This window comes from Yeosuana marina, assembly GCF_011762485.1.
Taxonomy (GTDB): domain Bacteria; phylum Bacteroidota; class Bacteroidia; order Flavobacteriales; family Flavobacteriaceae; genus Yeosuana; species Yeosuana marina.
In genome coordinates this window covers 288,358-346,028 of the sequence record NZ_JAAKGI010000002.1, presented here as the reverse complement: position 1 = coordinate 346,028, position 57,671 = coordinate 288,358, and the positions used below count along the sequence as shown (strand labels likewise).

55 protein-coding genes and 1 tRNA gene (1 of these 56 running past the window's edge) are annotated in these 57,671 nt (G+C 31.0%); 21 read left to right on the top strand and 35 right to left on the bottom strand.

Annotated features, from left to right (window positions below):
- Positions 1–403 precede the first annotated feature (403 nt).
- The 11 genes from G5V56_RS04510 to G5V56_RS04465 all read right to left on the bottom strand — a co-directional run bounded on the left by G5V56_RS04510 (position 404) and on the right by G5V56_RS04465 (position 10,100).
- Positions 404–1,000 carry a hypothetical protein gene (locus G5V56_RS04510; RefSeq protein WP_166962089.1) on the bottom strand — a complete coding sequence of 199 codons (597 nt, stop codon included), beginning with the start codon at positions 998–1,000 and terminating at the stop codon, positions 404–406.
- Between the two features lie 168 nt (positions 1,001–1,168).
- Positions 1,169–1,792 (bottom strand): porin family protein, encoded by a 624-nt coding sequence (locus G5V56_RS04505; RefSeq protein WP_166962086.1) that lies wholly within the window; start codon positions 1,790–1,792, stop codon positions 1,169–1,171.
- 207 nt (positions 1,793–1,999) lie between these two features.
- Entirely contained in the window at positions 2,000–2,362 is a 363-nt protein-coding gene (locus G5V56_RS19035; RefSeq protein ID WP_240911220.1) for a hypothetical protein, read from the bottom strand.
- A 135-nt stretch (positions 2,363–2,497) separates the two neighbouring features.
- On the bottom strand, positions 2,498–2,650 hold the full coding sequence (locus G5V56_RS19030) for a hypothetical protein (RefSeq protein ID WP_240911218.1): 153 nt from the start codon (positions 2,648–2,650) through the stop codon (positions 2,498–2,500).
- A 134-nt stretch (positions 2,651–2,784) separates the two neighbouring features.
- The gene (locus G5V56_RS04495; protein ID WP_166962083.1) at positions 2,785–4,284 is read right to left on the bottom strand and encodes a P-loop ATPase, Sll1717 family; all 1,500 of its coding nucleotides are present in this window, start codon (positions 4,282–4,284) and stop codon (positions 2,785–2,787) included.
- A 159-nt stretch (positions 4,285–4,443) separates the two neighbouring features.
- Entirely contained in the window at positions 4,444–5,553 is a 1,110-nt protein-coding gene (locus G5V56_RS04490) for a DUF4236 domain-containing protein (protein ID WP_166962080.1), read from the bottom strand.
- A 162-nt stretch (positions 5,554–5,715) separates the two neighbouring features.
- Positions 5,716–6,543 (bottom strand): hypothetical protein, encoded by an 828-nt coding sequence (locus G5V56_RS04485; protein ID WP_166962077.1) that lies wholly within the window; start codon positions 6,541–6,543, stop codon positions 5,716–5,718.
- A gap of 149 nt (positions 6,544–6,692) precedes the next feature.
- Entirely contained in the window at positions 6,693–7,238 is a 546-nt protein-coding gene (locus G5V56_RS04480; protein ID WP_166962074.1) for a toxin-antitoxin system YwqK family antitoxin, read from the bottom strand.
- 145 nt (positions 7,239–7,383) lie between these two features.
- Positions 7,384–8,397, bottom strand: a complete 1,014-nt coding sequence (locus G5V56_RS04475) for a DUF2268 domain-containing putative Zn-dependent protease (protein WP_166962071.1) — start codon at positions 8,395–8,397, stop codon at positions 7,384–7,386.
- A gap of 439 nt (positions 8,398–8,836) precedes the next feature.
- The gene (locus G5V56_RS04470; RefSeq protein ID WP_166962068.1) at positions 8,837–9,184 is read right to left on the bottom strand and encodes a hypothetical protein; all 348 of its coding nucleotides are present in this window, start codon (positions 9,182–9,184) and stop codon (positions 8,837–8,839) included.
- Positions 9,185–9,197: 13 nt separating this feature from the next.
- On the bottom strand, positions 9,198–10,100 hold the full coding sequence (locus tag G5V56_RS04465) for a hypothetical protein (protein ID WP_166962065.1): 903 nt from the start codon (positions 10,098–10,100) through the stop codon (positions 9,198–9,200).
- A 129-nt stretch (positions 10,101–10,229) separates the two neighbouring features.
- On the opposite strand from G5V56_RS04465, the gene G5V56_RS04460 reads away from it, so the two are divergent.
- Positions 10,230–10,637 (top strand): helix-turn-helix domain-containing protein, encoded by a 408-nt coding sequence (locus tag G5V56_RS04460; protein ID WP_166962062.1) that lies wholly within the window; start codon positions 10,230–10,232, stop codon positions 10,635–10,637.
- 200 nt (positions 10,638–10,837) lie between these two features.
- Here G5V56_RS04460 and G5V56_RS19025 read toward each other — a convergent pair whose 3' ends face one another.
- From G5V56_RS19025 to G5V56_RS04435, 5 genes are all read right to left on the bottom strand, one after another.
- The gene (locus G5V56_RS19025; protein ID WP_240911216.1) at positions 10,838–11,413 is read right to left on the bottom strand and encodes a BfmA/BtgA family mobilization protein; all 576 of its coding nucleotides are present in this window, start codon (positions 11,411–11,413) and stop codon (positions 10,838–10,840) included.
- 464 nt (positions 11,414–11,877) lie between these two features.
- The gene (locus G5V56_RS04450) at positions 11,878–12,075 is read right to left on the bottom strand and encodes a hypothetical protein (RefSeq protein ID WP_166962059.1); all 198 of its coding nucleotides are present in this window, start codon (positions 12,073–12,075) and stop codon (positions 11,878–11,880) included.
- Between the two features lie 15 nt (positions 12,076–12,090).
- A complete protein-coding gene (locus G5V56_RS04445; protein ID WP_166962056.1) occupies positions 12,091–12,540 on the bottom strand; it encodes a JAB domain-containing protein in 450 nt (149 codons plus the stop codon).
- A gap of 81 nt (positions 12,541–12,621) precedes the next feature.
- Positions 12,622–12,981: a single-stranded DNA-binding protein gene (locus tag G5V56_RS04440; RefSeq protein WP_166962053.1), complete on the bottom strand. Its 360-nt coding sequence runs from the start codon at positions 12,979–12,981 to the stop codon at positions 12,622–12,624.
- A gap of 53 nt (positions 12,982–13,034) precedes the next feature.
- Positions 13,035–13,256, bottom strand: coding sequence for a hypothetical protein (locus G5V56_RS04435; RefSeq protein WP_166962049.1), 222 nt, complete (start codon positions 13,254–13,256; stop codon positions 13,035–13,037).
- A 489-nt stretch (positions 13,257–13,745) separates the two neighbouring features.
- On the opposite strand from G5V56_RS04435, the gene G5V56_RS04430 reads away from it, so the two are divergent.
- Together G5V56_RS04430 and G5V56_RS04425 are read left to right on the top strand one after the other, a co-directional pair.
- Positions 13,746–14,003 (top strand): hypothetical protein, encoded by a 258-nt coding sequence (locus G5V56_RS04430; protein WP_166962046.1) that lies wholly within the window; start codon positions 13,746–13,748, stop codon positions 14,001–14,003.
- A 264-nt stretch (positions 14,004–14,267) separates the two neighbouring features.
- On the top strand, positions 14,268–19,097 hold the full coding sequence (locus tag G5V56_RS04425) for a RecQ family ATP-dependent DNA helicase (RefSeq protein WP_166962043.1): 4,830 nt from the start codon (positions 14,268–14,270) through the stop codon (positions 19,095–19,097).
- A gap of 166 nt (positions 19,098–19,263) precedes the next feature.
- Here G5V56_RS04425 and G5V56_RS19185 read toward each other — a convergent pair whose 3' ends face one another.
- Both G5V56_RS19185 and G5V56_RS04415 read right to left on the bottom strand, forming a co-directional pair.
- Entirely contained in the window at positions 19,264–19,476 is a 213-nt protein-coding gene (locus G5V56_RS19185; protein ID WP_166962039.1) for a helix-turn-helix domain-containing protein, read from the bottom strand.
- Complete coding sequence (locus G5V56_RS04415; protein WP_166962036.1) at positions 19,460–19,969, bottom strand: hypothetical protein; 510 nt, start codon at positions 19,967–19,969, stop codon at positions 19,460–19,462. The genes G5V56_RS19185 and G5V56_RS04415 overlap by 17 nt, the downstream gene beginning before the upstream one ends.
- A 76-nt stretch (positions 19,970–20,045) precedes the next feature.
- On the opposite strand from G5V56_RS04415, the gene G5V56_RS04410 reads away from it, so the two are divergent.
- Genes G5V56_RS04410 through G5V56_RS04400 form a run of 3 tightly spaced genes read left to right on the top strand, consistent with a single transcriptional unit; the run spans position 20,046 to position 23,705 of the window.
- Positions 20,046–21,260 (top strand): hypothetical protein, encoded by a 1,215-nt coding sequence (locus G5V56_RS04410; protein ID WP_166962033.1) that lies wholly within the window; start codon positions 20,046–20,048, stop codon positions 21,258–21,260.
- Positions 21,260–21,805, top strand: coding sequence for a hypothetical protein (locus G5V56_RS04405; RefSeq protein ID WP_166962030.1), 546 nt, complete (start codon positions 21,260–21,262; stop codon positions 21,803–21,805). The genes G5V56_RS04410 and G5V56_RS04405 overlap by 1 nt, the downstream gene beginning before the upstream one ends.
- Positions 21,786–23,705, top strand: a complete 1,920-nt coding sequence (locus G5V56_RS04400) for an SMC family protein (RefSeq protein WP_166962026.1) — start codon at positions 21,786–21,788, stop codon at positions 23,703–23,705. The genes G5V56_RS04405 and G5V56_RS04400 overlap by 20 nt, the downstream gene beginning before the upstream one ends.
- Positions 23,706–23,790: 85 nt before the next feature.
- Here the strand turns inward: G5V56_RS04400 and G5V56_RS04395 are convergent, their stop codons facing one another.
- On the bottom strand, positions 23,791–24,054 hold the full coding sequence (locus tag G5V56_RS04395; protein WP_166962023.1) for a helix-turn-helix domain-containing protein: 264 nt from the start codon (positions 24,052–24,054) through the stop codon (positions 23,791–23,793).
- 113 nt (positions 24,055–24,167) lie between these two features.
- Here G5V56_RS04395 and G5V56_RS04390 point away from each other — a divergent pair, with 113 nt between their 5' ends.
- Positions 24,168–24,860: a hypothetical protein gene (locus tag G5V56_RS04390; RefSeq protein ID WP_166962020.1), complete on the top strand. Its 693-nt coding sequence runs from the start codon at positions 24,168–24,170 to the stop codon at positions 24,858–24,860.
- Positions 24,861–25,394: 534 nt separating this feature from the next.
- Here G5V56_RS04390 and G5V56_RS04385 read toward each other — a convergent pair.
- The 8 genes from G5V56_RS04385 to G5V56_RS04350 form a co-directional block, all read right to left on the bottom strand.
- Positions 25,395–27,290, bottom strand: coding sequence for a tyrosine-protein kinase family protein (locus tag G5V56_RS04385; protein ID WP_166962017.1), 1,896 nt, complete (start codon positions 27,288–27,290; stop codon positions 25,395–25,397).
- A 734-nt stretch (positions 27,291–28,024) separates the two neighbouring features.
- Positions 28,025–28,097, bottom strand: a tRNA-OTHER gene (locus G5V56_RS04380).
- A 148-nt stretch (positions 28,098–28,245) separates the two neighbouring features.
- Entirely contained in the window at positions 28,246–29,454 is a 1,209-nt protein-coding gene (locus G5V56_RS04375; protein ID WP_317166393.1) for a site-specific integrase, read from the bottom strand.
- Positions 29,455–30,429: 975 nt separating this feature from the next.
- Entirely contained in the window at positions 30,430–31,722 is a 1,293-nt protein-coding gene (locus G5V56_RS04370; protein ID WP_166962011.1) for an HlyD family secretion protein, read from the bottom strand.
- A gap of 2 nt (positions 31,723–31,724) precedes the next feature.
- Positions 31,725–33,947 (bottom strand): peptidase domain-containing ABC transporter, encoded by a 2,223-nt coding sequence (locus G5V56_RS04365; RefSeq protein WP_240911215.1) that lies wholly within the window; start codon positions 33,945–33,947, stop codon positions 31,725–31,727.
- Positions 33,917–35,998: a prolyl oligopeptidase family serine peptidase gene (locus tag G5V56_RS04360; RefSeq protein ID WP_166962008.1), complete on the bottom strand. Its 2,082-nt coding sequence runs from the start codon at positions 35,996–35,998 to the stop codon at positions 33,917–33,919. Before G5V56_RS04360 ends, G5V56_RS04365 begins: the two co-directional genes overlap by 31 nt.
- Before the next feature lie 177 nt (positions 35,999–36,175).
- A complete protein-coding gene (locus tag G5V56_RS04355) occupies positions 36,176–36,313 on the bottom strand; it encodes a hypothetical protein (protein WP_166962005.1) in 138 nt (45 codons plus the stop codon).
- A 105-nt stretch (positions 36,314–36,418) separates the two neighbouring features.
- On the bottom strand, positions 36,419–38,071 hold the full coding sequence (locus G5V56_RS04350) for a helix-turn-helix domain-containing protein (RefSeq protein WP_166962001.1): 1,653 nt from the start codon (positions 38,069–38,071) through the stop codon (positions 36,419–36,421).
- Between the two features lie 386 nt (positions 38,072–38,457).
- On the opposite strand from G5V56_RS04350, the gene G5V56_RS04345 reads away from it, so the two are divergent.
- The 5 genes from G5V56_RS04345 to G5V56_RS04325 all read left to right on the top strand — a co-directional run bounded on the left by G5V56_RS04345 (position 38,458) and on the right by G5V56_RS04325 (position 42,253).
- A complete protein-coding gene (locus G5V56_RS04345; RefSeq protein WP_166961998.1) occupies positions 38,458–39,276 on the top strand; it encodes an RteC domain-containing protein in 819 nt (272 codons plus the stop codon).
- A gap of 298 nt (positions 39,277–39,574) precedes the next feature.
- Positions 39,575–39,853, top strand: coding sequence for a helix-turn-helix domain-containing protein (locus G5V56_RS04340; protein ID WP_166961995.1), 279 nt, complete (start codon positions 39,575–39,577; stop codon positions 39,851–39,853).
- 89 nt (positions 39,854–39,942) lie between these two features.
- On the top strand, positions 39,943–40,506 hold the full coding sequence (locus tag G5V56_RS04335) for a hypothetical protein (RefSeq protein ID WP_240911213.1): 564 nt from the start codon (positions 39,943–39,945) through the stop codon (positions 40,504–40,506).
- The gene (locus tag G5V56_RS04330) at positions 40,490–41,146 is read left to right on the top strand and encodes a P-loop NTPase family protein (RefSeq protein ID WP_166961989.1); all 657 of its coding nucleotides are present in this window, start codon (positions 40,490–40,492) and stop codon (positions 41,144–41,146) included. The genes G5V56_RS04335 and G5V56_RS04330 overlap by 17 nt, the downstream gene beginning before the upstream one ends.
- Positions 41,147–41,158: 12 nt before the next feature.
- Positions 41,159–42,253, top strand: a complete 1,095-nt coding sequence (locus tag G5V56_RS04325) for an exonuclease/endonuclease/phosphatase family protein (RefSeq protein ID WP_166961986.1) — start codon at positions 41,159–41,161, stop codon at positions 42,251–42,253.
- A gap of 30 nt (positions 42,254–42,283) precedes the next feature.
- Here the strand turns inward: G5V56_RS04325 and G5V56_RS04320 are convergent, their stop codons facing one another.
- From G5V56_RS04320 to G5V56_RS04300, 5 genes are all read right to left on the bottom strand, one after another.
- A complete protein-coding gene (locus tag G5V56_RS04320) occupies positions 42,284–43,384 on the bottom strand; it encodes a hypothetical protein (protein ID WP_166961982.1) in 1,101 nt (366 codons plus the stop codon).
- 8 nt (positions 43,385–43,392) lie between these two features.
- On the bottom strand, positions 43,393–44,673 hold the full coding sequence (locus G5V56_RS04315) for a BREX system ATP-binding domain-containing protein (protein WP_166961979.1): 1,281 nt from the start codon (positions 44,671–44,673) through the stop codon (positions 43,393–43,395).
- Entirely contained in the window at positions 44,670–45,686 is a 1,017-nt protein-coding gene (locus tag G5V56_RS04310) for a hypothetical protein (protein WP_166961973.1), read from the bottom strand. Before G5V56_RS04310 ends, G5V56_RS04315 begins: the two co-directional genes overlap by 4 nt.
- Positions 45,679–46,965 (bottom strand): methyltransferase, encoded by a 1,287-nt coding sequence (locus tag G5V56_RS04305; protein ID WP_240911211.1) that lies wholly within the window; start codon positions 46,963–46,965, stop codon positions 45,679–45,681. Before G5V56_RS04305 ends, G5V56_RS04310 begins: the two co-directional genes overlap by 8 nt.
- Before the next feature lie 177 nt (positions 46,966–47,142).
- Entirely contained in the window at positions 47,143–47,880 is a 738-nt protein-coding gene (locus tag G5V56_RS04300; protein ID WP_240911210.1) for an N-acetylmuramoyl-L-alanine amidase family protein, read from the bottom strand.
- Positions 47,881–47,973: 93 nt separating this feature from the next.
- Between G5V56_RS04300 and G5V56_RS04295 the strand changes: the two genes are divergently transcribed.
- From G5V56_RS04295 to G5V56_RS04255, 9 genes are read left to right on the top strand one after another with little or no spacing between them, the layout of a single operon-like run.
- A complete protein-coding gene (locus G5V56_RS04295; protein ID WP_166961968.1) occupies positions 47,974–48,261 on the top strand; it encodes a hypothetical protein in 288 nt (95 codons plus the stop codon).
- Between the two features lie 34 nt (positions 48,262–48,295).
- The gene (locus G5V56_RS04290) at positions 48,296–48,568 is read left to right on the top strand and encodes a hypothetical protein (RefSeq protein ID WP_166961965.1); all 273 of its coding nucleotides are present in this window, start codon (positions 48,296–48,298) and stop codon (positions 48,566–48,568) included.
- Positions 48,561–50,957, top strand: a complete 2,397-nt coding sequence (locus G5V56_RS04285; protein WP_166961962.1) for a TraG family conjugative transposon ATPase — start codon at positions 48,561–48,563, stop codon at positions 50,955–50,957. Before G5V56_RS04290 ends, G5V56_RS04285 begins: the two co-directional genes overlap by 8 nt.
- An 11-nt stretch (positions 50,958–50,968) precedes the next feature.
- On the top strand, positions 50,969–51,583 hold the full coding sequence (locus G5V56_RS04280) for a conjugal transfer protein (RefSeq protein ID WP_394366199.1): 615 nt from the start codon (positions 50,969–50,971) through the stop codon (positions 51,581–51,583).
- A 1-nt stretch (position 51,584) separates the two neighbouring features.
- Complete coding sequence (locus G5V56_RS04275) at positions 51,585–52,427, top strand: hypothetical protein (RefSeq protein WP_166961957.1); 843 nt, start codon at positions 51,585–51,587, stop codon at positions 52,425–52,427.
- A gap of 17 nt (positions 52,428–52,444) precedes the next feature.
- Positions 52,445–53,062, top strand: a complete 618-nt coding sequence (locus tag G5V56_RS04270; protein ID WP_166961952.1) for a conjugal transfer protein TraK — start codon at positions 52,445–52,447, stop codon at positions 53,060–53,062.
- 2 nt (positions 53,063–53,064) lie between these two features.
- The gene (gene traM, locus G5V56_RS04265) at positions 53,065–53,994 is read left to right on the top strand and encodes a conjugative transposon protein TraM (protein WP_166961947.1); all 930 of its coding nucleotides are present in this window, start codon (positions 53,065–53,067) and stop codon (positions 53,992–53,994) included.
- 10 nt (positions 53,995–54,004) lie between these two features.
- Positions 54,005–54,838: a DUF4138 domain-containing protein gene (locus G5V56_RS04260; protein WP_166961944.1), complete on the top strand. Its 834-nt coding sequence runs from the start codon at positions 54,005–54,007 to the stop codon at positions 54,836–54,838.
- A 6-nt stretch (positions 54,839–54,844) separates the two neighbouring features.
- Positions 54,845–55,207 (top strand): nuclear transport factor 2 family protein, encoded by a 363-nt coding sequence (locus G5V56_RS04255; protein ID WP_166961941.1) that lies wholly within the window; start codon positions 54,845–54,847, stop codon positions 55,205–55,207.
- A 12-nt stretch (positions 55,208–55,219) separates the two neighbouring features.
- Here the strand turns inward: G5V56_RS04255 and G5V56_RS04250 are convergent, their stop codons facing one another.
- The 3 genes from G5V56_RS04250 to G5V56_RS04240 form a co-directional block, all read right to left on the bottom strand.
- On the bottom strand, positions 55,220–55,960 hold the full coding sequence (locus G5V56_RS04250) for an SOS response-associated peptidase (RefSeq protein ID WP_166961938.1): 741 nt from the start codon (positions 55,958–55,960) through the stop codon (positions 55,220–55,222).
- A gap of 231 nt (positions 55,961–56,191) precedes the next feature.
- Positions 56,192–57,469 carry a DUF2130 domain-containing protein gene (locus G5V56_RS04245; RefSeq protein ID WP_166961935.1) on the bottom strand — a complete coding sequence of 426 codons (1,278 nt, stop codon included), beginning with the start codon at positions 57,467–57,469 and terminating at the stop codon, positions 56,192–56,194.
- 25 nt (positions 57,470–57,494) lie between these two features.
- Positions 57,495–57,671, bottom strand: partial view of an ATP-binding protein gene (locus G5V56_RS04240; RefSeq protein WP_166961932.1) — the final stretch only. 1,581 nt of this gene lie beyond the right edge of the window; the window shows 177 of its 1,758 coding nt (coding positions 1,582–1,758); the start codon falls outside the window, past its right edge — the gene reads right to left on this strand; the stop codon is at positions 57,495–57,497.

Here is a 57,671-nt window from a genome sequence, read left to right as displayed (position 1 = left end):
AAATTTACGACAATTCTGATTAGAAAAGACTCACCGAATCGTACACCTTTTAGTTGATTTTAATTGATTTCATTTAAAATCAAAAAAAATTAAAATACTGAAAATCATACAATTAACAGTATTTTAATTTTATAAAAATAGGGTTCGTCGGGATGACAGGTAGACCACCTAATCCCATAAAGAATTATATATCAATCATTTATAAATTTCAAAAACAAACTGTTATCCGATTTGTTGACAATACTATAAATGAACTTAAAGTAAAATGCTTTACTCACTGGTTTTATAAAGATAAATATTATTCAGTACCAAAGCAAAACAAATCGCTCTGGAATTTATGAATGCTCTTTGCATTCTAAAATTATTTAATTTGAACTCAGTTCTTTGTTTTGATTAGTATTTTTTAATTCGTTTTATAAAAATCCAATCTTTCGCAGTCCATACACCCATTATCGTTCAAAATTATACCAACTCCAAATCCAGAAGAATGTAAAGTCATTCGGAAGTTTTTAATATGCATTATTCCTTTAATATACTCATTGGAAGAATTTCGGATTTTTAATTTTTCCGATACAATTAGTTTCTTTTTTTTATATAAAAAACAGGTATCATTTTTAATTTTTATCAAATTTACTTCTGCGTATTTATCATTGTGAATAGGTTTTAAACGAAATGTTCCACTAAATTCAGATACAATTTGGTTGTAATTGTTTAAATTAGAAATTGTTTGGATTCTATCCCAAATGTAAATATCGAAAATCTCATTTTTCCCTAAAAGATTTTTGTATTGAGGAATCAGAGTTGAGTCTGAGTCAGTTTGGGTTTCCTGTTCCAATAACTTTGTGAAATTCATTCCAACATTGTTTTCTGCTTTAGAAAGAAATTCATTTAGTGAATCATTTTCCTTTTTTAGAATTTCTTTTTCGGTAGTTAGTTTTTCTACATTATAGTTACACGAAGACACAATAATTATGAATAGAAGTAGGAAAGATTTTTTCATAGTTTTGAGTTTCAGTTATTAACCACAACGTGATTGTATAAGAATAGTGCGGTTTTGTGTTCGAGAATTTTCCGTAGGAAAATTAGAAGCCAGCAAAACGCAATAACCCGTGATTAAGCGCTAAACTAAGCATTATTTTTACACGGCTTACCCACAGTATTTTAATATTTATAATAAAAGCCCAAAACCAAGTTGGTATCCATAATTTTTGGCATTTTCAAAATTGGGAGGATCATAATGAAAAGCATTCGAAAATCCCTTTAAAAATCTATAACTCACAAATAGTTTTTTGCTTATTTCATAAGAAAATCCTAAAGTTCCGCTGAACTCAAAATCTTTTCCAATATTTCTATATGTTTGTGATTTACTTTTTTGTTCACTTTTTGTTAAGAAGTTGAAAGACGGGCCAATTTCAAATGATAATTTTTTGATTAAATACACTTTAGCCAAAATAGGAATTTGAATATAGTTAAAAATGTATTTTCCTTTTTCAGTATATGGTTGATAAATTGGTCCTGGTCCCGGATACGCAATTGCATTTAAATTCAAGTCTGTTTTTACTCCTTGAGTTGAATAAAGAATTTCAGGTTGAATAGAAAATTTATCATTAAGTGAAATTTCGGCAAGCAATCCAAAATTTATTCCAGTTTTGATTTTTTTGTAGCCATTGTAATTAATATTATTTAAACTACTGAAATTAACCCCTCCTTTAATTCCGAAACGGAAATTTTCTTGTGCGCTAATTTTTACTGAAAGTAAGACGATAGAAATAACTAAGATTAATTTTTTCATTAATTCAGATAATTTTTTTATAAGATGGGTATTTATCCAAAAGGTTGCGTTCATATTGTAGGTAAGGTTTATGTATATGAAATGTTGCGTGTTTGTGTGCGATGATTTTCCGAAGGAAATTTAGAAGCTAGCAAAACGCACTAACCCGTGATTAAGCAATAAACTAATCATTATTTTTATAGGATTCGGTGTTGCCAAACGTATTTTTTATGACACCCAAGTTTCTTTTATTTTATCGATAACCCATTTTCCAGTCTTATCTTTTTTTATAAAAATTTGGGACCCACCTCCATTTAATCGGCATTCAACAAATCCAACATCCAAAACTCCAAAGGATTTGGTTTTGTCAAATAATATTCGAGATAAGCCTAACGATGCTGTCAAATAAAAATCATAATCAGTAGTCCAGAATTCACGTCCTTTTGGAAATTCCGACATATATTTAAATCCCAATTTTTTATGATTAGTTTTTAGCTTATTAAGGTCAATTTTAAATCCGCTATTAAAGTCAAAATTCTTTGAGTCAATTACAAGATTCTCATTTTTAAAATGATTTATCAATTCATGCATATATTCTTTTTCAAATCGGCTTATTGAATCAGGAATTGCTATATAAACTAAACTTGTATCTCTATCTATCGAATCTTTCTTTTTCTGCCAAAGAATTTGTCTATTTCTACAGTTATCTGATTTTTTAAAATTCTCTTATGCATTGTTGTAACCATTTTCTAAACCAAAACCATTTTTCTCAAGAATTTCGGGAGGAGGTGGTGGTTTTTTTGGTTCAGTTTTTTGTTCGCACCCAAAAATTAGGCTTGCAAAAACTAAAATTAATAGACTGACCTTTTCGTTTCTCATTTGCTAACGGTTTTGTGTATGGCTCGTTGCGGAAAATCAGCTATGATTTTCCGTCGTTACCGAAAGATAGCAAATTGCAATGAATTCCGATTAGGAATTCAGCCCCAATGAGATATACACGGCACAGTAATGTTCTAATTTACAGTAGCAACTCCTTGCAGTATTTCCAAATATGGTCGATATAAAAAAGGGACTTTATATTTAGTATTATCAGCTATACCTCTTGGTTCGAAAAATCCAATTTTCACTAATTCTTTTGCCATCTCTAAGGTTTTATCCTCATCTGTTTTCCATTTAGTCTTTAGCGTTTTTAACGAATGTTCAGCTTTATCACCTCTTAATGCCTCAATGTATTCTTTTAAATCAGGAAACTCTGCATATATTGTCTGCTCTAATCGTTGCTTACTTACCTCGTTAATTGATTCTTTTAAAGCTTGCCTTGATATTATTTGATTCCCTTGTAAATCATTAATGCCTGTTTCAAGTCTCTTTATTTCTATAGTTTTAGCATGACTTAACAATTGAATAAGTTCCCTTGGAGTGTTTATTCCATTACCATCTCTTGTTCTTGAAATAATCCAATCCAAAGTCGTCGGTTTTTTTGAACCCAAGTCTACTTGACTTGGAAATAATGTGTAAAAAACTTTTTCTTGTTTTTTAATGTCAGATAAAATTAAATCTTTGTCCAAATTAAGATTGTCGACAATATGTTTATTATCTAATATTCGGCGAATTATCATATTCAATAGAGTTTCTTTTGTCCAACTTAGGCTTTGGAATCTCGTAATATGACTGGCTTCTCGAAAACCACCTGACGTGATTTTTTGCCAAATATCATCTCGAAGAAATATTTTTATTTGAATTTGAGAATACTGAGCAAGATCCAAGTAAACTTTAAATAGAGCTCTTAACGCATTTGCTTCTAATTCTTCACTTTCGGTAAAAGCAACATCCAATCTGTCAATAATTATCCAAAGCTTAATATTATTGTTATCTAAGCATTTTGTTAATAAATCATAAACATGTTCAATAGGTATCAGACCATTTTCAAAATCAGTTTTTGAGGGCTCTCCAAAGGATAATGAAAACTTTTGACCTGTATACATTCCAGTTAAAGGATCTATTTCAGCAGTTGTACTAACTTCTTTACTATTCCGGAAAGATTTCATGAAATCATAACATACTTTTAGAAAACTAGCAAGTTTATTTTGAGCAGGAATTAAATTACAATCAATTAAAATATTTCTAATTCTTTTAGCATTATCATCCTGAATGTTATACTCATCTAATATTCTAGAAGTTATTACCAAGAAATATAGTTTCCAAAGCCTTATGAATTCAACTTCTGAAGTTGGTGGGTCATTTTTTAAATTTGAAAATGCAGTATTTCCTGTTGGATTTTCAGCCAGAGACACAAGAATACCATCATCAAACAGACTGTCGATATCATTTGTTAGACTAGTATATAACGCACTTTTTCCAGCACCTTTAGCACCATAAACTATGTCATTGGTTCCTCCTCTAATTGATCTCCAGAAATCAGTTTGGAAAAAATAATCATTTAATTTATCAGCTTCCAATTCGGCAATACTTTCTCCGAATGATGTTTTTTCTATTAGTTCTTTCTTTGTCATCTGTAATATTTATTGTGCCAAAACGTTGATGTATATGGAAAGTTGCGTGTTTGAGTGCGAGGATTTTCCGAAGGAAAATCGGATGCAAGCAAACAAAGCAACTCACATTGGTTAAGCTAAAACTAGCAATTTTTTATATACGGTGTTAGCACCAGTATTTTATTCAATATATTTATTATAACTTTCAGCAAATTCCTCCGAATATTCCTCATTACTGAAAAGAAAAACTTCAAAAACTCCAGTATTACTTTTGAATGTCAATTCTCCATATCGTGCTATCGGAATCTTATAATTATCTTTAAATCTTCTGTCAGGCGTTCCGTCTTTGTTTACTTTTGCCCAAGTTTCTCCAACTATTTTACTGTCTTTTGGTATTTTTTCAGTTTCGAGAAAGTTCATTGATTCAAAGGTTAAATTTAATTCGTCAATTTCAATGAGTCCAAAATTTTCCTTGTTATCAAATAGCGCAGCAAAACCTGGATAAATGTAAATATTACTGCCATTTTGATTTTGAAAACACATAGCCTCATAAACCGAATTTAAAAATGGTATTTTCTGATAGCTTATTTTTGTGGGCTTACGTTCTATGCTTCTGTTAGCAGAAGACCGATTGTCATCATTTGGAACTGCGTTAGTCATATCCCAAATGATGGAAGAATTTAATAAATTGTCAAATGCAAGTTTTAGTTTCAAATATTTTTCATCGAGAACTCTATCCATATCAATTTCTATATCAATATGGCATTCTGTAACTTGTTTTTTTAAATTGACTAAATATTCCTTTTTCTCAAGATAATCGTTATCGAACCATTTAATTAAAAAACCGATTAAAAATACTTTTGAAATTATTCTTAAAGTATTTGAATTTTTAACCCTTTTTTCAAGTTGTGAAATCTCTTTTTTAATTGCAACCATTTCTTTGTTAGCAGCAACTAATGTTTCTTTCAATTCCAATAAGCCCTGTGTAGTAACTTCTGAAGCATTTTTACTTTTTATTTCTCCTCTCAAATTTTCTGGAAGGAAATAGTTTTCGGTTTGCTGTGTTTCTGGGGAAAAGTCTAAGGATTTTTGTTTTTTCGAATCCCAGTCAGTAATTTTTTTCCTGTCATAGATTCCAGTTCCAGGAATTCCAGTGTTCAAATAAGCTCCGTCCTTATTAAGGTTAACATTAAATCCTTTAATTCCCAAAGTAGTGCTAATTCCGCTCGCACTAAAGTTTACATAGAAACCCGGAAATAATTTTTGTCTTCTTCTAAATTTTAATCCCATTGTTGTTTGGTCATATTGGTGCTAACGTGTTTGGCTATGGTTTCGTTGCGTGAAAATCCGCGAGGATTTTCCGCCGTGAACCGAAGATAGCAAATTTGCGAGGACTTTCCGAGAGGAAAGTCAGAAGCAATGAACTATAGCCGGTGTTGCCCACAGTATTTTTTATTTCTTTCTCTTTTCTGGAAAAATGTCCCACATAAAAAATTTCTCCATTAATTTCTCCTTCATAAAGTCCTTATTGTCAACCATAAAAAACTTTAGACTTTGCTTTATTTGTTCATCCGAAAGATGATTTGTTTCGGGATGTTTTCTTGCTTCTTTAAGTCCCATTTCAAGTCTTTCAGTAACAACTTCATCCGTTAAGTATTTTTTCTCGTAGTTCTGATATGCAACATTAAAAGCGAATTCAGTGTTGTGGAATCTAAATCGTGATTTGTTATTTGGGTTAGCTTCATTTAGCTTTATTACAGATTCATTAATGTCTAATGAATCTATAAATTCCTCATAGAACGCAGTAAAGTTAATCAGCACTTCGCCTGCTTTCACTTTTTCAAAAGGACCTATAAATCCCCAGAAGGGTGTTCTCAAACTCGGATTTATAGTGGAATAAATATAACCACCATAACACGTAGCCATTGTTAAAAAAAGATTGCACTTACATAGAATATTTAATTCAATTAACCTGTTTTGAAGTTCAATCCATTTTATAATTTCTCCATTTGTTACTTGAACACCATCTTTAGAACCGTGCATCTCAAGATGAATTAAGGGATAAATAGATTTCTTTTCAGCTTCAGCTTTAATTTTTTCAATTGAGTTTAAAAAATCAATTTTGGATTTTGGCAGGAACAGTTCACAATTGGCATACAAATCTTTCTGCCACAATTTTAGCTTAATTGTATCATTGTAAAGTTCCTCTCCAGTTTTTAAATCGTCTGGACGAAGACTCTCAACCACATAAATTTTGTCGAATTTAAAGGCTTCTTTCATATTGTGGGCAACGTGATTGTATAAGAATAGTGCGGTTTTGTGAGCGAGGATTTTTCGGAGGAAAATCAGAAGCTAGCAAAACGCACTAACCCTTGATTAGGCTCTAAACTAAGCATTATTTTTATACGGTGTTGTAAAACGTTTTTTATTCAATAGTTTTTTTCTTTTTTCAGTTCTCCATTTTCAGTATAAGTTTTCCAGAGTCCAACTTTTTTTCCGTTCACTGTTTGTCCTTCTTTAAACAAATAACAAATTTGGAGCTTATATGAGCATTTATAATATTTATCATTTCTTTTAAAACTAATATGCTTGTCTGAATCGAAAAATTCAGTCAGATTATCTGCGTTTGAGTCGATTTCAGTAGTTATGGATTCAGAGGTTTTATTTCCTTTTTGGTCATATGAAATCCAAGATAATATATTTCCATATTTTCCTAAAAATACTTCGCTTGCAATTTGTCCGTTTTTATAATATTGAGTTTGTTTTCCCGTATGAGTTGAATAGTTTTCTGATTTATACTTGTAAGTCGTAATTGTGCTTATCCACCAAATTTTTCCATTTCCGTAAAAAATAGTATCAGGTTTAGATTCAATTTCTTTAAGTTCATTTACTATTTTTTTGAACCTATCGGTATATTGAGCATTTGATAAATTACAAATCAGAAACAAGAATATGATTGTTAAAAATGGCTTCATTCAAATGTTTTACAACGTGATTGTATAAGATTAGTTGCGTTGTTTAAGCACCTAATTTAGCAAATACAAACCGAATCGAAAATCCGCGAGGATTTTCGTAAGTAGGCTTGCACTAGCAATTAATTTTATACGGTGTTAGCAACTGCTATTTTAATTCATCAATATATTGAATGTATCCACTTTTTTCTAACACTTCGTTCACAGGTAAATTATAAATGTCTTTCCATGAATCAGGTCCATATTTGTTTACATAGAAATCTATTATTCTAAATCCTAACCAATAAAGCAAGGTTTTTGGTGCATTCATTTCACGACCCAAACCCCTTAACGGGTCTTCGTCTCCTTCATAGAAGAAATATGGTGAACATTTATTATAAACCTCTTTCTCATGTTGTAAATACCAATTCCAGTCATCATCTGTCATTTGCTCAACAGCTTCAGATTTTGAGATTTTTCCATCAAAATACTTGTACGTGTAATAGCAGGCAAATCCTTCGTCAATTGTTAATCTTAAAGGAGTATTCTTATTTGGGTCATTTTCCCTGGTAGGTTCGTAAATAAAATGATTGAATTCATGAGGGATTCCTTCTTCGACCATATTTATTACATCAAAGTTATTATCCAAAAGGTCCAGTATAAAAGCATCGTTTTCCATGCCCCCAAATCCAATGCCTTCAACTGGCGCTAGGATTATGCTTAACCTTATATTCTTTGGTGTACGTCCCGTTAATTTTTTGATTCCAGCAAGACTTGCATTAAGAGTAGAATCAAACTTGCAATCTAATAAAGTATTAACTCTTGATTTAATTGAATCTTTTTTATTCCTAAAAATCTCTTTGTTCCATTTAACCATTCCTTTTTCGGTTGCGAACATATCATGGTCAAACAAGACACCATATAATTCTTTCCAAATTTTCGGTTGTTTATTATAAACCTTATCAATTATCATTATGCTATCAAATGAATCATTTTTGTGTGCAAGAATCTGATATTTAAAAAGATTATAAATTATTATATCATCTACTTTAATACTGTCTGGAACACTCTCGACCTTTTCAAAAATCGATAATTCTTTCACACTTTTGTCTCTTGTTTTTTCATTGCAGCTAAAAATAAAAGTGCAAAGAAAAATTATTAATGTTATTCCTGTTTTTTTCATAGTTGTTGCTAACTAGTTATATCTAAATATAACATACTGTTTATGGTTTTCTGTTTCTGGATAAACGTCATAAACCATCTGTACAAAATACATATTTAAGTTGAATTAGATTGTTGTTATTTATACACGCTATTCCTTTCAAATATAAACAATCGTAATTTATTCTTAAACTATTTCTTACAATTAATTTAAAAACCTTGATGGAAAATACAAAACAATTAATAGTTGTCCCAGAGTCTTAAAGTAATTGCTTATTGACCACTTTCCATACAAATTCTTTAGTGCATTATTCAGGAAGCATATAATTATTAAATATCTTTTTTTTGAATATTTATACAAATAACCGTTGCTTATGTTCTAAAATGCCTTAAGAGTTGAGTTCATTTATATAAAAAACTGTAAATACATACCTTTTAATACAGTATATTCCAGTTAATGATTACTTGTCCAACAATAACTTTTCAATACTATCATAGCTTACCAATTGGGCATCCGGAAGAATACTGTCCACCAAGTCCAATACAGTGGCTATGGTCAAATCCTTTGAGCAATTTGACAGCCTAGGTGAAGCAAAATCGTTCTCACTGTCCAATGCCAAGATACATGTCCTTAACAAGCATGAAATGATATAGCGTAGTTCTCCATTGTCCGAAACTTCAAAGCTCACTTCCTGCATCGTGCTATGAGCCTCCCTCCTATAGTTTTTGCGTACTCTTGGATTCAGTAATTGGATGATTTTCTCTAGTTTTTCTTTGTCGGTTATTTGTGCTGTGTCGTTTGTTTCCATGATGGTATTTTAGTTAGGATGCTTTTTTTTCTTTGGATTCTGAATTTAATTCAGATGGTTGGCAATGGAGTTCTTTGAGCTGTTTTAATTGATCTTTACCAAGAGCCATGGCTTCTTCATAGAAGCGTTCGCATAGTTTAGTTACTTTATGTGCATCATTGTTTGAAAATTCATTTTTGTGCTTGAAGCGTATGATATCTTGGGCATTGCAAAGCATATAATATTGGCGTTGCAGACCAAAGGTCGTCCTTGGGAATATCCTGTTCGGCAATTGTGTGAAATGGCTGCATAGATGCAATAGGTAGTCCAATGAATAATGGTGCGGCTTATATTCCCAAAAGAGATTCAGGAGTGCCAAACACATCTGTTCTATGGCAACGTGTAAAATGGCTAGTTTGGAATTGGGCTCTTCGTTGTCTAAGATGGTATCTATCACTGTTAGCATATAGCCCGCTCGTTTCATTCGGCTCGTCCACCCTTTCTTTATCTCTTTATATAAAAGCCTATGATAACATATCCCATATCGGCTAAACCTCAATAGGGCATCGTCCTCTTTGTACAAGCAGGGGGGTTGCGATATGGTTCGGGTCAAAAAATTATCTCCCATATCTATCCTATCCATGATATTGACAAGGGTATGGAAGATGACATATACTTTACAGCGTTGTTGCATCTTATTATACAAGTATTCCATAAAGTCTCCTTGGCTCTTGCGTGGGGATTTATGTCCAATGATGAGTAAAGTATAAATGACCAGTTTTTGTGGGTTAGTACATCCTGGAGTCAAATAAATCTCTTGCCTCTTTTTTTCAGCATATACACCAATAACATAGATTGAATGTAATGGCAGTTCCTTTTGGATTAAGCCAATAAGTTTCTTCTTAAATGGGAATTTTGTGGGTGTTTTTGTTTTCATGATGTTTTGTTTTTACATAAACTAAAAGCAAAATCGCTACGTACCGAACCAAAACACTTTGTATAATACTACCTTGAATTTGTTTTTTACAAGTAGGATAATTTTTGAAAAAAATCTTATATTTGAAATATGGAAACAGCAACAAAACCAAATCACATAGGACGCAAAATAAGCCGAATCAGAGAGCTTAGAGGTATGAAACAAGAAACCCTTGCAGAAGAACTGGGCATTAGCCAACAGGCTGTTTCTAATTTGGAACAATCTGAAAAGATTGAAGGTGATAAACTGGAACAGATTGCTAAAGTTCTAGGCGTTACTAAAGAAGGCATTGAGAATTTTTCGGAAGAAGCTGTCTTTAATATTATTAACAACACTTATAATAACAATAGCAGTGATAGTTCAACCTTGATTGCTAGTTCAGTAAACTACCAACCTAATTTTAATACTGTTGAAAAAATAGTAGATTTATATGAACGTTTGTTACAATCTGAAAAAGACAAAATTGAGTATTTAGAAAAGCTATTGAAAGAAAAATAAATTTACCTAATTAAGTATATTATTGTAAAGGGAATCATTTCAAAATGATTCCTTTTTTTTATGCTTTTAACTTTGGTAGATGATGATTTAAGATTTCAACTGGAACAGCTATCTGACTTCAAGATGAATCTGTTCAACATGTGCCTGAGCTTTGCGCAAAACTACTGCCCAAATGTTGTTTGATGATAGAGACATAAACACTAATTATTTTTCATTTTATTCTTAATAGCTTCGAACTCTTCTATGGTCATGTCCAATTGCAACTTAGCTTTTCCAAAACTACTTTTCACAATGTGGATCTTGGAAAACAGGATGTCATCAAACTGTTGTTTGGTCTCTTTTAAATCCCTCTGGAGCGTGTTCTTTTCTTTTCGGAGCTCGATAGCCTCTAACGAGGTGGCAAAAAAAGGATCTTTAGAGACCTTGCGCCCCTTTTTGATCTCCACCAAACGGGGCTGTTTTTGTTTGGCTGGTGCTTTTTCAAATAGCAGTTGTAGCATAGCCGTGGTGGGCTTGGTCTGGTTCTTTTCGATATCCTTGATAATAGAGACCAGGGCATTGATCCGTTTTTTGATATTGGCTTCCAAAGTACGCGCATTAGGTCCTAAAGTTTCCTTTGGGGATATCTCATTGTATTGAAAAAAATCCAGCATGGTGTCCATAGCTTCTGTATGGGTTTTAAAGAACCGTTTGGAGAACTCCTGAAAACGCTGTACCGTTTTCTTTTTGAACCGTATGTTACTGAATGTTTTCATTGTTACTGTGTTGCTTTTCATTCGTTTTGCCGCAAATTTTCGCCTGTTTATGAGGCTTTCAAGAGCATTTGCCGCAAAAATCGATTTCCAAAATTGAAATACTCAAAATAAAAATGATTTAAACAACTGTTTTTCAGTTGTTTATGTTAATATCTAATAAAGCAACGCTGCTCCAGCACGTTGCCCTCTTGCTATTCCTTTTCGTCCAGCTCGCTGGACAAATTTTTGTTTCAATCTGACCTAAAAGAGCCAGTTTCCTATTCTGCATAGCGATCCTTATAAATGTATCCAATGAAGCAGTAACATTCAAACGAGGAATGGTTTCAAATGATTGGCTTTAATGACAATCCATATGATTTCCAATAAACCTTTGAAAATAGACGTCTAATTTTTAAAATTGTTATGGATAATTTGCAAAAAAAAGACCTCATTTTTAATGAAGTCTTTACAAAGGGCAGTCGATAATTTAAACACCCATTGGTGCTTCAAATATTAAAAACGTATTGGTAAGCATAGAGATTTTTAATTGCTTCTTCATTCAATAAAGCATCATAATCCAAATGATGTTCTTGGGCGTATTTCTTTAAATCATTTCCAAACTTGTTTTCCACATCTTCCTTGGAAACCGAAAGCAAATGGTTTTGTGTCTCTGCATCGAGGTTATTATAATTCAGATATATCATGACTATCGTTTTAAATTATAAAATACCTTCAACGGCAAAACTGTAATACTCACCATTGGGCACAACAATGATATGGTCCAATACTTTCACATCAAAAAAAGCGGCTGCCTTCTTGATTTTTTCGGTAATCTGTTTGTCAGCTTCACTAGGCTTTAATTTCCCACTGGGATGGCAGTGAGATAAGATTACGCCCACAGACAGTGATTTTAAAATGACCGCAAATAAAATGCGGATATCCACCAATGTGCCTGTAATACCTCCAGTTGACAATTGATAAACGCCCTTGATTTTATTGGAGTTGTTCAATAACAACACTTTAAAGGATTCCTGTAAGGCAATGGTGTTTTTATCCCATGTTTCAAAAAGCAGTTTTCCTGCATCGGCTGAACTTTTGATGCTAGGGGATTTTGAAAGGGCAATGTTTTCTTTGTAGCTTATTTTTATTTCATTAACTTTACTTTTCATTGTTATACTTTTTAAAGGTTAATAATGAAAAGAGGGCACACACTAATTGAAAACTGGTTTTAGTGCCCTCTTTATTTTTGTTTAATGGTCTATTTTTGCCGTATTATTTCTAGTGTCCAATAACAACACTTCATTGACAACGATTTCAGTAATCGTGCGTTTCTCACTTTGTTCGGTTTCATAAGAGCGTGTCTTGAGCTTGCCTTCAATGGCTATCCTATGCCCTTTTCCCACATGTTTTCCAATGATTGAGGCTACCTTGCCCCAAGCCACCATATGGTGCCAGTCCGTTTCTGATTGCTTTTCCCCTTTGGAATTTTTAAAATGCTCATTGGTAGCCAATGAAAATCGTGTTAATACTTTTCCGTTTTCCAAGGTTGTCATGGTTGGGTCTTGCCCAACGTTTCCGATTAATTGTACATGGTTTTTTAATGTTCCCATAATTAAATTGATTTAGTACCTACCATAAAGTAGATGGATTAATATTCAGTGATTTACTTATTGTATCCAGAAGCGTTTTTCTTTTTTGATTTTTTTTTAGTGCCACTTCCTTTTTGGATATTTTGATATGATTTCATAATTCGATGGTTTGATTTACTTCCCGTAGAGCCTTCGCTGTTATCTTTTTTTGATGCTTGGTGTGATCCAATATTCAGGCTTGGTAAGACGTATAAAAAAGAGCGAGGCACGAGCTCTGGCTTTATGCCGTTGTCCAAGAATGAATGTTGTTGTTTTGCGGTCAAAAAAAGGTAGGACAGTAATGGCTCGGAAGTGGATTAAAAGCCTCTGTGAAATTTAAAATAGCAGGAAGTGGGACGCAATGGAATGATGGAATTGCTAAGAAGCTGACTTAATTTTAAAGTTTGGGCTATTGTCCAAAATGTCATGAGTGAAGCGCTTTCCCGAAATGAAGCTTTTTATTGAATAAAGTGCAAATGGGCTGAATGTAAAAACGGTACAACATAATTACATATAAACTCCTTAAAAAAATTTAACTATAAGAACAATTTATGGAAATACTTAATATATTGTAGACTTCCCTAAAAACTTAGTATTTTTAACATGTCTTTTGTTATTTAATCTTCTGATTTAATTGATAAATTTAAGTTTTATTATTATGAAAATACTTACTTTTATAAAGCTAGTAATACCAAAACATTTTTTTAGTATAATTTTTTTAAATTAAATTTTAAAACCAATATAATATGGACGTTAAACAATTTATGAATCAAGTTTTTGAAAAATTTAATTCTCAAATAACTGATGAGATTTTTCTATGCATTGAAAATGATAAAAGCTTATTACATGATTACCTTAAACTAATTGAAACAAATAAGTTGAATGTTCTAAATAGTAATATTGCTAAATCAATAAAAGCTAAATATGGCCTTGAAAATAAAGACTTAAAGAACAAGACGCCAAAAAGCAAACTCATACAATCTTATGAACAATTTGAATTGTAATTTCTTTTATACTTAAACACATCAAGAAAAAACAACATTCAAAACAATAAATAACGTAATTAATTCAAAAACAAAGTTATTAGTCAGAAAACATCTTAATTTAATATAAAGAACAGTTGTAACTCACTATTTAGTCATAAGTTTTCTTATCTATTTTATTGTTTTAGTTTTACTAAAACATATTCCCTCAACATTATTTTTGTTTTTCTATTAAAAACTGAAAAATCAGTAATGCGAAAATATTTTAAATGTAAATATTCCTGAATGACTAACAAAATTCTCTACCTAGATATTGAAACCAGTAAAAAAGGCAAAATCAATGATGTTGGAGCTCTTTTTAATGGTCAAGAATTACACGAAAATCGACTCACAAGACTTGAAAATTGGATAAATGAAACTGAGTATGTTTGTGGCCATAATATTGTTGCACATGATATTCCAATGCTAGAAAGAGTATTAGGAAAGGACATTTTTAAAAATAAAAAAATAGTTGACACACTACTTTGGTCACCCATTCTTTTTAGCGACAACCCTTACCACAAGCTAGTAAAAGGTTACAAAATAGTTAATGATAGTGATTATAACAATCCGTTATCTGATTGTAAATTAACTAAACAACTGTTAATTGATGAACTTAATAAATTTAACGAATTAGATACAAGTATTCAAAACATTTATGCTAGTTTACTATCTCATTCAAAAGATTATTCAGGATTTTTAGAATTAATAAGTTTTCAAAAGGAAACAAAAAATACAAGTTCTGTAATTAGAACTCTTTTTGAAGATAAAGTTTGTGATAGTGCTAATATATATAAAATAGCAGTAGACAGCCCCATTGAATTAGCCTATGCCTTTGCTATAATAAACACTAAAGAAGATAAATCAGTTTTAGCGTATTGGTTATATAAGACTTTACCTAAAACCCAGCAAATCTTAGATGATTTAAGATTTAAAAATTGCGGTAAACCGAGTTGTAACTATTGTAATTCTAACCTTAATCCGAAAAAAGCGCTACAAACTTATTTTAGGTACGATGACTTTAGAAGTTTTGATAAAAATGAAGAAATAAGTTTACAAGAAAAAACAGTTCGAGCAGGTTTAAGCACAAATTCATTTGTTGCCGTTTTTCCAACAGGTGGAGGAAAATCACTCACCTTTCAACTTCCTGCTCTAATGAAGGGGTCGCTGTCTCGTCAGCTTACCGTTATTATTTCTCCTCTTGTATCATTGATGAAAGACCAGGTTGAAAACCTTGAAAAACGATTTGATATTACCAAAGCGACTGCAATAAATGGATTGCTATCACCATTGGAAAGACAAGATGCCATTGAAAGAGTAGAAAATGGAGATGTTCAATTACTTTATTTATCTCCTGAATCTTTGCGATTACCTACAATATTAAGAATATTAAAGCAAAGATCAATTGCCAGATTTGTTATAGATGAAGCACATTGCTTCTCATCTTGGGGGCAAGATTTTAGAGTAGATTATTTATACATAGCAGATTTCATTAAAAGTCTTGAAGAAGAAAGAATGTCTGGTAAAATACCAGTGTCTTGTTTTACAGCGACGGCTAAGCCGCAAGTAATAAAAGATATAAAGGAATATTTTAAAACTAAACTCAATGTAGAATTAGATGAATATATTACCAGATCTTCCCGAACAAATTTAAAATACGAAGTCATTGAAATTGAAGATCCCACTACCAAAATAAATGAGCTCCTTCACCTTTTGGAATATTGTGAAAAGCCTGCTATTATTTACGCATCAAGGACGAAAAAAGTTGAAGAAATAAATCAGTCATTAGAAAAAGCTGGATTTAGTTCAACATATTTTCATGGTAAGTTAGATAAAGATGTCAAGAAAGACTGCATGGAAGCTTTTATGAATAATGAAAAAGATATTATTGTAGCAACTTCTGCATTCGGAATGGGAGTAGATAAAGACGACGTTAAATCAGTAATACATTACAACATATCCGATTCTTTAGAAAATTATGTTCAAGAAGCTGGTAGAGCTGGTAGAGATACAAACATACAAGCCAAATGTTATATTCTATTTAATGAAGAAGATTTGAATAAACATTTTAGTTTGTTGCAGCAAACCAAAATAAACCAGAAAGAGATTCAGCAAATTTGGCAAGGACTCAAGTTCTTATCTAAATATAGAAAAAATAAAAAAATTAGTAATTCAGCGCTAGAAATTGCTCAGAAAGCTGGTTGGGATACTGAAATTCAAGAATTAGAAACAAAAGTAAAGACAGCTATTGCTGCCTTGGAAGATCAGGGATTTTTAAAACGTAAACAAAATTCGCCAAGTATATTTGCAAATAGTTTGATGGTTCCTAATATTGATAACGCACTTAAAATAATTTACAGACAGAAAAACATTACCGAAACGCAAATTCAAAATTGTTCTCGTGTTTTACAACGCATCGTGAAAGATGACGAATGTCGAATTGATTATTTAGCAGACAGAACGGGTTTAAAACTTAACGAAGTTAGGGATGTTATTGATATTTTACGAAATCTAAAAATACTAGGCGACGGCAAGGACTTAACAGCTTTTATTAACCTAACTCAATCAGCCAATAGCTCAAAAAACATAATTCAACGATATCGAAAAATAGAAGTCGCGTTGCAACAATTTTTAACAAAAAACATTAAAATATCAATGAGGCAGCTAAATCAAAATCTCATTGATAAGGGCATTGAAAACACATCAATCGATGCTATAAAGAATATTCTTAATTATTGGGAAATTAGAAATTTTATAGAAAAAAAACGAGTTGATAGAGAAAATGACTTATACCAAATTAAAATTAAACAAGGTGACACTTTAAACGAAGACATTACTTGGAGGCACGAATTAGCAATCGACACCTATGAGCTATTGGAAAAGCTTCAATTAGAGCAAAAAGAAAAGCAAACTTCCTCAGAAAAAAAGGATCTACCTGTTGCTTTTTCAATGTTAGAATTAAAAAATTCTAATCAATTTTTAGGTCAAATTAAAGAAGAGGATATAAAACGCTACGAAAAAACACTACTCTTCCTAAATCAGATAAAATCTATAAAACTAGAAGGAGGTTTTATGGTTTCCTACAATAAGTTGAATATTGAAAACATAGATAACTCTATCCCACGATTTACTATTGAAAACTTCAAAAAAATGGATGACCATTACCATCACAAAACGGAACAGATCCATATTGTTGGTGAGTATGCAAAAAGAAGGATTCAAAATTATGAATCTGCCCTATCCTTTGTTAATGACTATTTTAGCCAACCTTACGACGAGTTTCTAGCGAAGCACTTTCCAAGACGAAAAAAGGAAATTAGTACTCCGCTGACTCCCAAACGTCTTAATGAAATTACAGGAGATTTAGACATAGATCAAGCGCGTATTGTAAACGATGGTAAATCCGACAACATACTTGTACTAGCTGGCCCTGGAAGTGGCAAAACTAAGGTTTTGGTTCACAAAATAGCCAGCCTTTTGTTGCTTGAAGATATTAAGCCCGAACAGTTCTTAATGCTCACGTTTTCAAAAGCGGCTTCTCTCGAATTTAGAGCAAGAACAAGAAATCTTGTTCCCGAATACTCCGGCCTAATAAAAATAACAACTTTTCATGGTTTTTGCTTCCAACTTTTAGGACAGCTTGGCGATTTAAAAAAATCTGAAAACGTGATTCAAGATTGCATAACAGCAATAGAAAATGAAGATATAGATATTTCATCCATTGCCAACAAAAGTGTATTACTCCTAGATGAATTTCAAGATGTAAATCAAATCGAATGGAAACTTATACAAACTATCATTAAAATTGCGACAAATATAAGGGTAATCGCTGTAGGTGATGACGATCAAAACATATATGGATTTAGAGGTGCTTCAAACAAGAATATGCTAGACTTTAAATCAAAATACAATGCCACCTCCTATTCATTAATAAAAAACTACCGAAGCTATTCTCATATAGTAGAATTTAATAATGAGTTACTTGAAACCATACCGAATCGACTTAAAAATGAAATTTTAGAACCTGTTAATAAAAGGGTTTTAAATAAAATAAAATTAATAAAATATAACAGCTCTTACTTGGAAAAATCTCTAGCTGACCATGTTGTATTAGATGGGCAAGTTGGAACTAGAGCTGTATTAGTTAGAACAAATAAGCAAGCTTTAATGTTAAGTACATTTCTTAAAGAAGCTGGGCAGAAAACAAAATTAATTACAGGCTTAGAAGGGTTTAGACTTGACCAATTATTTGAACTAAGATCATTTACAGAATTTCTAAAACAAAAAACGAATAATGCTGGTCTAATTTTTAATAATGAATGGGATATTGCTAAAACATCTTTTAAAACAAAACACCAATCTAGTATTCATTATGATTTATGTTTGGACGTAATCCAGAAGTTTGAATTTAATTATGAAAAACAAAAACAACTTTTTGATTGGTACGAGTACATTCATGAAATAAAAATGGAAGACGCTATTAACGCAGATTCAGATGCGATAATAATTGCTACTATGCACAAAGCAAAAGGAAAGGAATTTGACCATGTATATTTACTTTTAGAGGATTATGACTTTAATGATATAGAATCAAAACGTGTCTTATATGTTGGCAGCACAAGGGCAAAGAAAAGTTTACAAATACATTGTAATTCAACTTTTTTTGACGGATTTAAAACTGATAAACTAGAAATCACAAATTTTGTTGGCAAAACCTCGAAACCAGATCATTTTGAATTGATACTAGGGCATAAAGATATCTATTTAAGTTCTCAAAAATATAGCCAAACTATACGTCGAATAAATACTCTAAAATCGGGCGACTCTCTTAAAAAAGACGTTGTACAATTCCCAAATAACACAGCCCTTGGATTATCAAAAATGGAAGGGGGAAACATACTTATTTTTTCAAGGAATTTTACGGACACCAAGTATAAAACCTTTATTAACGACAACTATCAGCTTGATGATGGAAACGTAGAATATTTGGTCTATTGGTATGATGCTCAAGAGGAAAAAGAGTATAAAGTTGTATTACCTAGATTAAAATTTATAAAAAACAACACGAAAGAATAAATATATACTCCTAAATAGAATCTCTATCTATATTGCAAAAAACGGCCAAAGTGAACCACTGAAAACGGAATTTTTTGATCCACTTCAAAACTCGTTTTAGCCTAAGATATAAAAGGATTTGCAATAATTGGTGCTATGCTTACTTTTATCCGCTGTAGGTGGCTCACTATGTCCGCCCTATACAGTAATAGGTGGATCCGCCAATATTATGCTTTGTTATAAATCCTTTTTTTGTCCAATTATGTATTGTCGTTCTACCTTTATTCAACAAATTACAAGCTTCTGAAACAGTCAATAAATTACTCTTAACTTTTCCCTCATAGTTTAACGAATTACTCTTGACAACAGCAATATTAATATCATTAGACACAGAATTCATAACACCAAGCTGTTCTATAATTGTTTCTTAAAAACCCCAGCAAATCAGTTAAAACAGCTTTATTAAGCCTGAGATAATCAAAATATAATTCATATTTTAAAAGATAAAACAAGTTCTTAATCTTATCAACAGTTTTATGTTCAATATAACTACCTTCATTTATCTTATCCTTCCATGTGTCAATTTGTGAACTAGCACCATCTATTTCATGTATAGCCTTCAACACGGAACGCTGTTCGCTTTTATACTCAATAATACTACTTTTATATTTAACAGTTTTTTCGATAGTGATAATTTTAACCCGTCTAATAAAATACTTTCTAAACTGTTCAATTATATTTAAAACGGTGTCATCTAATGTGTCTTCTACTTTTGGAAGTTTCAACTCAAAACCCCTACTTGAATTAAAATCTGACAACAACTCATTCATTAACATTTCATAATAATAAAATTCTATACTTTCTGAAAATCCTTTTAGGTGAAGTTTAGACATTATTTTATAAATAATTTAGTTAGCTTTGTTAAAAGTAAAAAAAATCCTCCTTAAGATACACACCTTTTTTTACTAAATGATAAATAGAGAAGCAAAAGGATTGATTGAAGCCCTGAGATTACAAAAGCTAAGGGCTGTTGAATACATTCTAAAACATATCCAAGAAAACCCAAATGAAGATATTGCTGTTGCAATAGAAATTCTTGAAGATGTTTATGTTTTAAAAGAAAAATCTGAAATCTTTGAGCAAAATAAAAATTACGACCCTGACTCGAAATTCTCGATTAATAGTGAAGAAATTTTAAACTCTTTATGTAGCTTTTTAGATATTTGGGTTGAAAACGAACTTTCTGATTCTATTAGTTTTTGTTTTTTAAGTACCAACAACGTAACTAAAGAAAACACTACTAATAGAATAAAAAAGTTAAATATAACTCTTCCAAAAGAAAAAATAATTGAAGAATTAAGTAGTAAAAATTCTATTAGAATTAAAGCAGTAGCTAAAGTGACTCAAGATATTCTCTTTGATTATTATAAGGAAAATTATTCCTCAAATCCAGATTCGGGAAGAACTATTAATACAATGCCAACTATTTCAAATGAATCATGGATTGGGTTTCTAAACCAAATAAATTGGATTTTTGGCTTTGCATCAGTTGATGAATTAGAAGAAATTGTTATTGATTTAATAAAGAATTGCAAATTTTATAGCAAATATGACAACAAAGAACAGCAAGAACTAATCAAATCAAATCTTTTAGATTTAGTCGAATCTAAAACTCTAAAAAAACATAAAATCTTTCAACTAGTTGGGCTTGCAGATATCGAATTGAGATTTTCAAATGCTTTATATCAAAAAAACAATCTACCCTTCGATGAGGTACATAAATTATGGGAAAATATTGAAAAACCTACAGATATTAGAAATTTAAAAAACAAAATATTAGCTGTTTGCCCAACCTTTAACCAAAAAAAACTAAGTCAACTAGAAAGAACAGTAGCTATGGCAAAAGTTGCTGAAACTTCACTTAAAAATTCAACTCAATACTTATCTCTAAAGTATAGAGTTTTTGATTTTTGTGACAAGGAGCTTGATAATTTAATCATTAAAAAAAATGATTCGATTTTTACAGAAGACGAAATTAATAGTATTATTTCCTCCATTAATAAAGGCTGTGTCAGAGAATTTCGGGATTTACAAAAACAATATGATTATGGTATTGAAAGGAAAGGAATAATATTCGAGCTATTTATTGAGTTTATTGATAGTTGTTATTTAGCATTTGATTGATGGAAAAAGATATTTCAATAAAAAAAAGAATAATGTTTATAAAAGGAGAAGATTATAATTTCCTAACTTATAATATATTCATTATTTTATATGTTTTAGGTTGCGTAGATGGAAAAAGCTCGCTTAAAGACCACAGGAAACTTTCATTTTTAATTGATTTTGTTTCTGATGACAAATTAATTGATGTTATCGAAAATAGTTTTGAAAATGACAACCAACAAATCAATGAAATAGACAGAGAATTACTAAACCAGTCATTCACTAATTCCTTACTAAGAATTAAAACCATAAATCAATTAGTTTTCACTTTGACTAATGAAAACTATCTAATATTAACAGATAAAAAACTAGAAAAGCTAAATATATCTTTAAATAAAAAAAATGTTTCTAGTGATTTTTTAAGGGGAAAGTTGTTCGATATTGAAAGGAACAATGCAAAGAGATTAAAGAGCATCATCCAAAGAATATCAATAATTGATATTAAAAATATGCTAGACCAACTGTATTTTAAACATGGAGTTCTAAATGAGCAACTTATTAATTAAACAAGTTAAATATATCGGCAACGATTATATTTATGAATCACCAATATTGTCCTCTGGAATTAATATTCTTGAAGGAGAAAACGGTTCTGGAAAAACTACATTTTCCAGTTTAATATATTTCGGTTTTGGAGGAAATGTTAAATGGTTCAAAGAAGATAAAAATGATGACCATCAGCAAATTATCAAGGATAATTCGAATTATGTGGAATTAACTTTTTTAATTAGTGATATTAGTTACACGGTTACCAGATATTTTTATAGTTATGACATTCATATTATAAGCCAAAATGAAGTCAAAACCCTACCAATAAATAGAAGCCCTAAAAAAGATTTCACGTTTTCTGATTGGATTTTAAATAAACTAAATATTAAAGTTGTTGATATTTATCAAGGCTCTGAGTATTATAAAATAAATTTCTATGATTTAGCTAGATTATTCTATTATGACCAAACTACTTCTCCTGATAGAATTTACAAAAGACCTGATAACGAAAATTATGTTTCAGATTCATCTATTATAAAAAAAGCCATTTTTGAAATTTTGACTGGCAATTCTTTTGGTGACTACTATCAAGCTATTGCGGATTACAGAAAGGTTTTAGAGGAAAAGGCAACAATCAAAGCATTAATTCAAAATTTTGAAAGCCTAAATATTAGTGAGTCATTAGAGTTTGAAGGCAAAAATTCATATAATCTTAATAAAGACCTAAATGAGTTATCCTCACAATTAAGAAGGTTAGAAGATTATAGAGAATCAATAAATAGCAATGAAAACTCCACTAAATCGAATACAGAAATAATAAGTTCAAAAAGGAGAGAATACTCTAATTATGAAGAAAAATTAATTGATTTAAAAAAAGCAAAAGCTTCAATTTTATTAGACTATAGGAAAGTAAAACGATTAAAATCGGATTTAATTTTAGAGGTTACTCACATGACAAAAATAATCATAGCCAATGAAAAATTAAATTTGTTTTCTCCAGACACATGTCCTTACTGTTTACAAAAATCTGTCAGAGAAGAAAATAAATGTATCTGTGGAAATACAGTTACTGATGAACAATATCAAAAGTTTTTTTACACTAAAGAAGAGTATTTTAATATTTTGAAATCCAAACAAAAAAACATAGAAACTATTGATAACGCGTTAGACTCCTATAAAAATGAAATATTAAAAAAAAATGACTTAATAGCTCAATTAGATTATAAATTAAATGACCTAAAATCACAAATAAATTATTTAGTTAAAGGAAGGCGGATAGTTAAAAATTTAGAATTAAAAGAAGTGAATGATAAAGTTTTCAGTATTGAAAAATCAATTTCAAATTTAAGGCAACAAATAAAAATTGAACAAAAAAGAGAACAACTTGAAAAAGACAAAACATCGATTGACCAAAGAGTTGAGGCAAGAAAAAGAGATATGGAATTGCTTAAATTAGAAGCAAGTAAAAATATGGATGATATTATTATTTCTTTTAACAAGAAATATTATTCACTAATGGAAAAGGCTCTTTTTGACTGTACCTCTGCTAGAATTTCCCCTGATGATTATATGCCAATAATAAATTCAGGTTCATATAAAGAAGCAAGTTCAAATGTCAGTAAAAGGCTTATGTATTTTTATACTCTTTTACATTTATCTCTGACATTAGACATTAAATTTCCTAGTTTTTTATTAATTGATACACCAGAAAATATTGGTATTGATGATGCTGACTTAATCAATGCAATATCTTTAATTGATGAAATAGGAAACAACAAATCATCAATGAATGAATCGCAAATTATTTTAACTACAGGTTTACAAAAATATCCTGAAAAATTCAAAAACAAAGTATTTGATAGAATTACCAAACAAAACAAATTACTAAAAAGAAGAGTTTTTGATATAGGTAGTTAATTTTATAAAACCACTCTACTTTGAAAATGTAAAAAAAGGTCTAATACAAATTAAGTAAAGATTACTAGAGAGTTTTATTTAGATTTTAATCGCTTATTTTAACACTAAAAAGTTCCTTAAGCTCAATACTAAGTGCTAACGATAATTTTATTGCAGTAGTTAGTGTAATATTCGTTCTACCATTTTCTATCCTTGAAATTGTTGTCTTTTCAAATTCAGAATTTGATGTTAAATCATTAATTGCTGAAGCTAGCTCAAATTGAGACAACCCTTTTGACTCTCTAATTTTTTTTAAGTTTAGACCAAAGAGTATTTTATAAGATTTTAGTTTCTCAGCATCAATTGACATACATGTCAATAATACTTTATATATTTACTCTGAATGTAAACATATATGCCTACTTTAATTTTAATAAAACCCTAATCTCATTTACAACAATCTAATAAGAAATCCCTTTAAATATGGTTGACGCATTTATTTATATAGCTTTAATCGCTCTAATATTTGCTGTTATATACACCAGAAAGATTCTTCTAAAACATTATGTAAAGAAACTTAAAAAGGGCATCAACGATTATTTGAGCTCTTTTGAATTAAGATTAATTAATGATTTCGAAAACTATAAAAAGGATTTCAAAATAGTTAAACTCAATTCTAATAATGAAAAAGAAACAAGAATATCTAAAAGCTATATCGAGGCTAATATTATTGCAGGGCTTAATATTTCTAAAAAGATGTTTCTAGATAATATTGAGAAAAAAATGTTGGAAGGAGAATTTGGGGGTATCTACCCCAAAAGCAAGTTTTATAAAGAGGTTAGACTTGTTTTCAAAAACAATAACGAAAAAGATAAATTATTATTTATTTGCCTACATTTTAAAGAATCTGTAATCAAAACTTTTGTGAATTATTGTTTTCAAAACGACAAACAAAAGAGCAACTTTTCTAAAGGAGCAGAATTCATTGCCCTACACTTATTTAATATTAATTCAATTTTCAGCGATTATAATTACTACCCGATTAATGATTACAGAAATATGTATCAATGGAAGGCACTAAGAATAGAAAATCCTAGCTTATCAGATAAGGAATTCTGGAAAAAATTAAACTATTTAGTGGACTTAAAGAATCCTCATTACCAATACCCAGATTAATTACACACAGCTTAATTTTACACTCTTTATTTGGCATCCAAAATTTAACATAATTGCCTATAACTTCATAACAAATAGTCAAAATCGATTGTTATACAAACTATCTTTGTAATGAGTTTTATAGTTATCTAAAAACTATATTAAAAGGTTTTATAAATTCTCTTGATTTTATATGTTGGAACACTGTTTTCGTCAAGAGATATTGAAACGAAAAGGGACTTCAAGAAAAGCATGGAAGTTCGAGGTAGATACAAGGAAACGCCTAGCAAGGGTCACAAATCATAAATGTGATAAAGAAGTCCAAATGAACGAATGTTTTATGGTTGTATCGTTCTGTCCTGCATACTGACTTTATACTCATGTCATTAAAGCAATAGGGATCTCTGAGTACTAGAGATTCTTGTGTCTACACCTAACATTACCTCATATATATAAATCAATAATATTGAATAATATTTATCTCTTATGTGAATATAATTGGTCATTTATTATCGAGTGTATTATTTTAAATGCATGCCTAACCCATCAAATAATTTAAACATCTTCCCTTAGTTTGGACTCTTTCTTTTTTACATCATTAATTACAAATAATATCGGTTTATCTTTCAAATCGGGGTCATTCAATTTTAATTTTAGATAACCAAATCTCGTATAATCTAATCTAATTATATACAATATTAAGTCAGAACTTTTGCGAAGAAATTCCAATTCAAAATCGACATTAAATAAAGAAGAGTCAAACAGCAAAAAGTCGTACTGCTTCTTTATTTTAGCAAGCATTTTTTTAAATCGCTTTGAATGTATAAGTTTTATTAAAATATGGCTTGGAGGAATTTTACTCCAGTGCATCATGTCTACCTGAATACCGTTAACTTCATAAGTATTAATTGCTTCCCTCAATGAAATATTTTTATCAACAAGATATTCCCCTAATCCAATATTCAGAATATCACCTAACTTTGGTTGAGGTATTTCTTTATTATACACTGTTTTACGATTTCCACCTATAACTATGACTCTTTTACCAATTCTTGCAAGGCTTAGAGCAAGGTTTAGAGTCACAAACGATTTTCCATCCCCCGATTGACTGGAATCAATTAATATATATTGTGGCTTATCCTTATTATAAATTAAATATGAAGATATTGAATCTAACTCCGCAGAAAATCGTGAGCCTGTATCTCTACTTTTAATTGGATGCTCACGTCTTTTTAGGCTTGAAATTAAAAAATGCTTTCTATTTCCTATAATTTCTCTTATTTCTGCTAAACTTTTAAGGTCAAACATTCTTAACAAGTAAGCGGTTACATTTATAATTAATACGCTAAACAAAAACAATATCAAGAACAAATATTCGTAATCAAAATCATTTCTTCTCTCAGAAATTCTATCACTTATCTTTTCTAAGTAAAAAAAATCACCCTTAGACATCTCTTCCAGTTGAAATTGAGTGATTTTGTTTTTAGAAATTAATTCTTCTATACCCTTTAATAATGGTTTGTTAATGTTTTGTATGTAATTACTATTTGACTTATAATGAGTCAAACTATCATTCAACAATATATTAAACCTAAACAGTCTTCCTTTTTCATCTATTAATTCCTTTTTTATCTTACTTTTTTTATGTTCTACATAATCTAATACTAGTTTATTTGAAAACTCCACTAAATTATCGCGGTGAAATCCCAAAACGGAAAGTTTTATATACCCTTTTTCAGAACTTAATTCTATGTTTCGATTCAAATTCATTGATAAATCTTTTAAACTCTTCATTTCGAAAAAGAAGTTTGATACAGAATCGCCTGAGGAGCGATTAATGACTAAGTCCATATAATTATTAGTAAATTTTTCACCTAACTTTATATTGAAACTTGTATCATTAACAGCTCTAATATACCTTAACTTCTGTTCACTATAATTATTTAAAGCAATCCGATCTTTGTCAAATTTAATTTCAACATTTACTGAATCTTTGGATATCTCTTTTAAATAAATTGGAACATTTATAAGTTGATATGCATTTTTGTTAATACTGATTTTATAATAAGAATTTCTATTTTCAGGATGTCTGCCACTGAATGAAAATGTCTTTGAATAGCATTCTATAAATAAGTTGTTTTGATAAAGAACTTTTTCAATTAGATTAGTGGATTTAATATCTGAAAAGTTTTCGTCTTCAAATATAAATTGATTTGTTAGATAACTTTTATTTGCATTATTTGCAACATTGGGTATTAATTGAAATTCCTTAAAATAAATATAATAATACTCACTTTTTATAATCGCCAATATGTAACAGGCAATTATAATTAAGCCCATCAATAAATATTGCAGCAGATATTTTTTTTGATTTATAATAAATCTTTTTATCAAACTTTGATTGGAATCAAATTTTGACGCTGCACCCAGAATTGCGTTTAAATTGAACATTTACAAAAGCTATTTTTGGAATATTGTTACAATTTACTAAAATATATACTTTAAATTATATCTTAATTTCGCATACATCTACAAAGTCTAAGACTTCAAATATTCTTTAGTTATATAGATAATAGAATGGTAGCCTACAGTTAGAAATCAATAAGCTGTGGATTAAAAAAATAGAAGCAGTAAATTAAAAACAAATAAAACCAAACATCTAGACGCTTTTTTTAAATCTTATTAAGGAAACCTTATAGTTTGTGGTTTTCAATCCACCTAAGAACTTAATAACTAGTCTAATAAACAACATGCCATCCATTACTATGACAAATTATTAAATTTTAACATGAAAATTATACTTTAAGGATTCCCTGTCGATTTCAGAGTCAGCCACCCTATTACGAAATCGAATATTTTAGACCCACCCCCAAGAATAACAACAATTTAATATTCATTTTTTTCAAGAATTAATTTAAACTAAGAACTTCTAGAGTTTACATACCCTATTCTACATTTCCAAAAAAGCATACATATTATGCTTAAAATGACTAAATCATACAATATGACTTGTATTATAACAAAGCTAACAATACTTAATTTTATGAAAAGTAATTCATGATATGACAACTATTCTTATATACTTTCACATGATTTATATACGAAAAAAGGGGGCATAAAGGGGGTTATGGTAAATAAAAAATCGTTAAAAAACTGTATTTTAGCTAATTAACGATTTAAATATGTGCGGGCGGGGAGACTCGAACTCCCAAACCTCGCGGCACCAGATCCTAAGTCTGGTGTATCTGCCAATTCCGCCGAGCACGTACTTTATTTTTTTGGACTTTTGCTTAACTAAGTCATAAGTTAAACTATAAATTAAGACTAACAGAAATAATGGTGTTCATCATAAACTTTTATTCTAGATCGCAGAATATTAAGGATCATTCTTTATAAATCATAAATTTTAACACATGCTATCTGGTACCCTTTTTGGATTTAAGAATTGTGTTCTTAGCTTATTCATATCGTCACTGACCTTTCTTTCTATAACCTTCGCATAGATTTGGGTCGTGGATATCTTAGAGTGACCCAACAGCTTTGAAACCGTTTCTATGGGAATACCATTACTAAGTGTAACCGTCGTCGCAAAGGTATGTCTAGCTATATGAAAGGTAAGATTTTTTTTGATGCCACATACATCGGCAATTTCCTTTAAATAGGAGTTCATCTTCTGATTCGATATTTTAGGAAATAAACTTCCCCGGGCTTTCGATTTATGGTTGTTTTTATACTTTTCCATAATTTGTAAAGCTTTCGGCAATAAAGGGATTCTAATGAGCTTGGTCGTTTTTTCTCTTCTATAGTGAATCCACAATTCGCCGTCAATCCCAATATTGATATTGTCTTCTGTTAAGTTTATCACATCGATATAGCTTAAACTAGTATAGCAACTGAACACAAAAAGATCCTTTACAAGTTGCAAACGCTCTATCGTAAACTGTTTCTCCTCTATCGCATTTAACTCATCTGAACTCAAAAACCCTCTTTCTGTTTTTATAATATGAGCCTTAAAGTTTATAAATGGGTCTTTTTCAATCCATCCCAATTTGAGCGCTAGATTAATAAGTTTTCGAAAGCGTTCTATATGTTTCATCACCGTATTATTACCCATTTTCCTTTGATGATCCTTTGGAACATACCCTCTTAGGTATTTTTCAAACTTGAGTATAAAATTATAATCGAGTTCTCTCAAATACATATCGGTGGTTTTATAACGCTTCAACAGAAACTTTGAAATATACTTTTCGGTAGTGTAGTAGTTTTTTTGAGTTCCCCACTTAAGTTTACCCTCCATGTCCTCATAATGGTAGTTGATGATATCTTTTATGGAATGATTCTCCTCATCCTCCCCTAGGTATCTTGCCTTGATGGCATTTGATGTTATTAGCTTACGCTCTATCTTCAAGTCTTGATAGCATTGGAAAAGGTCGCTGTTCACCTCTTCTAGATAGTTGTTAAGTGTTCTCGCGTTTTGGTTTGTTCCGCGTGCCCTACCCCTATGGGCATCCCAATCCGATACGCGAACTTTACGCTTTAAACTCAGCGTTGCTCGCTTGCCGTTTACCGTGATTCTCGCATAAATAGAGGCTTGGTTGTCTTTTGCCCTGGCCAAGTCTGCCCAGAGTAGAATACCTAAAGTGTTTGTTGTCTTCATGATTTCGTCTTTTAGTTAATACTCTTTATTACCAGACGAAAGTCAAATCACTTTAAAGATACATTTATTATTCCAATCAACCGATGGATTTTAACAATTCGGTCAACACAATTCCAAAATTATTTTTGTTATCCGATTTGTTGACTTTTTTAACATAATTTTTTGTTTTCTTTTGAAACCGTTAAAAATGCAAAAACCTGTAAATCATACGATTAACAGGTTTTTGATATGGATTGATATACTATTTTGTCGGGATGACAGAATTGGTATTAAGGACTTCAACTAGCTGAATGTCAACATTTTAAATATTTAATTACGGATTAGGACACCTTTTTAGACACCTAATTACAGTTTTTAAAGCTTTCGAACATAAATTTAAACTAAATAAACCTAAATTAGACTAAAACAGCTTAAAATAATTATTTTTAAGGTTGATTGATTGTAGTTATTTTGAACATGATATTGATGAATAGTTTTTCATGCCTCTATTTAGAAATCCTTGGGAAGTCCATTTCAAAGATATTGACTTCCAAAAAATAAATGAGGTTGAATAATGGAATGGATTTAATACTCTTAAAAAATTTGATTTCATCTTCCAAGGAATCAAAATTCACTTTCTATATTTCTCCTTTAAATTCTAAAAGGACTTTGAGACAAAGCTCTACGGCGTCCATAGTTTTTGGAACGATATCCAGGTCTGAATTTTGAATATGCTCCAGTTCCGCATTAAATATTAAAAGATGTGAGGGAAAGTCCATTTAAAATATTATTTGTATTACTTTGTAACGATTTAATCTCTTTTGATAAAATTCGCAGAAAAATGGGATTTATAAATATCAAGTGAAGGTGTTATTTATAAATATCGATAAACATAGATGTAAATGGCTATTAGAAATTATACCATGATAAGTTTTTACTAAAATTCTTAATTGATTATCTAGAGAAAATAACCCGAAACTGATAAAAGAAACGTTCCAAAAGCCGCAAATCTTCAGTAATAATATCGGCACTTCCCTGCATCTCTTGTTTGAATTCGATATGCTTATTATAAGATGTTTTTAATTCCTTCGGAATAATAACATCTACAATATAAGTGCCTTTATCATCTGATATGTTTGATATATGATCTACATGACCTCGAATAACGCCAAATTCATAGTCTGGAAAATCATCGAGCTTCAAGTTCACCAGCTGCCCTTTTTTGATTTTTCCTGCATTGGACTTTGGTGTTTTCAGTTTGGCTACATAATGCGTGCTATTAGCTGGGGATATGGTAAACACCAAATCATCTTTAACAACTGTTTGGTTCGTATCCCAAAATTCTAAAAACGAAACCCTTCCTTGTATATTTGATTTTAAAACATATTTTAACTCCCAATCTAAAATGGCTTTTTTAAGTTGATTGAACGTATGAAGCACTTGTTTTATCAAATGAGTTTCATCCCTAAGCATATCAAACTGGATATCTTTAGTAGCCGTTTTTGAATCACTTAACAATTGTCTCAGTTGAGAAATTATTTGATTTGTATTTTGATAGTCCCGTAATGAAGCATAGTAATCTATTTGTTTCTTTTCAAAAGTTTGTTGTGAGATAACTCCTTTTTTCAATAACTGTTCATGCCTATCTAAATCTGTTTTTATAAAATCCAGTTCTTTGTTTTTAAGTTTTTGTTGTTCTACGAGATTATTGATGCGATTACGTCCTTCAATCAATGAAAACTTATTAGCTTTTATTTTATTTGAGTGGGGTTTGAAATCCCTATTCAATATATATTTATAATAACTGTTTTCGAAATTTGAATAAGGTGTTTCAAGGTCGCCAAGCAAAAGAATTGGTAATTTATCAAATGGAAATACAACCTGATTTTGACTAAACGTGATGGTATCTATAATAGATTTCAAAAACAATACATCTTGGTTGTTTGAAGTATTTTCAAATATCGCAAGCACATCATTTTTACTTACTTTCTGGTTATTTGAAACTAAAATAGCATCTATCCTAGCAGTTACTTTGGCATAAACTTTCTGAGGCGGCTTTACTGTAGTAACATAAGCTTTTGTTGTAATGACATCGGGATATTTAATTACCCATGACAAACATAAAAGTAGTATGATTAGCGCCAAAAATATAAAACTCCCCCAACGGATCAATTTTGATGGAACTTGGCTAAGTATATCGTTGATATCCTCGCTTCTTAACTTAATATTTTTGAATGGATCATCCATAATTATGTTCCAAATTCCAATTGATTTTTGACTAATTTATAATAGGAACCTTTAGCTGTTGTTAATGCTTTATGATTCCCTGTTTCTTTAATACAACCGTCCTCTAAAACTACTATTTGGTTTGCATCTTTTACTGTACTTAAGCGGTGCGCTATAATTACAACTGTTCTATTTTTAAAAAAGGGTTTTAAATTTTCCATAATCACTTTTTCATTATTGGCATCTAATGCTGATGTGGCTTCATCAAAGAACAAATATTCAGGATTCTTATAAATAGCTCTGGCAATAAGAATACGTTGTTTTTGACCTGCACTAAGTCCAATGCCTTCAGCACCAATAATCGTATTATACGAAAGTGGTAAGGATTCAATGAATTCTTGGATATTGGCCAATTTTACTGATTCATATAACTTGCCTTTATCAATATCATCACCATCCATAGTTATATTTCTTGTAATGGTGTTACTAAAAACATAACCTTCCTGCATAACAACCCCACAGTAGTTTCTCCAATAATCATGGGGAATGGTTTTAAGTGATACGTCCCCAATTTTTATAGTGCCCTCCTGTGGTTCGTAAAACTTCAATAATAATTTCATCAAGGTCGTTTTTCCACTGCCACTTACTCCTACTATAGCAGTCACTTTATTATGTGGAATCATTAAATTTAAGTTCTTCAATGTAATGGATGAAACTCCAGGATATCTAAAAGTTATATTATCCCCCTTTATATCCGAAGTTTTAAAAGTTGACATATCACTATTTCTTGTGATCTTTTCATCATCTCTTGTATGGATTTCAGATAGCCGTTCTATAGAAATTTTTGCGTCTTGGAAATCTCTAACAAAATCAATCAATTGAACAATTGGAGCGTTTAATTGACCAACAATATAACTTACCGCCAACATCATACCGAGGGTGATTTCACCGTCTATTACTAATTTAGCCGCTAATACTGTTATTAAAATGTTTTTCAATTCGTTTATGAATCCTGAACCAATATTTTGATATTGATCCCAAGTCATTCTTACAATTGATATTTTAAATAGTTTTGTCTGTATATGTTCCCAATCCCATCTAAATTGCTTTTCGGCATTATGTAATTTAATGTCCTGCATTCCGTTAATCAGTTCGATAACGTTGCCTCGTTCTTTTGCTGTTTCTAAAAACTCTTGGTAGTCCAATAACTTACGCTTCTTAAGAAACAATAGAATCCAACCTAGATATAGCAAACTTCCAAACAAAAAAACAAGAAAAATATTGATATTATAATACATGAGTACAAACCCAAATACTATAAGGTTCACCAAAGAAAACAAGACTTGCAATGAAGATGAAGTCAATAATTTTTCAATGCGTTCATGGTCTTCTAAACGTTGAAGTATGTCACCCGTAAGTCTTGTGTCAAAAAAAGCAATGGGCAATTGCATGAGCTTTATGAAGAAATCTGAAACCATAGAGATGTTAATCCTAGAGCTCAAATGCAATAAAATCCAATTCCTTATGACTTCAACAGCTGTTCTTCCTATAAACAAAAACAATTGCGCCATCAAAACCAAATACACAAAATGTATATCTTGGTTATGGATTCCCACATCTACAATACTTTGTGTTAAAAAGGGAAAAATGAGCTGTAAAATGCTTCCTGCAATAAGTCCCAATAACAATTGCCATAAAAAAGATTTATAGCGCACTAAATATTGAGATAAAAAAGAAATATTCAATGGTTCTTTTTTTGCATCAGATTGATTTTTTTTAAAATTCAAAGATGGTTCCATCAACAAAACAACACCTTCTTCATCATCGTCTTTAGCATTATTTCCTATCCAATGTTTAATAAAATAAGATTTATGATGAGTTACCAATCCTTGTGCAGGATCTGAAACATAAAACGTGTTCTTTTTTATTTTATAAAGTACCACAAAATGGTTCTTGTTCCAATGTAAAACACAAGGTAATGGTGCATCTTGTAATTGATTTAAACTAATTTTAGCCGGAAGCGATTTTAGACCAATTACTTCAGCCGTATGAACCAAAAATTTTAGATTACTTCCTGTTCTGGTTGTTTCAGAAAGATTTCGAAGTTCTTCTATGGAAATGGTTTTTCCATAATGCTTCGCAATAATCTTTAAACAGGTTGCTCCACAGTCTTTGGTATCTAATTGTTTATAAGAAGGGAACACCTGATTAATGTTTAGATTTTTAACGTGTGGTTGGTTTGCCAAAATGCAAAAGCAAATATTCTAGAGTACTCTTTAATACGTTCTTCCATGGTGTCTCCTCCTTCGTGACCTGCATCATATATAACATCTAAAAAAACTGGAGCTTTGGATGTAGAATATACTTGTAGTTTAGCTACAAATTTTCCTGGAATCCAAGGATCAATGCGTACATCATTAAAACTCGAAATAATTAACGATGCCGGATAGTCTACATTAGGTTTTAAATTCACATAAGGATCCATCTTAATAAGCGCCATACATTCTGTGGAATCCTTTATCGTACCATATTCTAAATAATTAGAAGCATTATTGGTGCGTTCCTCGCTTCTTAGTGGATTCAACATAGGAACATCGGCTATAAAAACCTTAAACAAATCAGGGCGTTCAACCATAGCCATACCAGTTGCAACAGATCCAGCACTGCTACTGTAAAGCACCGTTTTTTCTTTGGATGTATATTTATTTCTGATTAGATATTCTGTACACGATATAATATCTTTCCATGAATTTGACTTCTTTGATTTCATCCCTTGTTCATGCCAAGAATCACCTTTTTCACCGCCACCACGAATATGTGGAACAACAAACACACCCCCATTTTGAACCCAATTTAAAAAGATGGGTGAAAAGAATGGTGTCATAGATTCTCCATAGGCACCATAAGCATAAATAAAGGTTGGATTTAACCCGTCTAACTTCATGTCTTTTCTATAAATTAATGACATGGGCACTTGAACGCCATCAAAAGATTCTACTTGAATTTCCTTTACTTGAAAATCATTAAATTTAGAATAAGTTTGATGATTCGATAAAGGATCTAAATTAAATAGTCCGTTATTGTAGATAAATCGTGTAAAGTCTTTCGTCCATCCATCCATATTCACATATAGATTTTCGCTTTCATTCGAGCTGCTATTAAGTTCAATAGTACCTGTGATATATGGTAATTTAATTTTCTCTTCATGATTTCCTTTATATTCATATAAAAATGCTTCTACCCCAAACCTTGAGGTGGTATAATATAAATTATTATTGGCTACGTATAAGGAAGTTATGACTTCATCTTTTTTTTCATGGACTAAAATGTTGGTTTGCTTTGGTCCTTTAGATTTCAAATTAAAACTGGAAATCGTTCTATTGTCAGCATCTTTTCCAGAAACATATACAAACTCCTTATCCGAAAAATATCCATAGTCGGCATAAATCTTTTCATCTAATGAATACAATGGTTTCCAATCAATTCTTTCTTTATCCAAATCACTAATATTCGCATAATATGCTGACCAATAATTTTCTACTGATGCTTTATAACCTATCAAGTAGTTGTCATTATTTGACAGAATTTTTGCAATTGGCAAATCTTCATTTGTTATTTGCGAACTTGAAGATGATGAAAAAATAATTTTTCGTTTGTTCGGGTTATCCCCTAATTTATGAAGCACAGTACTGGAATTTAGCATATAGTTTTCATCATTAGGATCCAATACTGGCAAATATAAGTATAGAAAGCCACTGGAATCAGGAAGCCATGAAACACCCAAGTAAGAATCTGGTTCTGCATGAGTAATAACTTCTGGCAGCGGTTTTCTGTTTTTCACATCTATGATAATCATGCTAGAACCTGTGATACCGTCATAGGACAAGGACACCAAAACATATCTACTATCCCAAGAGGGTTGTAAATAATTAATTGTGAATTCCTTATTTAGGTCTTTCTGAAAGTTTGATGGGTCTAACAGTTCAATATCATTAGCATCTACATTTTGTCTATAGAATAATTTCTGAATACTATCTTCCGGATTTCTTTTTAAATAAAACACGGACCCATTATTGGTATATTTGACTCTGGAAATAGCGGGTTTATCATTTGAAAAATAGAGCCTCATTTGGGATGCTATCAGCTTTTGGTCTGAAAGTTGGCCCATATACTTTTCTGTATACCCATCCTGAGCTTTAAACCAGTTGATGACCGACGAATCTTTCAAATTTTCAATATTGCGGTATTCATCTTTTATGATAGTTCCGAAATAATCATCTACTACGGAAACTTTCATTGATTGAGGATAATTTTTGAAACTATTTATATTTGGCTTTTTATAACAACCATAAAATATAGAACAACTTAAAAGAACAATACAATATTTCATTACTAGAATTTTCACTTATTAAAACACTTAAAAAAATCCTAATATTAAAGGATTTTCTTTTAAAATTCTCAATTGATTCAGTTATTAACGTCTTATAGGAATTTTAATTTTATCTCTGTCAATAGGCCCATTTGTACCACCTGTTATAGATTCAGAATTCGTGATTTTCTTTTTTAAAAATTTGCTTAATGCATTTGGAGTTGGTTTTGATGTTGTTTTCATAATTATAACTTTTAATGGATTAATATTAGATTATAAATATATAAAAGCGTGTTACTCATTCCTTAGTTTTATACTCGCCATTTATAAATGACGAGTTAATTCAGATTATTTTATACCCTTTCTAAGTTCATCTAAAAAATAAGAAGGCTTAATCCCAGTTTTGTCTCTAAACGCTTTTGAAAAAGATTCCGCCGTCAAAAAACCAAACTCATCAGCAAGACCATTGATAGAATATTTGAGGTATTGCTTATTAAGCTTAATATCGTTTATGGCATTGGTGATTCTGAGATCTTTTAAATAACTAGAAAAATTAATTTGTTTAACTTGGTTAATAATACTTGACAGATAAGATGAGTTTGTATTAAATTCCTTCGCTAGTGAATTTAGAGTAATTTCTTTTGATAGATAGCCTTGCGATTTTTCAAAATTTTTAAGTTTTTCTAAAATGTCGTCAACAATATGTTCCGATATACCTAAAGATGTGTTTTCTGGTACTGATGGCTTTACTACAAAATCTTCGATGACATCTGTATGCAACAATTTTTGAAGTCTTTCTTTTAAAATTCTTTGTCTTCTATAACCGTAAAAAATCAGTGCTATTAAAACTATGGCTGAAATGACAATTATATACAATAATTGCTTTTTCTTAATATCCAATCTCCTATTTAAGGCTGTTTTCTCTTTTTTGAACTTCGGTATGTCATAATCCGATCGCATTTTGTCATTGACATTTTTATAATTCAAATCCAAAATACTATCAACGGCTATTAATTGATTTATATAATAAAGCTGTTTCTCTCTGTTTCCTTTTTCACCTGCATATTTGAAAAGTTCATTATATACCTCTTTTAATTCAGGAAACGCATCATTTATAATGCTATGAATGGAATCTATTTTTTCAAAATAGTTAATTGTTAAGGCCTTTCTATTTTGATATTGGTGTATTTTAGCAATCATATAATAGCTGTCTGAAAGAACGAGATCTGAATACTTTGATGAGAACTTGAGTAACGAATCTATTGCTTGAGGATATTTCTTTAAATAATAATTTGCCGTGGCGTGTACCTTTACTAAATCATAATATCCTAAATCATCCTTATGAAGTTTAGCCTGTTTCATGGCTTTTTCAGCAATAACTAATGCCGAATCCGGTTTATTATTTCTTATATATGACAAAGAAAGATCATTTGCCAACAGTATATAATCATCATAAACCGTATTCGTATAATTAGGTGTATTAATGATGTCTGCATAATTGGACTTATAAATATCCAAAGCTTCTTCATGTAAACCCCAAATATTTTTTATAGCGGCAATGCCTTGGGTAGTTTCTATTTGCAACGGTTTATCCTGTTTGATATCTGCCCACTCATTGGCTATAATATAATTATCCAAGGCTTTATTGAAGTCAGAATTAAAATAGTAAAGTCGGGCTTTTATCAAATAACCCGTAGTTGGGTAAGACTTATATTGACTGTTTTTTGTTATACCTATTATGGAATCACTATATTTTAAATCGTGTTCTATATTCTCCCAACCAATAAATGAATAATAGGCACGAGCAATTTCTAAATTATTATGTTCTTTTTTGGCTTTTTTAAGGTGATAATCTCTATATATACTTAAAAGTGTTGTTTTTTTATTCTGGAATGCTTTATCTGTTAAAGTGTTTAGCTGTTCAAATGTTTTGTTTTGAAGAGAATCTTGAAAAATTGTCAAATCATTTTCTTGACATATACCAGTGTAAATGAAAATCATACATAATATAAAAATTAGCACATTTTTTAAAATCATATACCTAATTATATCAATTAATACTAAATTTAATACTGGTTAGTAATCATACAAATAATTGTTATTCAAATAATTAATAAATTAAAGATAAAAAAAAGGAACTACAATTAAAACAAATCCTTCCATTGCGTTTTCCAGTATTAATAATTCTTATAATTAAGATACAGTTTTCTTAATGTCCATTGATATTATCAAAATAACATCGCCATTAAATTTCAATAACTCGTAATTTATAAATTCACTATATAAGATTATAAGGATTTATAAATTACGACACCCTTTGTTTTTTTGGTTGGTATTTAATGCCTTATTTTAAAAAGGTGGTTAAAAGTCTACCTAACATTTCAAAAATGGATTATCCCTCACTATCGCATAATTTACGCTTGCAACTAGAACAAATGGAGTTGTCCGACATGAAGCGTATAGAAAAATCAAGTAAATCGATTATATTATGCAGACATTTGCTTGCTAAGTTTAGGACTTCAATAGTTTCACACAAATTTGATTCTAACGCAAAAGAAATCGAGTTCTTCAAATTCACAAAACAAATACCTCTCTCGAACCTAATCTACTACACAGAACTGTTCGCCTTTGAAAGCGAATTTCCAAAAGGGGGCAAAACCATTCAAATTGATTTTATTAATGAAAAAATCAATAAGTTGAATTCATTTTTTGCACATCATATGAATTTTACAAATTACATTACACTTGGCAATACTCATTTTGATAATATATACTTTATTCGTCAAACAACATTCAATGTACATGTAATCGATTCCGAAGCTTACTTTTTTGATATGGATTTCAGCACATCACACGATTTGCTTTTAGGAAAATTCCATGCTTATAAACGACTTATCACGTATCTAGAACACCTTATAGATGGCAATATTAAACCAATGTCAATTTCACAAAGTAAGCTAAAATGGACAGCATCCCAGTCCGCATTTACTGAGCTAACCTATGCTCTTTACCATAGTGATATTATTAATGAAGGCAACGTTGGTATAAAAGAAATCGCCACTGCCCTACAGCAGGTTTTCAATATGCAACATATTGATTTTTATAGAATATATTCTGAAATAAAATCCCGAAAAAAAAGCCGCACTAAATTCTTAGACGACCTATCTTCAAGGCTTATCCAAGAAATGGAGAACCAAGACGGGTAATCCCACTTTTAAAATGCTAAAAAGACCTTATTAGGTTAAACTTGAAGTTAAATGATTTTTATTTTATCAATCCGATTTTAGTGATTTTATGTAAATGAAAAACTACGTTTTCATATGTATTTGCTTTAAAACCCTGCTCAAATTCTAAATGTTAAAATTTGACCTTATTAGGCGACTACTTGTGATGAAAGCATAAAAGATTGCAACAGTTTTGTAAAACGAAAGCCAATTTGTAGCAAAACCGTCAACGCTTAATTTTAATTTTCGACGGTTTTGTTTTTTTTAAAATCATTACAAAATGCCAGCAAACATAATTACAACAGAAGATTTGATAGCGTTTAGGTTAGAGCTCCTTGCGGATATTAGAAAACTTCTAAATAATTCATCTAAAGGCTCACCAAAAAAATGGATAAAATCATCGGATGTTAAAAAGATGATGGGTATTTCCCAAGGAACACTGCAAACGCTTCGCGATAATGGTACGTTGCCATTCTCCAGAATAGGTGGTGCCATTTACTACGATCATCAGGAGATTTCAACATTGTTTGAAGAAAACAAAATCCCCAATAAGTTTTGAATCATGTCAATTACATAAAACACCTTAATTCTGTGTTTCAGCAATTTATAAAAGACAGTCGTTTAAACCCCACGCATATAAGCTTATATATGTCACTGTTCCAATACTGGAACTTAGGTCGGTTTCCCAAAGAATTCTTTATCAATCGGGAAGAAATAATGCAGTTATCCAAGATTGGCTCGTATGCAACCTATCATCGATGCCTTCGAGCACTCGATGCCTGGACATATATCAAATATTTGCCATCCCATAATCCCTATAAAGGGAGTCGGGTGAAGATGCTCATTTTTGATACAACTCCTGAACAAGTTGTGAACAAGCATGACACAAGTAGTGTACAAGCATTAGTATCTAATACAAACATTAATAAACAAATAGTAAACAATAATAAAACTAAGCTACCAAAAAATGAAATGGAAGTTATTTCTTTTTTTAAAAATAAAAAATGGCCAACCAACGAAGCCAAAAAGTTTTTTAACCATTACCAAGCAATCGGATGGAAAATTGGTGGTAAAATAAAAATTGAAGATTGGCAAGCTTCTGCAAACAATTGGATTCTAAAAGCGAATGAATTTGAAACTGTGAGCGCAGTCTCTCAAAATAAGGACAACCTACGAACTAGCAAAAATAAAGATTATGGTCAACCCTTGTAAAATTGTTGAAGGAAATAGGGAATACTCTATCGGAAAATTTGATGGTCAAGAAGTCGTTTACGATTTCGAAAAAATCTTGATATACCTCGACGCCAAGGGAAAATTGCTCTTTGGGAAAAACTTTAAAATTTATGATGAAGACCGTACAATTATTTTAAAACTATGCCACTACTTGATCAAAGACAAAGTAAACTGCGAGAAAAACAACATAGATCCTGAAAAAGGTATCCTGCTTTCTGGACCTGTTGGTTGTGGAAAAACAAGTCTCATGTTATTGCTAAAATACATCGTTCCAATACAAAAACCATACATCTTGATTCCTTCCAGAAACATTGTTTTCGGGTTTAACCATCTAGGTTACAAAACCATTGAAGATTATGGCAACGGTCAGTTTTTTTGTTTTGATGATTTGGGCGTCGAACCCATTGGCAGACATTATGGAAAAGACTGCAACGTCATGGGAGAGATACTCTTATCCCGTTACGAAATTTTCTTAAAACACAATATAAAAACACATGCCACAACGAACTTGAATGCCGAGGAATTGGAAGATCTGTATGGAAACAGGGTACGGAGTAGAATGCGCCAACTATTCAACCTCATTGCCTTTGACAAGCACACAAACGATAAACGAAAATAAAACAAATACATCATGAAAATAGCAACCTTTAATGTCCAGAATTTATTCCATCGCGATAAAAGCTTATTAGAAAAACCTTTCGGGAAAAATTTAATAGATTGGATAAACGAACTTGATGATTTAATGCGGAAACCATCTATTTCTTTAGTAGATCAAAACCGCATTAGGGAACTCTCTTTTTTAACTGGTTTTGAAAAATCCAGCCCACGACCTTATGCTGTTTTGCGTAGAAAAGCAGGGTTTTTATATATGAAAGGCTTAAACTATTCCACCGATTCCAAAGCCAGTGACCTCACAAAATGGAATGGTTGGATAGAATTGCAAACTACACCTATTAGACCTGAAGCTACCGATAACAAAGCACGCATTATTGCAGCTGTTAATCCGGATATATTATTGCTTCAGGAAATTGAGGATAGAGCGTCTTTGGAAGAATTCAACCAATTGATTTTACCAAAATTTGATTGCAAGCCTTACGCACAATCTTTTGTTATACAAAGTGATACACTTAAAGGTTTAGAATTGGGCATTTTATTTCGCAAAGATTACAAATTAGTCTCAATAAAAACACATCCCATAAACTGTCTTGTTGAATATGAAGTTTTAACACCAAATAATTTAACCATTCATATTTTATCAACCCAATTACAAAAACAAACAAAAGACAAAGATTTTACGGATGGCATAAGAAAAAAACAATCAAAGTACATTGCAACCGTCTATCAGGAACGGATAGCTGAAGGCAAAACAAATATCATAGTTGCAGGAACACTTAACGCACCGTCCTATTGCGATTCTTTATCGCCATTAATTCAAAAAACAGATTTAAAAGACATTACCAGGCACCTGTCTTTTGAGGTTGATTGTGATGCAGGAAATGATGCTACTTACCACCGGTTAGGAGCTTATAGAAAAGGTGTTAACATCAAGCAAAAAGATTATATGTTATTATCTCCTGCCCTATTTGAAACCTTGGCAGATAGTGGTTTAAACCGTAAGGCGGTATGGCCAGAAAACAAACCCCAATGGTCTGTTTATAAATCTGTTTCTAATAGGAATGTTGCTGCTAGTGAGCATCCTTTGGTTTGGGGAAAGATAGATTTATAATTTCTTAATTCAAAAAAATCAATATTTTATCTAAATAAAATTATCCGGATGGATAAAGATTATATTGCCCTTTAAAGACAAAAATGTCATTAGATTTTCTTCTAGAAATGAACCATCTTTTTCTTTCAAAAGCAAAGTAATATGTTGAGAATCGGGATCTTCTGTTGCAATATATGGGAAAGATTCTATTTTCTTTTTATGATAAAAATCTTTAAATACTGAATGATGAATATATAGTTTGACCTCTTTACCAGATTTATAAAGTATGGCAGTATAGATCTTTTCAGGTAATTCTTTTTTATTATACAAATCGAAACAAAGCATCGCTTTTTTTAGTTTTTGACTACAATCACATTTAATAGTTTTTCCTAAAACTAAATGCTCATTTTTAATTGAAATCTGATTAAAAATAAAATCCGCTGCAAATTGGTCAATAATTTCATCTGTTATTTGTTTAGTTAAATTGTAAACTGTAGAACTATTAAGGCCAATTTTTTTTATACTGAAAGTTTCTGGCTTTAATATTCCATTTTCGTCAAAAACTTGGTCTATAGAGGCCATTCTGTAATCGGTATTGCCGCAAAAGGAATCAAAAAATTGGCTGTCATTTGTTAAAAAAATTGAATGTGACTCCTTTATGAATTCTTGAGGGTATATACTTGATAATAGAACTAAACAATCTTCTTTTGATAATCTGGAAGATAATAATAATTCTTGATGAGGATGCCATAATCCTTGATGCAGTATATTGTCGTCATACTGAATACCAAAATCATCGTTAAGTCTTTTGAGTTCTTGTTCAATTTCCTTTTTAACATCTTCAAAGCATGATTCATAATCAAGTTCAGGTGCTTTAAAGTCACGACGGTATTGTAATGCCGAACTCAAATTCATTTTACCCGCTGAAGATGAATAAACTTTATGTAAATAGTGCTCCAGTTTTCTAATACCAATATATTCGAAGGTTACAAAACGTGAACAAACAATATCCACAAAAGGGGAATTTTTTAGACAGTCATAAAAACGATTAAAACTTGGATAGCTTTCATCAATTAAATATGCCAAAAGTTGTGTGTCGAGTGCTATTTTTATTTTAAACGTTGGGTCTATAACCTTATTTGCTTCTTCCATACTAAGATTTACTGAAGATGAGTATTCACAAAATTATCCTCAATTAATTCACAATTTTTTTCATCTGCAGCTCTCTCTATTAAAAAATGAAGTTTTCGTAAAGCTAATCTTGGTAACTCGCCAGAAGATTTATTTACTATGTTCAATGCTTCCTCTGTAAAAGGGTCAAAAGATTCACTGGGTTCTCTGCTTAAATTTAGGTAATTTGTTACAAGTCTTCTGAATTGTTCCGCAGATAATCTTTCAATATTTATTTCCCTATCAGTAAGACGGTCAGCTAATGGTGGTGAAATTTTTCTTATATCTTCCAAGGCAGTTCTTGTTAATGCAAGCAACAAACACCAACGTCGATTTTTATCAATAAGAGCCCTTAAATTATAGGCATACGAATCACTCTCTTTTTTTGTAAGTCTTCCTGATGTTATATCCTCAAACTCATCAACTAACAGATAGAACCTTTCAAAACCTTGATCTTGCACAATATCAATTATTGCATTCAATAATTTCACAACCTTGCTATCAAGGTATTTTCCCGTTCCTGAAGTTATGGTTTCCCATGTTTTACTCACACCGAAATCCTCTGCTATCAGATTGTAGAAATAATCAGCAATGACTGCATCATTATTTCTTTTTTCTAAAATCTTAAGAATTATGATTTTTAAAGTTTCATTAAGTTGTGATCGTGAATTTTTATTATTAATTTGATTGATAAAAGCATCTAAAAAAGCTTTGTGATTTGCTTCATTTTCCACAGAAAAAGGGTCATTCTTTTCACCAAACATTTTACCTTGTGGATTGACTAAAAATTTTGAAAGTTGCTGTTTGTATTCGTTATTTTCATTTTTGATTTCATCAATTACTTGGGCCCATAAATATTTTTTGAATTGTTCTTGCCCAATTTTCTCAATTATAGACCCAATTAATTGTGATAGTGTCGTTCCTGGGTTGTTGATATAAATAGCAAAAGCTTTTTTACTCTTGCTTTGAATTATCGATTTTGCATACAATAACAATTGTGTCTTGCCAGTACCATAATCACCAGTAATGGTACCTATCAATTTTTGGTCTTCTTCATTAGTAGCATAAAGTGAATCCACAATATAATTAACTACTTGTCTATGAACCGTGTCATCAATAGGTGTGAGAGCTTTTGTTTGCTCCGAAGATTCATTTATATTTGCGGTACCAGATTTAGGAAAAGGATTTGAAGTTAATTTCAATCTTTTATATCTATCCTGATCCGTTTGATCTTCTCTATTTTTAAAAATTTGATTTACATCTATTGTCATTTTCTTATAATAAGGTGTGAAACATAGCTGTCATTTATAATTGGATACAAATATGTAGCAGCTTTAATTTTTTCTTTGTTATTTCGTCCTTTAAGGATAAATACCGCAGAGGTTCTTTCATAGGTCAAATCATCACTGTTTTGTATCTGATTTATTATAAAATCCTTTATTTCTGAAACAGAATAACAAAATCTTTTGGCGATTTCAAAAACCAATTCCGGAATTGAAATTTGCCTTTTTTTAATGTTTAAGTCTACAATGAGTTTTTTTAAGTCGAACGGTTTAAATGGTTTTATAAAATAAGACATCGTTATTTCTCTGTTATCAGAAGTTTTTATATTGACCAAATTTAAATTAAATTTTTCCATTATTCCCAATGTGGTACTCCATTTAAGAAAAACCTCATAAAATCTCATAAGATGCGATGATTTTTCATTAATGACATAAACTGTGTCATTATCTTCCAAATGAAGAATTATTTTATTAAAAAATTTCCCATCCTTCATGGCGTAGAGGGGTTTTGAACTATCAATAAGGTATTTTAAATTTAAAGATTCAAATTTATCATGAGTTTCTGGCGTTGGGTTAATGTACCAACTTGATATTTCTTTAAATCTAAAATAGTTAAAGAAAATATCTTTAAAATCTATTAAATCGTTTGTAGTTATTTCATTACCAAGTACTGAATCGGCAAACACATCTCTTAAAACGTTATAATCTTGGTCGATAAGCCCGAAGTTTTTTATCCCATTTACATATTCCAAAATTTTCCTATCCGACCATTTACTGCTTAAATCTGCTGTGATTTTTAAATAATCTTCTCGAATTTTTCTATTATTTAATTTTGTAGAATCACTATTTTTAATAATTAAATAAATATCCTTTACTGGCTGTAAATAATAAACATTGGAATAAGACCATCCCTTATTGTACTTTTCAGCCACAACTTTATCATTTAAAATAGGAAGTTCTTTCTTTGGAAGATTGGTTATGTTTTCAATTCTTTTATTCAAGCACAAGAATGTTTTCTGAAAGTTTAATATTATGACGATATGTTAGGGATTGCCATTTAGTTCCTCTTTCTCGAATTTTTACAATATCATACTTATTAAATCCACAATTTTTAGCAATTTCGCCTAAAATTTTTGTAGTATCAATGAAAACGCCATAAGGTGCAGAATCACCTAAAACCAAGTAAGCTTTACTACCACTTCTCAACACTCTTCTCATTTCCAAAAAAACTTGGTACATATCTTGGAAATAATATAAAGCAAGTATGTGAAAACTCTTTTTTCCTTTACGGGTTTTGCTAATATTTTCTATTTGTATGATGTCTGGAAGTAAACTGTCCATTATAATTTTATTATTCAAATAAAATTCTTCAGTTTTCCAAATTTCAATATCGAATTCAGACTCCTTATAATGAGTTGTAGCTCCAGTAACTAAATGTTTTCTAACCTTTTCCGTAATTTCGTTCCAATCATTTGTAAAGCCAAAAAAGTGAGAACACACCTTTGAAACCTCTCCGTAATCCAAATTATTAAGGTATGGGGGTGATGTTATGCAGATTGTACACGAATTATCCTTTATTGCCTCATTTTTTTTTCTTGAATCGTGAAGAAAAATTTCTGTTGTTACAGGCTTATCAATCACAGTTTTTAAATCTTCAATCATTTTAAAAACTGTGTTTTTAAAAGTATCAAAGGCAGATAATGTATTACTTAAAGTTTTGCTTCTGGAAATATAGGGTATAGCAATAGGGTGTATGCTAACTTTATGTAACGATTGTGTTAACGCTAAATTTAAAAAAGAAGAAATATTATTCTGTTTTACATTTTCAACAATATAATCTCTAATAAAATAGAGCTGATATAGGTTGCTATTTGAATATAATGTTTCTAAAAGTTGATGGTAAGGTTTTTTAGATTGCTTATTAGAAATGCTTTTTTCCAAATCTGTAATAATTTTCCTTATCGATTCTGCATCTACAGACCAATCAAGCTTTCCTTTTATAACATTAAAGAGAAGTTCCTGCCCTTCATTGCCTACGGCTCGAATTCCATTTTTTTGGGCTGACACCAAGGTCGTTCCACAACCTGCAAAACTTTCATAAATACAATCATTAGGGCCAAGATTTTCAATATCAATGATTTTCTCCACTAATTTATAAGAAAATCCAGCCGTAAATCTGTACCAATCGTGAATTGGATTGTTTCTGTTGTCCTTTGCTGTTCCTATGTGTTGATTTAATTGAAGTTGACTCATCTTTGATTTAATAATTCCTTTAAACATTTAATTAGTTTACACTAAGCTAAAATTATTATATGTAAAATTACAATTTTTATAAATACCATTTCTATTTTAAAATAAATGATTTTACGCGTTTTTTTTCATAATATACTAATTTTGTTAATGTACAATTATCATAAATGTTACAATATAGAAATTTATCATAACTATATATTTTATTCATATTAGACACATAAGAATTATACTTGCCAAACTATTGGTATTAGTACTAAATGATAAAAAAATTATCTCATCCCAATTACTCAAAAAACCAAATTCCACGAGTACAGATGGACCAAAATCGACCAAATCTCTCAAAACCTGAAAATTCCCAAACTTAACCCCTCTACTTTCAAATCCAAGCTTGGTTTTCATATGCTTTTGTAATCCATAAGCTAACAAAATAGACTCCATTAAAAAATTACCACCTCTTGCATTAACATAAACTTCCACACCCCTAGCCTTTGGGTTTTCAGACTGATTACAATGCAACGAAATAAACAAATCTGCTTTTAGATTTCTAGCTAATCGTGTCCTGTCCGATAATGATATTAATGTGTCTTTATAGCGTGTTAAATAGATTTCAAAATCACTTTTGGTAATTGAATTTAATCTAATCATGGCCTTTGCTATACTTAACACAATATCCTTCTCCATTATTCCATTTAGTCCAATAGCTCCAGAATCCTTTCCACCATGCCCAGGGTCAATTACCACAATTTTTTTGCCTTCAATATTTTGTGAATTAAGAGCTAAACCTACAAGACACAAACTCATGGTCAATATTATTTTATAAAATGGTTTCAAAGTGCTCATATTGATAGTTGTTTGAACAAAATTCAATAAATCAATCCCAACATTAAGAATCTTCCAAAGTTTAACAGGATGTTGCGTTAAAGTTTTGCTTTTTTCTTCCATAAGCTTCAATTCATAATAGATTTCGCAAAAGTCTTAGCAGGCGACGAAGTATGACGTACTGCACGGATACTAAAAATTTAAAATCTATTCCTTATGAAAAAATCAATTCTACTGTCAACTTTTCTGTTATTACTATCTGCACCAAGCTTCGCGCAAATTGGAGGTATTGAAGACTCCGTAAATGATGTTTCCGACACCATTAGAACCATCTTCCCTATAATTTTGGGGGTTATTTTCCTAATTGGGTTTCTATTTAATGCTGGTCACTTTTTTGGCGAGAACGCTGATCTTAAAAAAGGTATTACTCGTGTACTCGTATTTGTACTCATAGCTGGTGCAGTAGTAGGCATTTTCACTTACTTAATAAGCATCGTAGTATAATGACCCTCATCGAGGGTTTTATTGAAATAGCTTTATGAAGAAATACGAAGTCTATAAAAACATAAGAAAACGGGCGATTATTTTTGGATTACCTATTTCACTATTTGCGCTTATGATGATTGCCATTGTAGCATCACTTTTGGTTATCATCTTCTCGTTCAGTTTTATAGTTGTTATTGGTGTTTTAATATGTAATGCAACACTTTATATAGCATTAACAAAGTTTGCCCACAATCCACAACTACTACAAGTTGCTAGGGTTTTCCCTAAAATAATCAGTAATAAAAAATCAACAACCTATGAATAAAATAAACCTGCTATCCTATTATCCCATTGTAGATATCCAAGAGCATGTTGTTTTTGCTAATAATGGGAATGTTGTTTTATGCTTTAAAGGGTCGTTACCAGAAATATATTCACTTTCAGAAAAGGATTTTGAAGATATGCATGGTGCCTGGTTTCAAGCCATTAAATCGCTGCCAACCGGATGTGTGGTTCACAAACAAGATGTCTACTTAAAAAAGAAATATACTTCGGAACAATTACCCAACAAAAGCTTTTTAGAAAAAGCAACGCATCAGCATTTTAAAGGTCGTGAATTTATGGAGCATCAATGCTACTTGTTCTTCATTTTAACCAAGAACAACGCTCTAAACAATAGTAAATATGTAAATCCTTTTCGAAAAGTATCAAAAAGCATTGTACAAGAAATGGATGATACTATAAGCACTTTTATAGGCTCGGTAAGTGATTCTGTTTCATTTATAAACAACAGCAGAAAAATGACTTTTACTCCCATGGATGCCGTAGGTATTCAGGCATTAACGAACAACTTTTTTAACGGTTTTAATGATGGTTTTGATACTGACATTTTTTTGGAAAAAAATAGCACCAATATTGGAGAACATTATTTTGACGTACTTTCAGTTAATAGCGAATTATGTTTTGGGGAGAGTGTCCAAACTAGCAAAACGAACGAAAAGTTTACTTCAGACGATTTTGTGTTTCATCAAGGGTTTATAGATGGTATGGGTTTAACACTGAATGAAAACCATATTGTGAACCAAATTATCTATTTAGACGATAAGCAAAAATGGCGCAAACAACTAGACAAGAAAGTTGAAGAACTAAACAAGAGTTCCAATTTTGGGTCGCAGAATAAGGTTGTATTAAAAAAAATTCAGCATATACTCGACCAAATTAATGCAGATGATAAAGCACGCGTTATTCGAGGGCATCTCAACATTATATATTGGGATAAAAAACCAGAAAATTTAGAACGTATTGGTTCTAAAATCAAGACGGAGTTTAAGGAATTGGATATCATCCCCTATTACCCTCGTGGTGAAGAACGTAAAAATTATATTCTAAATAGTTATTTCTGTTTTTCATCCAATTTTTCAAATGATGATTTATATGTGACCGATTTAAAACATGCCTTATGTTTATTAATCAATAACAGTAATTATAAATCTGATAAAACGGGGATCATTTTTAATGATAGAGAACACAACATTCCTGTTTTAAAGGATGTTTGGGATGAACAAAAGAAACGCATTAAAGCTAGAAATTTTGCTATTTTTGCGCCAACCGGGGAAGGAAAATCCTTTTTAGCCAACAACATTCTGCGTCAATATTTTGAAAGTGGTGTACGCTTGGTGATTATAGATTTAGGCGGTTCTTATACCAAATTTGCAAAACTATACCCCGAGCAATACATGGTTTTACGCTATGAGAGTGGCAAAAATTTGGGCATCAACCCATTTTACATTGGTAACCTAAATGACCTCACTCCGGAACGACTTGAAGATTTATCTGTGTTCTTGTTTGAATTGTTCGCTTCCGATTTAAAAGTAACAAAGGCACAATCTGTTTCAGTAAAGAAATTATTGCGCCATTACTATCACCAAATAGCTGAAGGTTTTTCGCTAAATAGCTTTTATGAGTTTATTGAAACGAATAAAGACAGCCTTCTAGAGCAATTAAAAATTCATGAGGACTATTTCAACATTACCAACTTTCTGCACATTATGTCTGAATATGTTAGTGGTGGCTTGTACAGTTTTCTTTTTGAAGTCAGTGAAGACCAAACCTATAAAATTGAAGATAAACGTTTGATTGTTTTTGAGCTGGATGAAGTGAAAGACAATAAGGAAATTTTATCCGTTATGTTGAAGCTTATAAAGTCAGCCATACAACGTACCATTTGGAAAAATCGTGCTGAAAAAGGTATCATCTTATTCGATGAGTTTGCAAAACAACTAAAGTTTGAAAACGTCCTGGAAAGTGTGGAGTTTTATTATCAAGCTATTAGAAAACAAAACGGTGCTATTGGAATCATTCTGCAATCCATCAACCAATTGCCCAATAATTCGACATCTGCAAGCATCCTTGAAAACACCCAGGTTATTTACAGCCTTAATAATGAAAAAGGTTACCACGAACTTCAAAACCGGTTGAATCTTTCCAGCCATGATTTAAATCAATTAAAATCCATCAAAAACAACTTAACGGGACCACGAAAGTACACTGAAATGTTTATCAAAATAGGTAAAGAGAGCAACATTTTTCGGTTGGAAGTTCCTAAACAAGTTTATGCCGCTTATCTCACTGATGGTAAGGAAAATGAAGACATCATGCAACTCTATGAAAAACATCAAAACATGGAAAAAGCAATCACTGAATACACATCTTAAAACAAAAAATTATGAAATCGAAGATTCACGAATACCAAAACAAATTTTTAGCTATGAGTAAAAAAACAATCTTAATTCTAGTAATGGCAATCTTCTTTAGCTTCAAATTAAGCGCACAAGGTATGCCAGTTTATGACAATACGAATTTTATAAGTCTTGCCAAATCGCTTATAGAATCGGCAAAACAAACTTCTCAATTATTAAAAACAGTGGAGTTTTTAAAAACTCAAAAGGAAAATATTGAGAAAGTAAACAATGTCATTCGGCAGTTGAAAGCTGTTAGAGAATTGGCACAAAACAATCAAAAGCTTTTTAATGTAGTTAGAAATGATTTACGAGATATTCTAAACTCGCCTTATATCAAACCTGAAGAAGTTACCCGAATTTCAGATTCGTTCAACTCTATTATTGAAAGTTCATTGGAAGATCTAGATTTTATAGAGCAAATACTGTCAAATGATTTTTTGAAAATGACCGATGCTGAACGTGCCGATGTTCTAACTAAAAAAGAAGAAGCATCAAAAGAAATGGTAGCCGAAATCACAAAGAAAACGGAACGCTATAGGGATATTATTTCTTTCAGAAAAATGCAGGATAAAATAAATAATCGAGAAACAAACTACTAAAATGGCAGCCACATTCTTTTTAGGCATTGGACTTGAATATATCGATACGGTATTTCAAACCATAAAGAACAGTAATTTTTCGCAGTACACCATTGTGGGAATGAAAACACTTGCTGTTCTGTTTTTTCTAGTCAATATCCTAAAAAAGTACAATGAAGGGATTGCCGATAAAGATGGCTACACTTGGGGATTGAGTCCGGGAGAACTTGCGAAGAATTTTGCTGTGGTTCTCCTGGTTCTCTTTTCAACACAGATTCTGGGTGTTTTTGATGGGATTCTTGTTGCCATTGAATCTCAATACCGTAACACGGCTCCCGCGCTCCTTCCGCTTCAAATGCAAGATATGCCTATTGAAGAAGATGTGGGCGTGTTGGAAGCCACCAAAAAAGCTATGGCGCTTCTATACGATGCCTTAGTAACACCATTATACGGTTGGAAGATTATATCTTTTATTATCAGCCTTGGACTTTGGATTCTAGACTTATTCATTTACCCGTTGTTTTTAGCTGAACGCTATTTTCTTTTGGGTATTATGCAAGCATTTTTTCCATTAATACTAAGCCTGGCCGTTTTTGAAAAGTTTCGTTCTATGGCATACTCTTTCTTTAAACTTTATGCGGCGGTCTATATGTTAGTCCCTGCCTTCTTTTTAGTGAATGTGTTTATCAATGCCATTTACACAGAAATCAATACCAATTTTTGGGTGAACCTTTTCGGAACCGATGTTGGGAGTCGATTTTTTGCTCCCGTAGTACAGCTCGGTTCAGTGGTATTTATTGTGTTTTTAAAATTCAAACTCTACAAGCGTGCTACCTCATTTACTTTAAGGCTATTCACTTCTTAAAAACCAATTCAATTCAAATGAAAACATCATACAAAAACATATATACTATTTTGAACATCAATCGATTCATTGTTGTTTCTGTTGTTTTATGTGCATTAGGTTCTAGTACTTTTTCAGGATGGATCGTTTATGATATTCATAAAAAAGCACTCAATAACGCCTTTGCAATCAACACAGATGGTACCGTTATCCCTTTAAAATGGGTCACTCAAAAAGAAAATTTTCAAGTGGAAGCTTTAGCGCACTTAGAATTATTTCATACTTACTTCTACAACATTGATGCTAGTAATTATGAAAAGAATTTGGAAAAAGCTTTATGGCTTGGAAATAGTTCTGTCGATAATCTCTATCGTCAAAAAAAAGCAGATGGGGTTTATAATCGTTTACTGCAATATTCATTAGTGCAAAAAGTATTGAGTATTGAATCGCAGCTAGATATTCAAACTGAACCTTATCAATTTAAAACAACAACTGTTTTTGAAATAAACCGGGGAACTATTGTTGATACTTACGAGCTGGTTTCAACGGGAAACTTGTTGGTTGTGGATCGTAACTACCCTAACAATACTCACGGCTTGTTAATTACAAATTACTTTGAAAACACTTTAAAAAAGGTCCAAAATGGACACCAATAATTATGAAAATAGAAAAGAATAAAATCGTTTTTGGATCTGTATTAGCTGTTATTTTAATCTTTCTTATTTCCTATTCTGTTTTACTAATGGGAGATGATGAAAAGCAAAATGATAATCTTAAACAGACCCAAGTACCAGAACTTGAACAAGAACAGGAAAATTACACATCAAAGTTAAAAGCTATTGACGACCTGAAAGAAGTACGCGAAACCAATGCTCCTAGCATTTATGATGAAAAACTAATAGATTCATTAGGTTTTTATGACCCAGACTTATTGGAGAAGGACAAAATACGTATTGTTGATAGCATTTATAATTTAGGAAGGATAAACTATACTGAAAACCAATATCGAGAAACAAAACCAAAGGCTTCTGATATAGCTTCTGAAAAGAAAACTGATTCCATTATTTCCATTGATTATAAAACCACTGCCCCAAAAGAAATTGGATTGGAGCATCAATTATTCTTTTCTTCTAATCCTCAAAAAAATCCATATTCTAAAATTTTAAAAACAGATTCAACCATTTTTATTGTAGTGGATGGTAACCAAACAGTCAAGAAAGATTTTCGTTTAAAAATGCGTTTGGAAAAAGATGCTATCATCAATAACCAAGTCATTCCAAAGAACACCGCTGTTTATGGCTTCATTAGTTTTAAACCTAATAGAGTAATAATAGACATTGAAAATATATTGCATCAACCCGTAAAATTAAAGGCATTCGACTTTCAAGATGGCAGTGAGGGCGTTTATGTAGAAAACAATTTTAGGGCTGATGCCACAAGCGAAGTTATTGAAGATGCTGTTGACGATATTAACATTGCTGGAGTGCCTCAAGTTACGGGTGTGAAGAAAATATTCCAGCGTAGTAATCGGCAAGTAAAAGTTACCATAGTTAATAACTACAAACTCATTTTAAAACCACAATTATAAATTTAAAATTATGAAAAAGTACTTAATATTATTCAGTTTTATTTTGGTCTCTACATATGTAAAAGCACAACCAAAAACAGTTATAGATACCATTTATGCTAATGACCATAAAAATGTTGCCTTATTCTTCCCTAACCCAATCCGTCAAGGCATTACGGGTTCAGAAAATTTCGTTTTTACTTATAACAGAGACAAAGAACAGTATTTTGGGTTGCTCCAAGCAACACCAGGGAAAGAAAGCAATTTACTGATAATCAACAGTAATGGTTCAGTTTTTTCGTATATTGTAAGGTATAAAGAGCAAATTGAAACTTTGAATTATTTCATGCCAGAATCGACATCTATTGGCAACGAAAAGCCATTTGCTGAAGCTGCTGATAACGAAACTAAAACTATTAAGCACATTGACTTTAAAACCAATTATTATGAGCGCTTTTGTTCTTATCTGGTTAAAAGAAGACAACTTATTGGTAAACTAAAAAAACGACATGATGGTGTTATTCTAAAGATTGAAAATATCGTTTTTGACAAAGATGAATTATATTTTGTAATGACTATTGAAAATAAATCAACTTTAGATTATGATGTGAATTTCTTGAACTTGAATATTCAAACACGCCAAAAAGGAAAGAAAAAATCATTACAAAGTCTTTATTTAAAACCTGTTTTTGAATATAATGTTCCATTAAAAATTAAAGAAAATCAAACTGCAAAGTTGGTATATGTAGTTCCAAAGTTTTCTATAAGTGATGAACGAAAGGTCATTTTAGAACTCAATGAAAAAAATGGAGAGCGCAATATAAAACTTATCATATTAGATAAAATCATTAATAACCCAAATTAAAATACCATGAAAAAGATGATTATTTATTTACTGATTTCATTTGTAATGAGTTGCGGTCAAACCCAATTATCACATACCGATACGGCAAAGATTGTTGTTGAGAGTTTTTATAAAAATGACAATTCAAAACTAAAAAAGTACACCACTCCAGAAAGTTATGCTTCATTTATGGCAATTCAAGCTATGGTTGCTCCTGGTAATGATAGTCCGTCAAATTTTAAATTGATTGAAGAAACTGTTGACGGTGATATTGCTTGGGTAAAGTTCTCAACATCCTATGAGGAAAAGCCTGAAACTTTTAAACTCGTAAAAGCAGAAGACCAGTGGAAAGTAACTGAAAAAGGATTGAGGGAGAAAGCGCCTTTTTGACAATTTTATTTTCTAAAGAGATAAATTGCTCAACTCTTGATAATCAATTTTGCTGATAATACTTTCAATATTACTATCAACTTTAGGGCTGAATAAATCTTTACTTACAGTGTAAGCATTTAGTTTAGATTCTGGATAATTACTATTTACAAGTTCTTTGATTTCATCTTGTGTTAATTCCGAAGACAACCAATTATCAATGACATCATCATCTAAAATCACTGGTTGCCGCTTCTTTAAATTATGAATTTTAGCAAACATGGGAGATGCTTCTTTAGTTAAAATTGTAAAAGTAATATAGGTATCAATGACAGAATAAATACCTGCTAACGCTAAAGGTTCTTTCTCTTTTTGAGATATGTAAAAAGGATATTTTTTCTTTAAATTTTCATGTGGTTCAAAAAAGCCCGAAACAGGAATTATGCAACGTTTAGACATAACACCTTCACGATATAAAAAATGACTAAATAATTTTTCAGATTGAGCATTGAGACCTCCACCAAATTTTACCGCCTCTTTATAATAGTCTTTAATTTCATTTGATGCTTTATTTGAAGGTACAATACCCCAAACTCCTGGAGCCAAAACATCTGATTTTTCTTGTGGAATCACTAACATATTGGGATGTGAAAATCCATTTAAATGATAGTTTGGTTTATCAAATAAGGGACGAATAGTTTCAGAGCTTAACTTCGCTTTAAAATGTTCTTCAAGCTTTTTTGTCTTATGTGTTGTACTGGTATGAAAGCACATGTGATACTATTTTATAGGCTAAAGTTAAAAAATAAAATGTTTCCTTTTTAATTTAAACTTCTTGGGTCTTGTAATAGTGATAGCTTTTTAGTCCATATTATATCTAAGCTACAAAAATCAAATTCTTCAACTATCTTACCACAACACACATAAACTCCTAAACCATTTATTGGGTATTTACCATGTTTATATTTTTTTTAACTCCTAAAACAAAAATCCTTTAATACAGAATTACTCTAGCTCCAGTTGATTTTGATCATCTTCATCCTCACCTGGTAATTCTAATGCCTTAACAGATTGAATGGCATTCCCTGCTATTCCCTTTATAGAAGCATGCATGTCTATGGTGTTTGCAGTTACTTTTTCAATTTGTTTTTCACGTTCCTTCCAAATACGTTGCATCGCTCTTTTTTCACTGTCTAAAGCCGTTTTCATTGAAGTAAAGCCTTCAACAATGGCTTCTATTTGCATTCTGAACTGATTACTGGTTAAGTAATCATAGAGCATATGCATTTTATCTCCTTTATTTTCTTGTGAACTTATTGCTAAATTTACTTGAACTATAGATTCACGCAATACATTACAAAGTCCTTTAAATTCATCGTAGTTACAAATCCATATTCCATCTTTCAAGCCCATTCTGTCCATGTCAGAAGGCATAACTTCTGTAACTAAAACACCTATATTAGCTCCTTTTCCCCTGATGTCATTCTTGAATTTCTCAATCCAACTTGGTTGAAAATCTTTAGTACGTTTACTTTCGTAGTATATCTTACCGCAATTTTGTTCGGTTCGGGTATTGACTATTTGAATACAATCGCCTCCTCTAGCCCCTTTTTTAATTTCTTCAATGGTATCTAAAGGAAACTGAGCTGCTAACCATTCTTCAATTGCAAGTTCCTGAACTTCTCCCTGTAATTGCATAGAACCCTGTTCTTGCTTACGTTTCATTTCCTCGGTAAGCTTTTTTTGGTCTTCGAGTTGTTTTTGCATTTCCTTAAAACGCAATTCATTCTTATCTTCTTCAGACTTTCTAATTTTTTCCTTTTCTGAAAGAAGAACTTCATTTAAATGTTTTTGAGCTTCCGCTTCAATAGCTTCTTTAAGTTCTCCCTTTTCACGTTTCAGTTTTTCAATTTCTGCTTTGGTTCTGTTAAGCTCCTTTATTTGTTCAGATTTCTCATTGAGTTCCTTTTGCAAAGCAGTGAATTGTTCTGATTGTTCTTCAAGAAGCTTTGCTTTTAACTTCCCTTCAAGAATACTTTTTTCCTCTTTTATTTTTTTATCAAAACGCTCCTGAAACAACTCATTTTCTTGCTTTTTCTTTTGCTCAAAATCAAGTTTTTCTTGTTTTAACTTGTCTTGTTCCGCTTCATACTTCTTCTTTTCACCGGCTAATTGAGACTGATATTTTTGCTTGATTTCTTCTTCTAATTGATGAGAAAGAATGTCTTGAACATCAATGGAAGTTCCACAGTTGGGGCATTTTATTTGGGTTTTACTTTCCATTTTAAAAAATTTCTTGTTTTCTTTATTATTTAAATAAAGGTGTTTCTGAATTTGGTTTTATAATTGGCATTTGAACTTTTAGTATTACTGGCATTGGAAAATCTATTCCCATTAATATTGCTTCTCCTGCACCAAGAACTGGCAAAAAAGCCAAGGTTTCACGACTAGCAGTTGAACATGCATTTGCAATTGCCTCTTTATC

Excerpts from the sequence above, each read along its gene's own strand:
- G5V56_RS04510 (WP_166962089.1), bottom strand. The coding sequence starts at position 1,000 with ATGAAAAAATCTTTCCTACTTCTATTCATAATTATTGTGTCTTCGTGT.
- G5V56_RS04505 (WP_166962086.1), bottom strand. The coding sequence starts at position 1,792 with ATGAAAAAATTAATCTTAGTTATTTCTATCGTCTTACTTTCAGTAAAA.
- G5V56_RS19035 (WP_240911220.1), bottom strand. The coding sequence starts at position 2,362 with ATGCATGAATTGATAAATCATTTTAAAAATGAGAATCTTGTAATTGAC.
- G5V56_RS19030 (WP_240911218.1), bottom strand. The coding sequence starts at position 2,650 with ATGAGAAACGAAAAGGTCAGTCTATTAATTTTAGTTTTTGCAAGCCTA.
- G5V56_RS04495 (WP_166962083.1), bottom strand. The coding sequence starts at position 4,284 with ATGACAAAGAAAGAACTAATAGAAAAAACATCATTCGGAGAAAGTATT.
- G5V56_RS04490 (WP_166962080.1), bottom strand. The coding sequence starts at position 5,553 with ATGGGATTAAAATTTAGAAGAAGACAAAAATTATTTCCGGGTTTCTAT.
- G5V56_RS04485 (WP_166962077.1), bottom strand. The coding sequence starts at position 6,543 with ATGAAAGAAGCCTTTAAATTCGACAAAATTTATGTGGTTGAGAGTCTT.
- G5V56_RS04480 (WP_166962074.1), bottom strand. The coding sequence starts at position 7,238 with ATGAAGCCATTTTTAACAATCATATTCTTGTTTCTGATTTGTAATTTA.
- G5V56_RS04475 (WP_166962071.1), bottom strand. The coding sequence starts at position 8,397 with ATGAAAAAAACAGGAATAACATTAATAATTTTTCTTTGCACTTTTATT.
- G5V56_RS04470 (WP_166962068.1), bottom strand. The coding sequence starts at position 9,184 with ATGGAAACAAACGACACAGCACAAATAACCGACAAAGAAAAACTAGAG.
- G5V56_RS04465 (WP_166962065.1), bottom strand. The coding sequence starts at position 10,100 with ATGAAAACAAAAACACCCACAAAATTCCCATTTAAGAAGAAACTTATT.
- G5V56_RS04460 (WP_166962062.1), top strand. The coding sequence starts at position 10,230 with ATGGAAACAGCAACAAAACCAAATCACATAGGACGCAAAATAAGCCGA.
- G5V56_RS19025 (WP_240911216.1), bottom strand. The coding sequence starts at position 11,413 with ATGAAAAGCAACACAGTAACAATGAAAACATTCAGTAACATACGGTTC.
- G5V56_RS04450 (WP_166962059.1), bottom strand. The coding sequence starts at position 12,075 with ATGATATATCTGAATTATAATAACCTCGATGCAGAGACACAAAACCAT.
- G5V56_RS04445 (WP_166962056.1), bottom strand. The coding sequence starts at position 12,540 with ATGAAAAGTAAAGTTAATGAAATAAAAATAAGCTACAAAGAAAACATT.
- G5V56_RS04440 (WP_166962053.1), bottom strand. The coding sequence starts at position 12,981 with ATGGGAACATTAAAAAACCATGTACAATTAATCGGAAACGTTGGGCAA.
- G5V56_RS04430 (WP_166962046.1), top strand. The coding sequence starts at position 13,746 with ATGGACGTTAAACAATTTATGAATCAAGTTTTTGAAAAATTTAATTCT.
- G5V56_RS04425 (WP_166962043.1), top strand. The coding sequence starts at position 14,268 with ATGACTAACAAAATTCTCTACCTAGATATTGAAACCAGTAAAAAAGGC.
- G5V56_RS19185 (WP_166962039.1), bottom strand. The coding sequence starts at position 19,476 with ATGAATTCTGTGTCTAATGATATTAATATTGCTGTTGTCAAGAGTAAT.
- G5V56_RS04415 (WP_166962036.1), bottom strand. The coding sequence starts at position 19,969 with ATGTCTAAACTTCACCTAAAAGGATTTTCAGAAAGTATAGAATTTTAT.
- G5V56_RS04410 (WP_166962033.1), top strand. The coding sequence starts at position 20,046 with ATGATAAATAGAGAAGCAAAAGGATTGATTGAAGCCCTGAGATTACAA.
- G5V56_RS04405 (WP_166962030.1), top strand. The coding sequence starts at position 21,260 with ATGGAAAAAGATATTTCAATAAAAAAAAGAATAATGTTTATAAAAGGA.
- G5V56_RS04400 (WP_166962026.1), top strand. The coding sequence starts at position 21,786 with ATGAGCAACTTATTAATTAAACAAGTTAAATATATCGGCAACGATTAT.
- G5V56_RS04395 (WP_166962023.1), bottom strand. The coding sequence starts at position 24,054 with ATGTCAATTGATGCTGAGAAACTAAAATCTTATAAAATACTCTTTGGT.
- G5V56_RS04390 (WP_166962020.1), top strand. The coding sequence starts at position 24,168 with ATGGTTGACGCATTTATTTATATAGCTTTAATCGCTCTAATATTTGCT.
- G5V56_RS04385 (WP_166962017.1), bottom strand. The coding sequence starts at position 27,290 with ATGTTCAATTTAAACGCAATTCTGGGTGCAGCGTCAAAATTTGATTCC.
- G5V56_RS04370 (WP_166962011.1), bottom strand. The coding sequence starts at position 31,722 with ATGGATGATCCATTCAAAAATATTAAGTTAAGAAGCGAGGATATCAAC.
- G5V56_RS04360 (WP_166962008.1), bottom strand. The coding sequence starts at position 35,998 with ATGAAAGTTTCCGTAGTAGATGATTATTTCGGAACTATCATAAAAGAT.
- G5V56_RS04355 (WP_166962005.1), bottom strand. The coding sequence starts at position 36,313 with ATGAAAACAACATCAAAACCAACTCCAAATGCATTAAGCAAATTTTTA.
- G5V56_RS04350 (WP_166962001.1), bottom strand. The coding sequence starts at position 38,071 with ATGATTTTCATTTACACTGGTATATGTCAAGAAAATGATTTGACAATT.
- G5V56_RS04345 (WP_166961998.1), top strand. The coding sequence starts at position 38,458 with ATGGATTATCCCTCACTATCGCATAATTTACGCTTGCAACTAGAACAA.
- G5V56_RS04340 (WP_166961995.1), top strand. The coding sequence starts at position 39,575 with ATGCCAGCAAACATAATTACAACAGAAGATTTGATAGCGTTTAGGTTA.
- G5V56_RS04335 (WP_240911213.1), top strand. The coding sequence starts at position 39,943 with ATGTCACTGTTCCAATACTGGAACTTAGGTCGGTTTCCCAAAGAATTC.
- G5V56_RS04330 (WP_166961989.1), top strand. The coding sequence starts at position 40,490 with ATGGTCAACCCTTGTAAAATTGTTGAAGGAAATAGGGAATACTCTATC.
- G5V56_RS04325 (WP_166961986.1), top strand. The coding sequence starts at position 41,159 with ATGAAAATAGCAACCTTTAATGTCCAGAATTTATTCCATCGCGATAAA.
- G5V56_RS04320 (WP_166961982.1), bottom strand. The coding sequence starts at position 43,384 with ATGGAAGAAGCAAATAAGGTTATAGACCCAACGTTTAAAATAAAAATA.
- G5V56_RS04315 (WP_166961979.1), bottom strand. The coding sequence starts at position 44,673 with ATGACAATAGATGTAAATCAAATTTTTAAAAATAGAGAAGATCAAACG.
- G5V56_RS04305 (WP_240911211.1), bottom strand. The coding sequence starts at position 46,965 with ATGTTTAAAGGAATTATTAAATCAAAGATGAGTCAACTTCAATTAAAT.
- G5V56_RS04300 (WP_240911210.1), bottom strand. The coding sequence starts at position 47,880 with ATGGAAGAAAAAAGCAAAACTTTAACGCAACATCCTGTTAAACTTTGG.
- G5V56_RS04295 (WP_166961968.1), top strand. The coding sequence starts at position 47,974 with ATGAAAAAATCAATTCTACTGTCAACTTTTCTGTTATTACTATCTGCA.
- G5V56_RS04290 (WP_166961965.1), top strand. The coding sequence starts at position 48,296 with ATGAAGAAATACGAAGTCTATAAAAACATAAGAAAACGGGCGATTATT.
- G5V56_RS04285 (WP_166961962.1), top strand. The coding sequence starts at position 48,561 with ATGAATAAAATAAACCTGCTATCCTATTATCCCATTGTAGATATCCAA.
- G5V56_RS04280 (WP_394366199.1), top strand. The coding sequence starts at position 50,969 with ATGAAATCGAAGATTCACGAATACCAAAACAAATTTTTAGCTATGAGT.
- G5V56_RS04275 (WP_166961957.1), top strand. The coding sequence starts at position 51,585 with ATGGCAGCCACATTCTTTTTAGGCATTGGACTTGAATATATCGATACG.
- G5V56_RS04270 (WP_166961952.1), top strand. The coding sequence starts at position 52,445 with ATGAAAACATCATACAAAAACATATATACTATTTTGAACATCAATCGA.
- traM (WP_166961947.1), top strand. The coding sequence starts at position 53,065 with ATGAAAATAGAAAAGAATAAAATCGTTTTTGGATCTGTATTAGCTGTT.
- G5V56_RS04260 (WP_166961944.1), top strand. The coding sequence starts at position 54,005 with ATGAAAAAGTACTTAATATTATTCAGTTTTATTTTGGTCTCTACATAT.
- G5V56_RS04255 (WP_166961941.1), top strand. The coding sequence starts at position 54,845 with ATGAAAAAGATGATTATTTATTTACTGATTTCATTTGTAATGAGTTGC.
- G5V56_RS04250 (WP_166961938.1), bottom strand. The coding sequence starts at position 55,960 with ATGTGCTTTCATACCAGTACAACACATAAGACAAAAAAGCTTGAAGAA.
- G5V56_RS04245 (WP_166961935.1), bottom strand. The coding sequence starts at position 57,469 with ATGGAAAGTAAAACCCAAATAAAATGCCCCAACTGTGGAACTTCCATT.